Source organism: Streptomyces sp. NRRL S-340, assembly GCF_000720185.1.
In the GTDB taxonomy this organism is placed as follows: Bacteria; Actinomycetota; Actinomycetes; order Streptomycetales; family Streptomycetaceae; genus Streptomyces.
This window is the reverse complement of the sequence record NZ_JOIY01000020.1, coordinates 56910-112330: the sequence shown is the minus strand read 5'-3', so window position 1 is coordinate 112330 and position 55421 is coordinate 56910. Positions and strand designations below refer to the sequence as shown.

At 72.7% G+C, this 55421-nt stretch carries 54 protein-coding genes and 1 tRNA gene (1 of these 55 only partly in view); 31 read left to right on the top strand and 24 right to left on the bottom strand.

The window, feature by feature from the left end; genetic code table 11:
- Nucleotides 1–26: 26 nt before the first annotated feature.
- The gene (locus IG64_RS17525; RefSeq protein WP_037857113.1) at nt 27–1319 is read right to left on the bottom strand and encodes an MDR family MFS transporter; all 1293 of its coding nucleotides are present in this window, start codon (nt 1317–1319) and stop codon (nt 27–29) included.
- Between the two features lie 216 nt (nt 1320–1535).
- On the opposite strand from IG64_RS17525, the gene IG64_RS17520 reads away from it, so the two are divergent.
- Nucleotides 1536–2297 carry a phosphoglyceromutase gene (locus IG64_RS17520; protein WP_037857110.1) on the top strand — a complete coding sequence of 254 codons (762 nt, stop codon included), beginning with the start codon at nt 1536–1538 and terminating at the stop codon, nt 2295–2297.
- Nucleotides 2298–2566: 269 nt separating this feature from the next.
- Here the strand turns inward: IG64_RS17520 and IG64_RS17515 are convergent, their stop codons facing one another.
- Nucleotides 2567–2971 carry a hypothetical protein gene (locus IG64_RS17515; protein ID WP_037857107.1) on the bottom strand — a complete coding sequence of 135 codons (405 nt, stop codon included), beginning with the start codon at nt 2969–2971 and terminating at the stop codon, nt 2567–2569.
- Between the two features lie 573 nt (nt 2972–3544).
- On the opposite strand from IG64_RS17515, the gene IG64_RS17505 reads away from it, so the two are divergent.
- The 3 genes from IG64_RS17505 to IG64_RS17495 all read left to right on the top strand — a co-directional run bounded on the left by IG64_RS17505 (nt 3545) and on the right by IG64_RS17495 (nt 5893).
- The gene (locus IG64_RS17505) at nt 3545–3958 is read left to right on the top strand and encodes a hypothetical protein (protein WP_037857104.1); all 414 of its coding nucleotides are present in this window, start codon (nt 3545–3547) and stop codon (nt 3956–3958) included.
- Complete coding sequence (locus IG64_RS41170) at nt 3955–4806, top strand: hypothetical protein (protein WP_158771582.1); 852 nt, start codon at nt 3955–3957, stop codon at nt 4804–4806. Before IG64_RS17505 ends, IG64_RS41170 begins: the two co-directional genes overlap by 4 nt.
- 256 nt (nt 4807–5062) lie before the next feature.
- A complete protein-coding gene (locus IG64_RS17495) occupies nt 5063–5893 on the top strand; it encodes a S1 family peptidase (protein ID WP_037857102.1) in 831 nt (276 codons plus the stop codon).
- Nucleotides 5894–5920: 27 nt separating this feature from the next.
- Here the strand turns inward: IG64_RS17495 and IG64_RS17490 are convergent, their stop codons facing one another.
- From IG64_RS17490 to phoU, 5 genes are all read right to left on the bottom strand, one after another.
- Nucleotides 5921–8359 carry an ATP-binding cassette domain-containing protein gene (locus IG64_RS17490; RefSeq protein ID WP_234438532.1) on the bottom strand — a complete coding sequence of 813 codons (2439 nt, stop codon included), beginning with the start codon at nt 8357–8359 and terminating at the stop codon, nt 5921–5923.
- A gap of 154 nt (nt 8360–8513) precedes the next feature.
- A complete protein-coding gene (locus IG64_RS17485) occupies nt 8514–8753 on the bottom strand; it encodes a hypothetical protein (RefSeq protein ID WP_037857101.1) in 240 nt (79 codons plus the stop codon).
- 223 nt (nt 8754–8976) lie between these two features.
- On the bottom strand, nt 8977–9507 hold the full coding sequence (locus IG64_RS17480) for a lamin tail domain-containing protein (RefSeq protein ID WP_234438531.1): 531 nt from the start codon (nt 9505–9507) through the stop codon (nt 8977–8979).
- A gap of 388 nt (nt 9508–9895) precedes the next feature.
- Nucleotides 9896–10051: a hypothetical protein gene (locus IG64_RS41585; protein ID WP_199811608.1), complete on the bottom strand. Its 156-nt coding sequence runs from the start codon at nt 10049–10051 to the stop codon at nt 9896–9898.
- A 247-nt stretch (nt 10052–10298) separates the two neighbouring features.
- Entirely contained in the window at nt 10299–10988 is a 690-nt protein-coding gene (phoU, locus tag IG64_RS17475) for a phosphate signaling complex protein PhoU (protein ID WP_037857100.1), read from the bottom strand.
- Nucleotides 10989–11201: 213 nt separating this feature from the next.
- Between phoU and IG64_RS17470 the strand changes: the two genes are divergently transcribed.
- Complete coding sequence (locus IG64_RS17470) at nt 11202–12626, top strand: sensor histidine kinase (RefSeq protein ID WP_037857098.1); 1425 nt, start codon at nt 11202–11204, stop codon at nt 12624–12626.
- Nucleotides 12623–13303, top strand: a complete 681-nt coding sequence (locus IG64_RS17465) for a response regulator transcription factor (RefSeq protein WP_037857097.1) — start codon at nt 12623–12625, stop codon at nt 13301–13303. Before IG64_RS17470 ends, IG64_RS17465 begins: the two co-directional genes overlap by 4 nt.
- Nucleotides 13304–13492: 189 nt before the next feature.
- On the opposite strand, the gene IG64_RS17460 is transcribed toward IG64_RS17465, so the two are convergent.
- Complete coding sequence (locus tag IG64_RS17460; protein WP_037857095.1) at nt 13493–14218, bottom strand: hypothetical protein; 726 nt, start codon at nt 14216–14218, stop codon at nt 13493–13495.
- Nucleotides 14219–15189: 971 nt separating this feature from the next.
- Here IG64_RS17460 and IG64_RS17455 point away from each other — a divergent pair.
- From IG64_RS17455 to IG64_RS17425, 7 genes are all read left to right on the top strand, one after another.
- Nucleotides 15190–15672, top strand: coding sequence for a CarD family transcriptional regulator (locus IG64_RS17455; RefSeq protein WP_003953493.1), 483 nt, complete (start codon nt 15190–15192; stop codon nt 15670–15672).
- 463 nt (nt 15673–16135) lie between these two features.
- A complete protein-coding gene (gene ispD / locus IG64_RS17450) occupies nt 16136–16900 on the top strand; it encodes a 2-C-methyl-D-erythritol 4-phosphate cytidylyltransferase (RefSeq protein WP_037857094.1) in 765 nt (254 codons plus the stop codon).
- Entirely contained in the window at nt 16890–17402 is a 513-nt protein-coding gene (ispF, locus tag IG64_RS17445; RefSeq protein WP_037857091.1) for a 2-C-methyl-D-erythritol 2,4-cyclodiphosphate synthase, read from the top strand. The genes ispD and ispF overlap by 11 nt, the downstream gene beginning before the upstream one ends.
- A gap of 100 nt (nt 17403–17502) precedes the next feature.
- A complete protein-coding gene (locus IG64_RS17440; protein ID WP_037857089.1) occupies nt 17503–17907 on the top strand; it encodes a PPOX class F420-dependent oxidoreductase in 405 nt (134 codons plus the stop codon).
- 96 nt (nt 17908–18003) lie between these two features.
- The gene (gene cysS / locus IG64_RS17435) at nt 18004–19404 is read left to right on the top strand and encodes a cysteine--tRNA ligase (protein WP_037857271.1); all 1401 of its coding nucleotides are present in this window, start codon (nt 18004–18006) and stop codon (nt 19402–19404) included.
- A 133-nt stretch (nt 19405–19537) separates the two neighbouring features.
- Nucleotides 19538–20479, top strand: coding sequence for a 23S rRNA (guanosine(2251)-2'-O)-methyltransferase RlmB (gene rlmB / locus IG64_RS17430; RefSeq protein ID WP_037857087.1), 942 nt, complete (start codon nt 19538–19540; stop codon nt 20477–20479).
- A 186-nt stretch (nt 20480–20665) separates the two neighbouring features.
- On the top strand, nt 20666–22453 hold the full coding sequence (locus IG64_RS17425; protein ID WP_078884057.1) for a DoxX family protein: 1788 nt from the start codon (nt 20666–20668) through the stop codon (nt 22451–22453).
- 144 nt (nt 22454–22597) lie between these two features.
- Here the strand turns inward: IG64_RS17425 and IG64_RS17420 are convergent, their stop codons facing one another.
- The 3 genes from IG64_RS17420 to msiK form a co-directional block, all read right to left on the bottom strand.
- A complete protein-coding gene (locus IG64_RS17420) occupies nt 22598–23329 on the bottom strand; it encodes a nucleotidyltransferase family protein (protein ID WP_037857080.1) in 732 nt (243 codons plus the stop codon).
- A gap of 340 nt (nt 23330–23669) precedes the next feature.
- Nucleotides 23670–24119 (bottom strand): hypothetical protein, encoded by a 450-nt coding sequence (locus IG64_RS17415; protein WP_037857076.1) that lies wholly within the window; start codon nt 24117–24119, stop codon nt 23670–23672.
- Nucleotides 24120–24395: 276 nt separating this feature from the next.
- Complete coding sequence (msiK, locus tag IG64_RS17410; protein ID WP_037857073.1) at nt 24396–25532, bottom strand: diacetylchitobiose ABC transporter ATP-binding protein MsiK; 1137 nt, start codon at nt 25530–25532, stop codon at nt 24396–24398.
- A 258-nt stretch (nt 25533–25790) separates the two neighbouring features.
- On the opposite strand from msiK, the gene IG64_RS17405 reads away from it, so the two are divergent.
- Nucleotides 25791–25864: transfer RNA gene (locus IG64_RS17405), tRNA-Thr, on the top strand.
- Nucleotides 25865–25927: 63 nt separating this feature from the next.
- On the opposite strand, the gene IG64_RS17400 is transcribed toward IG64_RS17405, so the two are convergent.
- Nucleotides 25928–27571, bottom strand: coding sequence for an FAD-dependent oxidoreductase (locus IG64_RS17400; RefSeq protein ID WP_037857069.1), 1644 nt, complete (start codon nt 27569–27571; stop codon nt 25928–25930).
- A gap of 274 nt (nt 27572–27845) precedes the next feature.
- Between IG64_RS17400 and IG64_RS17395 the strand changes: the two genes are divergently transcribed.
- The 7 genes from IG64_RS17395 to IG64_RS17365 all read left to right on the top strand — a co-directional run bounded on the left by IG64_RS17395 (nt 27846) and on the right by IG64_RS17365 (nt 33164).
- Nucleotides 27846–28988, top strand: coding sequence for a SchA/CurD-like domain-containing protein (locus tag IG64_RS17395; protein ID WP_037857067.1), 1143 nt, complete (start codon nt 27846–27848; stop codon nt 28986–28988).
- 41 nt (nt 28989–29029) lie between these two features.
- The gene (locus tag IG64_RS17390; RefSeq protein ID WP_037857066.1) at nt 29030–29482 is read left to right on the top strand and encodes a cupin domain-containing protein; all 453 of its coding nucleotides are present in this window, start codon (nt 29030–29032) and stop codon (nt 29480–29482) included.
- Nucleotides 29479–30747 (top strand): beta-ketoacyl-[acyl-carrier-protein] synthase family protein, encoded by a 1269-nt coding sequence (locus IG64_RS17385; RefSeq protein ID WP_037857064.1) that lies wholly within the window; start codon nt 29479–29481, stop codon nt 30745–30747. Before IG64_RS17390 ends, IG64_RS17385 begins: the two co-directional genes overlap by 4 nt.
- Complete coding sequence (locus IG64_RS17380) at nt 30744–31994, top strand: beta-ketoacyl synthase N-terminal-like domain-containing protein (RefSeq protein ID WP_037857060.1); 1251 nt, start codon at nt 30744–30746, stop codon at nt 31992–31994. Before IG64_RS17385 ends, IG64_RS17380 begins: the two co-directional genes overlap by 4 nt.
- Nucleotides 31995–32060: 66 nt before the next feature.
- Complete coding sequence (locus IG64_RS17375) at nt 32061–32318, top strand: acyl carrier protein (protein WP_037857059.1); 258 nt, start codon at nt 32061–32063, stop codon at nt 32316–32318.
- 1 nt (nt 32319) lies between these two features.
- A complete protein-coding gene (locus IG64_RS17370) occupies nt 32320–32805 on the top strand; it encodes an SRPBCC family protein (protein ID WP_037857058.1) in 486 nt (161 codons plus the stop codon).
- A 26-nt stretch (nt 32806–32831) separates the two neighbouring features.
- A complete protein-coding gene (locus IG64_RS17365; protein ID WP_037857056.1) occupies nt 32832–33164 on the top strand; it encodes a TcmI family type II polyketide cyclase in 333 nt (110 codons plus the stop codon).
- A gap of 130 nt (nt 33165–33294) precedes the next feature.
- On the opposite strand, the gene IG64_RS17360 is transcribed toward IG64_RS17365, so the two are convergent.
- The 3 genes from IG64_RS17360 to IG64_RS17350 all read right to left on the bottom strand — a co-directional run bounded on the left by IG64_RS17360 (nt 33295) and on the right by IG64_RS17350 (nt 36614).
- Entirely contained in the window at nt 33295–34323 is a 1029-nt protein-coding gene (locus tag IG64_RS17360; RefSeq protein WP_037857054.1) for a methyltransferase, read from the bottom strand.
- 83 nt (nt 34324–34406) lie between these two features.
- Nucleotides 34407–35465, bottom strand: coding sequence for a right-handed parallel beta-helix repeat-containing protein (locus tag IG64_RS17355; protein WP_037857050.1), 1059 nt, complete (start codon nt 35463–35465; stop codon nt 34407–34409).
- 228 nt (nt 35466–35693) lie between these two features.
- The gene (locus IG64_RS17350; protein WP_107474281.1) at nt 35694–36614 is read right to left on the bottom strand and encodes an aminoglycoside phosphotransferase family protein; all 921 of its coding nucleotides are present in this window, start codon (nt 36612–36614) and stop codon (nt 35694–35696) included.
- Between the two features lie 10 nt (nt 36615–36624).
- Between IG64_RS17350 and IG64_RS17345 the strand changes: the two genes are divergently transcribed.
- Together IG64_RS17345 and IG64_RS17340 are read left to right on the top strand one after the other, a co-directional pair.
- Nucleotides 36625–37290 (top strand): rhomboid-like protein, encoded by a 666-nt coding sequence (locus IG64_RS17345; RefSeq protein ID WP_051813009.1) that lies wholly within the window; start codon nt 36625–36627, stop codon nt 37288–37290.
- A 9-nt stretch (nt 37291–37299) separates the two neighbouring features.
- Nucleotides 37300–38736, top strand: coding sequence for an NAD(P)/FAD-dependent oxidoreductase (locus IG64_RS17340; protein ID WP_199811607.1), 1437 nt, complete (start codon nt 37300–37302; stop codon nt 38734–38736).
- A 142-nt stretch (nt 38737–38878) separates the two neighbouring features.
- Here IG64_RS17340 and IG64_RS17335 read toward each other — a convergent pair whose 3' ends face one another.
- Nucleotides 38879–40387, bottom strand: coding sequence for an MFS transporter (locus tag IG64_RS17335; RefSeq protein ID WP_107474280.1), 1509 nt, complete (start codon nt 40385–40387; stop codon nt 38879–38881).
- 349 nt (nt 40388–40736) lie between these two features.
- Between IG64_RS17335 and IG64_RS17330 the strand changes: the two genes are divergently transcribed.
- Complete coding sequence (locus IG64_RS17330; protein ID WP_037857044.1) at nt 40737–41438, top strand: pentapeptide repeat-containing protein; 702 nt, start codon at nt 40737–40739, stop codon at nt 41436–41438.
- Between the two features lie 204 nt (nt 41439–41642).
- Here the strand turns inward: IG64_RS17330 and IG64_RS17325 are convergent, their stop codons facing one another.
- Entirely contained in the window at nt 41643–42143 is a 501-nt protein-coding gene (locus IG64_RS17325; RefSeq protein ID WP_037857041.1) for a hypothetical protein, read from the bottom strand.
- A 6-nt stretch (nt 42144–42149) separates the two neighbouring features.
- Between IG64_RS17325 and IG64_RS17320 the strand changes: the two genes are divergently transcribed.
- Entirely contained in the window at nt 42150–43589 is a 1440-nt protein-coding gene (locus tag IG64_RS17320; RefSeq protein ID WP_107474279.1) for a M1 family metallopeptidase, read from the top strand.
- A gap of 58 nt (nt 43590–43647) precedes the next feature.
- On the opposite strand, the gene IG64_RS17315 is transcribed toward IG64_RS17320, so the two are convergent.
- Together IG64_RS17315 and IG64_RS17310 are read right to left on the bottom strand one after the other, a co-directional pair.
- On the bottom strand, nt 43648–44163 hold the full coding sequence (locus IG64_RS17315; protein ID WP_037857037.1) for a GNAT family N-acetyltransferase: 516 nt from the start codon (nt 44161–44163) through the stop codon (nt 43648–43650).
- Nucleotides 44164–44278: 115 nt separating this feature from the next.
- Nucleotides 44279–44854: a TerD family protein gene (locus IG64_RS17310; RefSeq protein ID WP_037857035.1), complete on the bottom strand. Its 576-nt coding sequence runs from the start codon at nt 44852–44854 to the stop codon at nt 44279–44281.
- 199 nt (nt 44855–45053) lie between these two features.
- On the opposite strand from IG64_RS17310, the gene arfB reads away from it, so the two are divergent.
- The gene (gene arfB, locus IG64_RS17305) at nt 45054–45491 is read left to right on the top strand and encodes an alternative ribosome rescue aminoacyl-tRNA hydrolase ArfB (RefSeq protein ID WP_037857032.1); all 438 of its coding nucleotides are present in this window, start codon (nt 45054–45056) and stop codon (nt 45489–45491) included.
- Between the two features lie 40 nt (nt 45492–45531).
- Here the strand turns inward: arfB and IG64_RS17300 are convergent, their stop codons facing one another.
- On the bottom strand, nt 45532–46101 hold the full coding sequence (locus IG64_RS17300) for a GNAT family N-acetyltransferase (RefSeq protein ID WP_078884056.1): 570 nt from the start codon (nt 46099–46101) through the stop codon (nt 45532–45534).
- 472 nt (nt 46102–46573) lie between these two features.
- The gene (locus IG64_RS17295) at nt 46574–47158 is read right to left on the bottom strand and encodes a flavin reductase family protein (RefSeq protein ID WP_078884055.1); all 585 of its coding nucleotides are present in this window, start codon (nt 47156–47158) and stop codon (nt 46574–46576) included.
- A gap of 367 nt (nt 47159–47525) precedes the next feature.
- On the opposite strand from IG64_RS17295, the gene cdgB reads away from it, so the two are divergent.
- Both cdgB and IG64_RS17285 read left to right on the top strand, forming a co-directional pair.
- Nucleotides 47526–49196 (top strand): diguanylate cyclase CdgB, encoded by a 1671-nt coding sequence (cdgB, locus tag IG64_RS17290; RefSeq protein WP_037857025.1) that lies wholly within the window; start codon nt 47526–47528, stop codon nt 49194–49196.
- Nucleotides 49197–49315: 119 nt separating this feature from the next.
- Entirely contained in the window at nt 49316–50275 is a 960-nt protein-coding gene (locus IG64_RS17285) for a carbohydrate-binding protein (protein WP_037857021.1), read from the top strand.
- A gap of 16 nt (nt 50276–50291) precedes the next feature.
- Here IG64_RS17285 and IG64_RS17280 read toward each other — a convergent pair whose 3' ends face one another.
- The 3 genes from IG64_RS17280 to IG64_RS17270 form a co-directional block, all read right to left on the bottom strand.
- The gene (locus IG64_RS17280) at nt 50292–51221 is read right to left on the bottom strand and encodes a 1-phosphofructokinase family hexose kinase (RefSeq protein ID WP_037857017.1); all 930 of its coding nucleotides are present in this window, start codon (nt 51219–51221) and stop codon (nt 50292–50294) included.
- Between the two features lie 258 nt (nt 51222–51479).
- Nucleotides 51480–52622, bottom strand: a complete 1143-nt coding sequence (gene nagA / locus IG64_RS17275) for an N-acetylglucosamine-6-phosphate deacetylase (protein ID WP_037857016.1) — start codon at nt 52620–52622, stop codon at nt 51480–51482.
- Between the two features lie 7 nt (nt 52623–52629).
- Complete coding sequence (locus tag IG64_RS17270; protein ID WP_078884054.1) at nt 52630–53589, bottom strand: ROK family protein; 960 nt, start codon at nt 53587–53589, stop codon at nt 52630–52632.
- Between the two features lie 126 nt (nt 53590–53715).
- Between IG64_RS17270 and IG64_RS17265 the strand changes: the two genes are divergently transcribed.
- The 3 genes in view from IG64_RS17265 to otsB are tightly spaced (at most 58 nt apart) and all read left to right on the top strand, a layout consistent with a single transcriptional unit that may run on beyond the window.
- Entirely contained in the window at nt 53716–54966 is a 1251-nt protein-coding gene (locus IG64_RS17265) for an ABC transporter substrate-binding protein (RefSeq protein ID WP_037857014.1), read from the top strand.
- Nucleotides 54967–55024: 58 nt separating this feature from the next.
- Nucleotides 55025–55285 (top strand): DUF3263 domain-containing protein, encoded by a 261-nt coding sequence (locus tag IG64_RS17260; protein ID WP_037857011.1) that lies wholly within the window; start codon nt 55025–55027, stop codon nt 55283–55285.
- A 53-nt stretch (nt 55286–55338) separates the two neighbouring features.
- Nucleotides 55339–55421: the beginning of a trehalose-phosphatase gene (gene otsB, locus IG64_RS17255; protein WP_037857008.1), read on the top strand. Its footprint extends 787 nt past the window's final position; the window shows 83 of its 870 coding nt (coding positions 1–83); the start codon lies at nt 55339–55341; the stop codon falls past the right edge of the window.

The following is a 55421-nucleotide window of genomic DNA, read 5'->3' as shown; positions in this document are numbered from 1 at the left end:
GCGGCCGCCCCCTGGCCCCTGGCCCCTCACGCCGTACTGACCTCGGAGGACCGCTCCCCGGCAGCCGCGCCGGCACCCACGGCCCCCTCCGCGAACGCGACGGGTTCCTCCTTCGGCAGGCGCCGCATCAGCGCCCCGTAGCCGACGGCGGCGACCATGCCCACGGCCGCGCACATCCCCCACAGCCACCGCGCGCCGAGCCGGTCGATGACCGCACCGGACATCAGCGGGGCCACGAGGGCGGCGAGCGACCAGGACAGGGAGTAGACCCCCTGGTAGCGGCCGCGCCCGTGCACGGGGGAGAGGCGGACGACGAGTCCCGTCTGCGTGGGGGCGTTGATCATCTCGCCCAGCGTCCAGACGCACACCGTCAGGGCGAACACGCCGACCGACCCGGCGAAGGCGGTCAGCCCGAACCCGTACCCGGCCAGCAGGGACGAGACGACGAGCAGCCGCTTGGCGTCCCGGTGCTCGATGAACCGGGTGACCGGGATCTGGAGGGCGACGATGAGGATGCCGTTGACGGCGATGGCCACACCGTAGTCGGCGGGCGTGAACCCGGCCCGGCCCATGGCCACCGGCAGACCGACCGACCCCTGCTGGAAGACGAGCGCGACCAGGAAGGACAGCCCGACCACACCCATGAAGCGCCGGTCGCGCAGCACGGCGGTCAGCCCGACGGACGCCTCGGCGCCTCCCTTGCCGCCGCCCTGCGCGTCACCGGCGGGCCGGGACTCGGGCAGCTTCAGGAACACGACGACCGCGCAGGCCATGGTCATCCCGGCCTCGATGAGGAACCCGGCGAGATAGCTGAACTCGGCGATGAAGCCGGCGGCCATGGAGGAGACGGCGAAACCGAGGTTGATCGCCCAGTAGTTCAGCGAGAACGCCCGGACCCGGTCCTCGGGCCGCACGATGTCCGCCATCATCGCCTGCACGGCGGGCCGCGAGGCGTTGGAGGCCATGCCGACGAGGAAGGCGACAGCGGCGATGGCGACCGGATCGTGCACGAAGCCGAGCAGTGCGACGAAGACGGCCGTCGAGGCCTGGGCGACGAGCAGGGTGGGCCGCCGCCCCAGCCGGTCGGCCATCACGCCGCCGCCGAGGGAGGAGACGACCCCGCCGAGCCCGTGCAGCGAGGCGACGAGACCGGCGTAGGAGGCGGAGTACCCGCGATCGAGCGTGAGGTACAGCGCCATGAACGTGGCCACGAAGGCACCGAGCCGGTTGACCAGGGTGCTCGTCCACAGCCACCAGAACTCGCGGGGCAGCCCGGAGACGGTCTCGCGGGCGGCGCGTCTGAGACTGGTGACGGACATGGACGACCCCCGATGTAAGTGGCTGGTGCGGAAAGCGCGACTTACGCCCTGCCGTACGCACAACTTACGAGCACAGCCGGACGGCCAACCAGTCAATTAACAGAAGCAGTCAACTGTCGGCGCGGGGCCGCCCGCTCCGCGTCCCTCCGTCCGTTCATCTGTCCGCCTGCCGGGCGCCCGGGCGGCGCGCCGAATGCGTGGATTAGGCTCGGATGCATGGCCGACGCACCGTACAAGCTGATCCTCCTCCGCCACGGCGAGAGCGAGTGGAACGCGAAGAACCTGTTCACCGGCTGGGTGGACGTCAACCTCAACGAGAAGGGCGAGAAGGAGGCGGTCCGCGGCGGTGAGCTGCTCAAGGACGCCGGCCTGCTGCCCGACGTGGTCCACACGTCCGTCCAGAAGCGCGCGATCCGCACGGCCCAGCTCGCCCTGGAGGCCGCCGACCGCCACTGGATCCCGGTCCACCGCTCCTGGCGCCTGAACGAGCGCCACTACGGCGCCCTGCAGGGCAAGGACAAGGCCCAGACCCTGGAGGAGTTCGGCGAGGAGCAGTTCATGCTCTGGCGCCGCTCCTACGACACCCCGCCGCCCCCGCTGGACCGCGACGCGGAGTTCTCCCAGTTCTCCGACCCGCGCTACGCGACCCTCCCGCCGGAGCTGCGCCCCCGGACGGAGTGCCTGAAGGACGTCGTCGTCCGCATGCTGCCGTACTGGTTCGACAGCATCGTCCCCGACCTCCTCACCGGCCGCACGGTCCTCGTCGCCGCCCACGGCAACAGCCTGCGCGCCCTGGTCAAGCACCTCGACCAGATCTCCGACGCCGACATCGCGGGCCTCAACATCCCCACGGGCATCCCCCTCTCCTACGAACTCGACGCGGACTTCCGCCCCGTCACCCCGGGCGGCACCTACCTCGACCCGGACGCGGCAGCGGCAGCGATCGAGGCCGTGAAGAACCAGGGCAAGAAGAAGTAAGCGCCCACGCGTAAGCCGAGCCCCCTGCCTGCGGGTCTTCCGCCGGGAGGGGGCTTGTCTCTTGCCCTGGGCCGTCTCTGGGCCGTCAGCCGGGTTGATCGGGCCGTCAGCGCTGCGGGAAGTCCGGCTTCGGCTGGGCGCTCGCCTCTGCCCGGGCACCCGCAGCATGGAGGCCGAGACGGCTGCCGCCGCGTCTTCCTCGGGGACGCCTGCGAGGCGGGCATGGCGTCCCGGACGGCGAAGCCAGCCGCTGTGACCTTCGTCCGCGCTCAGGCTGCGTCTTCGTCGGGCTCCTCGTCCTCGTCCTCGTCCTGGCCCTCGTCTTCCGAGGAGCCGCCCCGCTCATAACCCGACACAGGAATTTCACGGCCGTCAGCGAGCCTCCTCGTGTAGCCGGACACCGAGTGCCTGACGGGAGGTTTCCGCCGCTCGTCCTCCTCCACGGACTCGGCGGCCGACCCGGTGTCCTCGGACTCCGCGGTGTCCTCGGTGGCGTTCTGCTTCATGGCCTGCCTGGCGACCACGACCGCAACGACCACGGCCACGCCGCCGACTGCGCCGCACGCGGCACGGATCTTCGTCCTGTGCTTCCCGTACCAGTTCTTCGTCTTCTCGACGAACGAGGTGGGCTCGCCTTCCTCGGAGGTGGGCGCGCTGGGCGTGGAGTCGTTCACGCGCACACATCTACCCGACCCGTCCCTCACCTGTCAGGCAATCGTCCGACATCGCCCGATCAAGTTCAGCAGCGACGACGATCGTGACAAGCCGGTCCCGTCGTCTCGGGACTGACCTGCCCGCGGTACGCCGGGGCGGCTCCCATCCCGCAGCCACGGTCTTCTTCTCGGTGCGGTGGAGGATCGGTGGGTCGCTGTTCGTCGGGGCCCGGCCCGGACAGTGGTGGACGAAGTGGCCGCCGAGTGCGTCGCACAGCTCGGCGTACAGGGCGGTGTGCAGGACCAGCGTGTGCCAGCCCGCGTGCACGGTCCGTGAGGGAGCGAGGCCCACGCCGGGGTTCTTCGCGCAGGTTTGCCACGAGCTTCAGTGCCTCCTCGACGATGCGGCCGGCCATCGCTTCGGCCACGTCCGGGTTGGCGGCCAGGACGGTGCGGCGGCGGCCGGTGAACTGGTCGTCGGCAGCGGGCTCGCACGGTGATCGCCCAGCGTGTGGGTTTGCTGCCAGAACCCGGCCGCCGATGCCCTAGGATGGCGCCCCCTGTCGGGTACGCGGTGAGCGATAAGGAGCGGTAGTGGAAGCGGAGTTGATGGCTCTCGCCTCGACTGCGGGGACCGCAGTGGTGTCGGCTCTGACCACCGATCTGTGGCAGCGGGCACAGGACTCGGTCGGCTCCCTCTGGCGGCGTGCGTACCCGGAGCGTGCAGGCACGGTGGAGGCGGACCTCACCGAGACGCGCACACTGCTCCTGGCCGCTCCGGAAGGAGATGTCGCCGAGGACTCGGCCGAAGAGTGGCGCCTGCGTTTCCGACGGTTGCTCGCCACCCGCCCCGACCTCGCCGAAGAACTGCGTCGTGTGCTGACGGAGGACCTCGCCGGCGTCCTGCCCGCTCCCCCGCAGGGAACCTCCACGGTGTTCAACGCCACGGCGTCCGGGCACGGGCGCATCTACCAGTCCGCGGGGAACCAGACGATCAACGAGCGATGACCAGACAGCCCGCCTCTCCCGCCGAACCTTCCGGTGGCCAGTCGTTCACGGCGAAGCCGAGCGACCAAGCACGCACCTATCAGGCCAGCCGGGACCAGACGATCAACGAGCACCACCACTACGCGCCACCGCGTTCGTTGAAGATGCGTGTCGCCTGGTCACTGGCAGGTGTGACGGTCCTGGTGCTCGGCGGGCTCGTGGGCATCGACCTTTGGGAACGGCACAGCGCGGTCGATACGGCGCCCGTGGGTGACGCCAAAGCGCCCGCCGTCACGGTCTCCGCCTCTCCCTCTGCGTCACCTACGCCGAGTGCCACCCCGGAGCCGTCCGGCAAAGCAACCGCTGACACGTCGAGCATGCCGGTCAGTGGAGCGCCGGCGCAGCGTGCAGAGCAGGAGCCGGCACCGAGTCCCAAAGCGTCCGAGTCCGCTGCCGCCCTGCTGCCCGACCCGGCGACGCGTTGCACCGGGTGGCGCGATTCCGGGGCCGACCGTGTGCAGGTCAAGGCGTGCGGCCGGGTCGACGGCGGCCACCTGTACATGAGTGCCGAGTGGCGCACGACGTCCGGACACGCTCTGGTCGATGTCTACATGTGGCTGGCGGACCACACCGGCAGGACGGTCGTCTATCCGGGTGCGTCCGCACCCAACGGCATGGCGGCTTACGGGTTGCCGGCCTGGCCGACGCCGAAGGACGGCCCGCAGTGGAAGGAGTACGAGGTGCGCAAGCCCCTGGTACCCGGTGAGAAGTACGAGGTCTCCGTGTCCGTGCGGGAAGCGGGCGGTCCTGCACCCAAGATCTTCAACCCCGCCGTGCAGGGCTACCAGTTCGGGATCGTCTACGGGTGATCCGCCCCCCCCGCGCCCACTGCCGGATCAGCAGGGGCCCGGTGATCCTGGAGGCCGCCGGCCGCCACCGGATCCCGGGGGCCGGTCATGGCGCACACCGAGGACCAGAGCCCTGCCGGCGACTTCCCGTCTGTAGCTGTCACCCCCCTGAGCAGGGGGTTCTCCCCACCGTGGATCGGGCAGGTCGCCGGGTGGTTCGGGGGAGGGCGGTGGCGGAGGCTGGAGGTGTTCACAGCCTCCAGGGAAGGGATCCTTCGTGTTCAGCTTGAAGTGGGCGGCGCGCCGTCGTACCGCGCGGGCCGCCGCTGTCGTCGCTCTCGCCGCCGCGGCGTGCGCCACCACCATGAACGGCAGTGCCCAGGCGATCGTCAACGGGACGGATTCCACCGAGCGTTACCCGTTCATGGCGACGATTCCGGAGACCGCCCCGTCGGCGGCCATGGACGACGGCACCTGCGGGGCGTCACTGATCGACCGGCAGTGGGTGCTGACGGCGGCCCACTGCGTGGCCGAGCCGGAGATCAAGCTGAAGGGGACCGTCCGGATCGGCAGCGCGCACCGCCTGTCCGGGGGCACCGTGCGGAAGATCGTGAAGATCGTGGTGCACCCCGGGTACGTGAACGGCCAGGGAGCGGCAGCGAACAAGGACGACGTCGCGTTGATCCGGCTCGACCGGCCGGTCGGTGAGAAGCCCGTCCGGATCGCGGGGCGGGCCGGGGAGCCCGGCACCCCGACCCGGCTCCTGGGCTTCGGCACCGTCAAGGACATCACCCGGCTGCCGGACGCGGTCTTCCCGGACCGGTTGCAGGAGCTGGAGACCCGGCTGGGAACCGCGTCCGAGTGCGCCCCCGGGTACGCGAACGGCACGCGGCTGTGCACCATCAGCCGGGTCCCGCACGCCATGGCCTGTTTCGGGGACTCCGGTGGGCCGCAGCTCCAGCGTGGCCACAGCGGGCGATGGGAACTCGTGGGCGTGACATCGGGTCCCGGCGCCCCGGGCGTCGCCTGCTCCGACGGACCCGGGCTCTACACCAGCGCTCCTGCCTACGCGGACTGGGTGCGGAAGGTCGTCAAGGGCAGGGCCTGACCGGGGAAGCGACCCCGCCGGACCGGTTCAGGCACCCACGTACTGCGCCAGATGCTCCCCCGTCACGGTGGAGCGCGCGGTGACCAGGTCCGCCGGTGTGCCCTCGAAGACGATCCGGCCGCCGTCGTGGCCCGCGCCCGGACCGAGGTCGATGAGCCAGTCGGCGTGGGCCATGACCGCCTGGTGGTGTTCGACGACGATCACCGACTTGCCGGCGTCGACGAGTCGGTCGAGCAGGCCGAGGAGCTGTTCGACGTCGGCCAGGTGGAGACCGGCGGTCGGCTCGTCGAGGACGTAGACGCCGCCCTTGTCGCCCATGTGGGTGGCGAGTTTGAGGCGCTGGCGCTCGCCGCCGGACAGGGTGGTGAGGGGCTGGCCGAGGGTGAGGTAACCGAGGCCCACGTCGGACATCCGCTGGAGGATCCGGTGAGCGGCCGGGGTGCGGGCCTCGCCCGCGGCGAAGAACTCCTCGGCCTCCTCGACCGGCATCGCGAGCACCTCGCTGATGTCACGGCCGCCGAGGCGGTGGTCGAGGACGGACGCCTCGAAGCGCCTGCCCTCGCACTCCTCACAGGTGGTGGCGACCCCGGCCATCACGGCGAGGTCGGTGTAGATGACGCCGGCGCCGTTGCAAGTGGGGCAGGCGCCCTCGGAGTTCGCGCTGAACAGGGCGGGCTTGACGCCGTTGGCCTTGGCGAACGCCTTGCGGATCGGGTCGAGCAGTCCCGTGTACGTCGCCGGGTTGCTGCGGCGCGAGCCGCGGATCGGGGTCTGGTCGACCGAGATCACGCCCGCCCCGGCCGGGATCGACCCGTGCACGAGCGAGCTTTTCCCGGACCCGGCCACGCCGGTGACCACGCAGAGCACGCCGAGCGGGATGTCCACGTCGACGTCGCGCAGGTTGTGCGCGTGCGCGCCGCGGATCTCCAGCGTGCCGGTGGCCTTGCGCACCGTCTTCTTCAGCGCGGCCCGGTCGTCGAGGTGGCGTCCGGTGACGGTGCCGGCCGCCCGCAGCCCCTCGACCGAGCCCTCGAAGCAGACCGCACCGCCCGCCGCGCCCGCGCCGGGACCGAGGTCGACGACGTGGTCGGCGATCGCGATCACCTCCGGCTTGTGCTCCACGACCAGCACCGTGTTGCCCTTGTCCCGCAGCCGGAGCAGCAGGTTGTTCATGCGCTGGATGTCGTGCGGGTGCAGGCCGGTGGTGGGCTCGTCGAAGACGTACGTGACGTCGGTGAGCGAGGAGCCGAGGTGGCGGATCATCTTGACGCGCTGGGCCTCACCACCGGAGAGGGTGCCGGCCGGGCGGTCCAGCGAGAGGTAGCCGAGGCCGATCTCCACGAACGAGTCCAGGGTCTGCTGGAGCGCGGCCAGCAGCGGCGCCACCGTCGGCTCGCTCAGGCCGCGGACCCAGGAGGCCAGGTCGCTGATCTGCATCGCGCAGGCGTCCGCGATGCTCACCCCCGCGATCCGCGAGGAGCGGGCCGCCTCGCTGAGCCGGGTGCCCTCGCACTCGGGGCAGGCGGTGAAGGTGACCGCGCGGTCCACGAACTCCCGGATGTGCGGCTGCATGCCCTCCTTGTCCTTGGCGAGCATCGACTTCTGGATCCGCGGGACCAGACCTTCGTAGGTCATGTTGATGCCCGCGATCTTCATCCTGGTCGGCTCGCGGTGCAGGAAGTCGTGCAGCTCGGTCTCGGTGAAGTCGCGGATCGGCTTGTCGGGGTCGTAGAAGCCCGACTCGCTGTAGAGGCGGTGGTTCCAGCCGCCCGACTTGTAGCCGGGGACGGTGAGCGCGCCGCCGGAGAGCGACTTGGAGTCGTCGTAGAGCTGGGTGAGGTCGAGGTCGGAGACGGTGCCCCGGCCCTCGCAGCGCGGGCACATGCCGCCGGTGATGCTGAAGCTGCGGCGCTCCTTCACGGTCTGCCCGCCGCGCTGGACGGTGACCGCGCCCGCGCCGCTGATCGAGGCGACGTTGAAGGAGAACGCCTTGGGCGAGCCGAGGTGCGGCTCGCCGAGCCGGCTGAAGAGGATGCGCAGCATCGCGTTGGCGTCCGTCGCGGTGCCGACCGTGGAGCGGGGGTCGGCGCCCATCCGCTGCTGGTCGACGATGATCGCGGTCGTCAGCCCGTCGAGCACGTCGACCTCGGGCCGGGCGAGCGTCGGCATGAAGCCCTGGACGAACGTGCTGTACGTCTCGTTGATCAGCCGCTGCGACTCCGCGGCGATGGTGCCGAACACCAGGGAACTCTTGCCCGACCCGGAGACGCCGGTGAAGACCGTCAGCCGGCGCTTGGGGATCTCGACGCTCACGTCCTTGAGGTTGTTCTCCCGCGCGCCGTGCACGCGGATCAGGTCGTGGCTGTCGGCGGTGTGCGGCGCGGACGGCGGGGCGGGCGGGGTGGGCCGGGAGGAGGGGGAGCGCCGGCCGCCGGTGTCGCCGTCCGTCCTCGTGACCGTGCTCATCGTGTCTCCGTCCCTCGCCGTCCGCCGGCGCGTCCCGCCGTGGTGTCCGTCGCCGCCACGGTAACCGTGGCCCGCGCGGGCGCGCTTCTCGATTCCTGACCGGTTCGGAACCGGTTGCCGCTGACTCAAACCGGGCGGAACCGGTTTGAGCTGGTCAGGATCGGTCGGGGACGGGGACGGGGACGGGGACGGGGGCGGGGACGGGTTCGGGCCGGACGGCGGCCAGGGTGCCCAGGACGGCGAAGACCGGCGGGACGACCGGCGAGCCGTTGCGCGGCACCCGGCGGGCGCGTAACCGCCGCCGGATCACCACCGCCACGACCAGGACAGCCACGACCAGGACAGCCACGACCAGGACAGCCATGAGCAGGACGGCCACAAGCAGGACGGGCACGAGCAGGGCGGAACCGCTGCCGTGCGTGCTCTCCGTGCCGGCTCCCCGGTGGGGACGCGGTCCGCCTCGTTCGCCGCGTCCCCTCGTCCGCCGGCCGTCGTGGCGCGTCCGTCTTCTCCGGACCCGCCCCCGGGTCCCCTGGACGCGGAGGAGCCCCCTCTCCGTGCTTCCCGGGTTCCCGGTGGCGGAGAGGGGGCCGAGGACCGGCCGCGTACCGTCCGGATCAGCGGCGGTGGTCCCCGCGGTGCCGGCCGTCGCGGTGCTGGTCGCCGTGGCGGTCGCCGCCCCAGCTGACGGAGTCGACGAAGCGGTGGTGGTCGTTGCGCAGGGTGGCCGTGTCGTGCCGGTCCCAGACGGAGACGCGGCGGTCCTGGTAGAGGTCACGGCGGGTGTCGTGGCCGTAGCCGGTGTGGACGCGGACCGTGGCGCCGCCGTCGAGACGGTAGTGGCGGAAGGTGTAGGTGTGGCCGTGCTCGTCGGCCAGCGTCCATCCGGCGAGGTTGACGTCGCGGCGGCTGTTGTTGGTGATCTCCACCCACTCCGTGTTCAGCGCACGGGCGAAGTGGTGGGCGCGGTCCCTGTTCTCGAGGTGGACGCCGCTGATCATCACGCCCTGGCGGTGCGTGTGGCGCGGGTGGGCGTGCGGGGCGTGGTCGGCCGCGGACGCGGGCAGCGCCGCCGTCCCGATCAACGCACCGGCTGCGGCGGCGGCCGCGGTCAGACGGCGGGCGGTCCAGGAGACGGAAACGGACACGGACACAGGCTCTCCCTGCTGGTACGAGCACCCGCCGGGCGCGGATCCGGGCCGCGCGGGGCGGTGTGCGGTGTGCGGTGGCGGCCGGGTCGGCCGCGCCCCACACTTTGTCCGGTCTGCAACGAAATGCTGGCAGTGCGCGCACCCTGTTACTGATTGGCCATATTTCCGTGACTCTCGGATGTAATGCCCATCCAGGTGTCCTCTGTGGTTTCTGACGCCCCGACGGGTGCGAAGTCCCGGCACGCGCCGGCTCCGTCACCCCAAAGTGGGTAACGGAGAGGGAGTCGGCGCCCACCCGCCGGGAACGGACTCCCACGTGACGCGGGGCCCCCACGTGACGCGGGGCCCCGGCGGCATCGCCGGGGCCCCGCGTCGAGTCGTCCTGTCAGCCGCACTGGCAGGGGCCGCCCGACTGGCAGCCGCAGCCGCAGCCCGAGCCGCAGCCGCAGGCTGCGAGGAGCGGGAGGCGCCTGGGCTCGGCGGGCTGCTCGGTCTCACGGTTCCCGGCGGGGTCGGGAGCGTTGCTGGGGGATTCGGCCATGGGTCCTCCTAGAGGCTGGTGCCTTCGCCCATTCCATGCCCGTTCCGCCGGGCGCATCAACGGCGCACAGTGGCTCGTCCCCCACGCCCCGGGACCCCGGCGCCCGGGACCGCGGCTCACCACCCGCGGCCGGCCGCCGGGGCCCGCCGCCCGCCCGGGGCCACCGCCCGCCGCCGGGACCGACGGTCGCCCAGGCCCGCCGCCCGGGACCGACGGTCGCCCGGACCGCCGCCCGCCGTCCCTCCGCTCAGGCCCCGTCGACCTTCGTCACCGGCTGGATGTCCTGCTGGAGATCGTCGGCGTGCTCGCCCGTGACGAGGTAGACCACCCGCTTGGCCACCGCCACCGCGTGGTCGGCGTACCGCTCGTAGTAGCGGCCGAGCAGGGTGACGTCCACGGCGGTCTCGATGCCGTGCTTCCAGCGGTCGTCGATCAGGTGCTGGAAGAGGGTGCGGTGCAGCAGGTCCATCTCGTCGTCGTCCTGCTCCAGCTGGAGGGCCAGGTCGACGTCCTTGGTGATGATCACCTCGGCGGCCTTCGCCATCAGGCGCTGGGCGAGCTGCCCCATCTCCAGGATGGTGGCGTGCAGGTCCTGCGGGACCGCCCGCTCCGGGAAGCGCAGCCGCGCCAGCTTCGCCACGTGCTGGGCCAGGTCGCCGGAGCGCTCCAGATCCGCGGACATCCGCAGCGAGGTGACGACGATCCGCAGGTCCGTCGCCACCGGCTGCTGCCGGGCCAGCAGGGCTATGGCCCGGGCCTCCAGGTCGTGGTGGAGTTCGTCGACCTTCTGGTCGGCCTCGATCACACTCTCGGCCAGCTTCAGATCGGCGTCGAGGATGGCGGTCGTGGCGCGCCCGATGGCCGACCCGACCAGCCGGGCCATCTCCACCAGTCCGTCGCCGATCGAGTCCAGTTCCTCGTGGTACGCGTCCCGCATCGTCGGTTCCCTCTCGTACGTCTTCGTTCGTGCCGGCCAGGGGTGCCAGTCGGGGGTGCGATCCCCACGCTCCCACGTTCCGGCCCGTACGCGTCCGTTTCCGTCACCTCAAGTGAACCGTCGCTGGCTCCAAGGTGAACTCTGGGCGACGAGTGTTCGAGGTCGCACCCGGACGGGTGCGGGCAGGTCGTACCCCATGCCTAACCTGGTCGCATGGACGTGAACGCGGCGGTCGCCGCAGCGGCAGCGATCGCCGGAGTGCTCACCGGTGTGATCGCCATGCTGGCGTTCCGCTTCAGTGAACGGGAGCAGAAGCGTCCGACGCGTACCTCCCTGCACACCGACGCGGTGCTGCCGCCCGGCGTGGACACGGTGCTGTCCGTGCTGCGCTCCTCCGCCGTCGTCCTCGACGAGGCCGACGCCGTCGTCAAGGCCAGCTCCGCCGCGTACGCCCTCGGGCTGGTCCGCGGCGGCAAGCTGGCCGTGGAGCCCATGCTCCAGATGGCCCGCGACACCCGGCGGGACGGGGAGATACGGCAGGTCGAGCTGGACCTGCCGCGGCGCGGCACCGGGCGTGGCGAGGCCCTCGCGGTCTCCGCCCGCGTGGCGCCGCTGGGGTCGCGTCTGGTGCTGCTGCTCGTCGAGGACCTGACCGAGGCCCGCCGGATCGAGGCCGTACGACGCGACTTCGTCGCCAATGTGAGCCACGAGCTGAAGACGCCCGTCGGCGCGCTCTCCCTCCTCTCCGAGGCCGTCATGGACGCCTCGGACGAGCCGGAGGCCGTGCAGCGCTTCGCCGGACGCATGCAGATCGAGGCGACCCGGCTGACCAACCTGGTCCAGGAGCTGATCGACCTCTCCCGGGTGCAGAACGACGACCCCCTGGAGGACGCCGAGCCGGTGCGCGTCGACGAACTCGTCGCCGAGGCCATCGACCGCTGCCGCCACCAGGCCGGCACCAAGCAGATCACCATGGCCACCGGTGGCACCGCCGACCTGCGGGTCTGGGGCAACCGAGGCCAGCTCGCCGCGGCCCTCGGCAACCTCGTCGAGAACGCCGTCAACTACTCCCCGGCCCGCACCCGCGTCGGCATCGCCGCCCGCAGGATCACCGTGCCGGGCGGGGACCTCGTCGAGATCGCCGTCACCGACCAGGGCATCGGCATCTCCGACAAGGACAAGGAGCGCATCTTCGAGCGCTTCTACCGCGTGGACCCGGCCCGCTCACGGGCCACCGGCGGCACCGGCCTGGGCCTCGCGATCGTCAAGCACGTGGTCGCCTCGCACGGCGGGGAGGTCACGGTGTGGAGCGCCGAGGGACAGGGGTCCACCTTCACGCTGCGGCTGCCGGAGGCGGCGGCCGGCCGCCAGGCACGCGACCGGGACCGCGCGCAGGAACACCCGGCTCTCGACGAGGAGGCCGGAACCGGACGGTCCCGCACGGTGTCCTCCCCGTCCTCCCCCTCGCCCTCATCACGGTCCTCCCGGACCTCACAGTCCTCACGGACCGCGCAGTCCGCGCGGTCCGCACCGCCGGCACAGCACGCACAGCCCCCGAAGGCGCCGTCAGCGCAGACATCGCCGTCATCACAGTCGTCACCGTACGAACCGTTTACCGCCCCGGAGGTCCTTCCGTGACCCGAGTGCTCGTCGTCGAGGACGAGGAGTCCTTCTCCGACGCCCTGTCGTACATGCTCCGCAAGGAGGGCTTCGAGGTCGCCGTCGCGGCCACCGGGCCCGACGGACTCGACGAGTTCGAGCGCAACGGCGCCGACCTCGTCCTCCTCGACCTGATGCTGCCGGGGCTGCCCGGTACGGAGGTGTGCCGCCAGCTGCGGGGCCGCTCCAACGTCCCGGTGATCATGGTGACCGCCAAGGACAGCGAGATCGACAAGGTGGTCGGCCTGGAGATAGGGGCCGACGACTACGTCACCAAGCCCTTCTCCTCCCGCGAGCTGGTCGCCCGGATCCGCGCGGTGCTGCGCCGGCGCGGTGAGCCGGAGGAGGTCACCCCGGCGGCGCTGGAGGCCGGCCCGGTCCGCATGGACGTGGACCGGCACGTCGTCACCGTCTCCGGCACCAAGGTCGACCTGCCGCTCAAGGAGTTCGACCTGCTGGAGATGCTGCTGCGCAACGCCGGCCGGGTGCTGACCCGGATGCAGCTCATCGACCGGGTCTGGGGCGCCGACTACGTGGGCGACACCAAGACGCTCGACGTGCACGTCAAGCGGCTGCGCGCCAAGATCGAACCCGACCCGGGCGCCCCGCGCTACCTGGTGACGGTCCGCGGCCTCGGATACAAGTTCGAGCCGTAAGCCGTGCGCCGTCGACCGTGATCCGCAGGCCGCGCGCCGGCCGCCGCGGTCCGCGGAGGTACGGCGAAGGGCGGCACCCTCGCTGGGGTGCCGCCCTTCGCCGTCTGCCGTGCGGTACCGCGCCGGAGTCACCGGCCGGCGACCAGCGGCTGGTGACCGGTGCCCGGCGATCAGGCGGCCGGCGATCGGTTACGACGCCGAGCCGCCCTGGTTCACCGAGTCGCCCGCGCCGGTGCCCGTGCCCGCCTCGCCGGTCGAGGCCGAACCCGTCTGCGTACCGCCGGCCGGGGCCTGCGGGCTCTGCGACGTCTTGGGCGACTTCGGGGACTTGGACGTCCCCGGCTTGCCCGTGGCGGACGCGCTCGGGGCGCCGGGAGCGCCCGGGGCGCCCGTGGCGGCCGGGATGCTGCTCGGGCCCCACTTGTCGAAGTAGCTCGAGGCCGGCACGACGAAGGCCCGCAGGCTCACGTCACCGGCCTTGCTGAAGGAGAAGGTGATCTTCTGGGCGTTGCCGTCCTTGACCACCGGGCCGGGGTCGGCCAGCGCCGCGGAGGCGTTGCCCTTGCCGCCGATGATGACGGAGCCCTGGGGCGGGACGGTCAGCTTGCCCTTGCCCTGGGCGGGGGTGATCTGCGCGGTGCCGCCGCCGTCGACGCGGACCGCGTCCAGCGTCTGGGGCGTGCTGCCGTTGTTGAAGACGGTCACCGAGACGACGGCCGGACCCTTGGTCTGGAAGCCGGGCTGCGTGATGATCAGCGCGTTCTGTACCTCGATGTCCCCGACGGTGGTGGCCGCGTTGTCCGGCTTCACCTCGAGCGTCTGGGCGTTGTTGCCGGCGCCGCAGGCGGCGAGCGAGGCGATCGAGAACGCGATGGCGGCGGCGGCGAGGGCGCCGCGTCGAAGGCTGCTGCTCACGGCGGCGGCAACTCCTTGAACGTGGGCGGTACAGGACGACTTCCTTATAAAGCCGCCCTAAGTGTCTGTCAGCGGGCTTAGGTTACCGAGCCGTTCCCGGGGCCTCGCACCCGACCCGCCCCTGGACGCCCGCGGGCACCCGGACACCGCTCCCCGTGCGGCCGCCGACGGGCGTTCCCGGCGCCTTCGGCCGGGCCTCTCCGGGCGCCGTCCGCCCGGCCCTGCCGGGCACCCCCGGCGCACGGTCCGTGACGCCGCCTCCCCTTCGCACAGGCGCCGCCCGCCGGACACCTCCCCTTACGACACGCCAAACGCACACCGCGTCATACGCGTCACACGTCACGACCCACGGGGCATAGGGGCGGGCATAGGGGTCGGCATACGCCCGCATACCCGCCGGCATACGCCGTGGCTTACGCGCCGTCTTACGCCCCTCTAACGCGCCGCCATAGCCACTGTCCGCCGCGCCGGATCAACCGGATCTCCGCCTCAGATCTCCGTACCGGATCTACGTGCCGGATCTCCGTACCGGATCTTCATGGCGGATCTTCATGCAGGGATCCAGGTGTCGTCTTCGTGGATTTCCGGCCCCGGAATGCGCGCCGGGGGCTGAAATTGATCACAGGCCGCGGCAGGCGTCGATCGGGGGCCGTGATCAATTCCGGATTCACCCCGGCCGGGTCCCGGCGCACCGAACGGAGTAGCGGAAGTCGCGCATCTGGAACTGGACAAAACGGTCTGTTCGGCCGCTTGGACGGACGGCCGGATGTGTGTAACGTACGCGTTTCACCCTGTGCGAAGAGCCCCTCCGACCTGCGGATACCTGTCCGCCGCCGGCTCGTGCGCCCCTTCCGAAGCACGTCCCGGTTGCTGTTGTCAAGCCCCGAGATATGCCCTGACCTGCGAAAACGCCATTCAGAAGACGCCGTATCCGTGTTACCCTGGATAGCCACGGAAGGGGTACCTGTCACATGACGTTCAAGGTTGGCGACACCGTGGTCTATCCCCATCACGGGGCCGCGCTGATCGAGGCTATCGAAACTCGCCAGATCAAAGGCGTGGACAAGACCTACTTGGTGCTGAAGGTCGCCCAGGGTGACCTGACGGTACGTGTGCCAGCGGACAATGCGGAGTTCGTCGGCGTGCGTGATGTGGTCGGTCAGGACGGGCTGGACCGGGTCTTCGAGGTGCTGCGCGCTCCGTACGCCGAGGAGCCCACGAACTGGTCGCGTCGCTACAAGGCAAACCTGGAGAAGCTCGCCTCCGGCGATGTCATCAAGGTCGCGGAAGTCGTGCGTGACCTGTGGCGTCGCGAGCGCGAGCGCGGACTCTCCGCCGGTGAGAAGCGCATGCTCGCCAAGGCCCGCCAGATCCTGGTGAGCGAGCTGGCGCTCGCGGAGAACACGAACGAGGACAAGGCCGAGGCTCTGCTCGACGAGGTCCTCGCGTCCTGACGCGGGGCTTTCCGGTACGGAGCTTCCTGACCGATACGGACCGGTACGGGACACACCGACATCCTGACGCGAGGCGCCAGCCGCGACGTCCATGTCGCCTCTGTTCGGTTTCAGCACGGTGAGTGACATGCCGCGGCATCCGAGGGCGCGAATCCGCCGCCGGGTGCTGCGGCATGGTCGTACCCGAAGACACATCCGGACACTCGCGCACCCGCCGCCGCGGCGACGAACCGCGTCCTGACGGGTGCACCCGACGGGGACACCCGTACCCACGGCGGCGCGGCACAGTCCTGCCCGCGCAAACGAACGCCGTGGTCCCCCCGGGGGAAGATCCCCCGATACTGTGTGCCAGGCCCGGGCGGTCGGCTCGACCGAGGTCACGGAAGGGTCCGGTCGAGGCGTCGCGCCCGGCACGGTGTGGCCATACCCACGCCGAGCCGGAACACAAACCTGACAGGAACCGATGTCTGACGAATCGCGACCCTCGCCCGCACAGGCCCGGTCTCAGACCCCCGTCGCCGTCGTGATCCCGGCCGCCGGCCGGGGCGTGCGCCTCGGTCCCGGCGCCCCCAAGGCGCTGCGCACGCTGAACGGCACGCCCATGCTCATCCACGCGGTCCGCGCCATGGCCGCCTCCCGCGCGGTCGCCCTGGTGATCGTGGTCGCCCCGCCCGACGGCGCCGCCGAGGTCACCTCGCTCCTGGACTCCCACGCGCTGCCCGAGCGGACCCGTTTCCTCGTCGTGCCCGGCGGCGAGTCCCGCCAGGAGTCCGTCAGGCTCGGGCTCGCCGCGCTGCCGCCCGGCCACGACATCGTCCTCGTGCACGACGCGGCGCGCCCGCTGGTCCCCGTGGACACCGTGGACGCGGTGATCGACGCCGTGCGCGAGGGCGCCGCCGCCGTCGTACCGGCGCTGCCGCTCGCGGACACCGTCAAGGAGGTCGAACCGGCCGCGGCCGCGGGCGACCCCGAGCCGGTGCTGGCGACCCCGGACCGGTCGCGGCTGCGGGCCGTGCAGACCCCGCAGGGCTTCGACCGGGCGACGCTGGTCCGCGCCCACGAGACCGTCACCGACGACGTCACCGACGACGCGAGCATGGTCGAACAGCTCGGCGAGCGGGTCGTGGCCGTGCCCGGCCACGAGGAGGCCTTCAAGGTCACCCGCCCGCTCGACCTCGTGCTCGCCGAAGCGGTCCTGGCCCGCCGGAGGCTCAACGATGGCTTCTGAGACCGCCCCCGCGACCCCCGGGCAGCCGCTGCCCCAGGTCGGCATCGGCACCGACATCCACGCCTTCGAGGACGGCCGCGAGCTGTGGTGCGCCGGTCTGAAGTGGGAGGGGCAGGGCCCCGGGCTGGCCGGGCACTCCGACGCGGACGTCGTCGCGCACGCCGCGTGCAACGCGCTGTTCTCGGCCGCGGGCCTCGGCGACCTCGGGCAGCACTTCGGCACCGGGCGGCCCGAGTGGTCGGGCGCCTCCGGCGTCACGCTGCTGACGGAGGCGGCGCGGATCGTACGGGCGGCCGGCTTCCGGATCGGGAACGTGGCCGTGCAGGTCGTCGGCCCCCGGCCGAAGATCGGCAAGCGTCGCGAGGAGGCGCAGAAGATCCTCTCCGAGGCGGCCGGCGCGCCGGTGTCCGTCTCCGGAGCCACCACCGACGGACTCGGTTTCCCGGGCCGGGACGAGGGTTTGATGGCGGTGGCCACGGCGCTCGTGGTGCGGGTGGGCTGAGCGCGTGCGAGGGTACCCGCAGAGTCACCGCCGGCTCGGCGACGAGCTTTCGCTGAGCCGTCCGTGAAGCGCCAGTGACCGAGGTCCCGGAGGGTGCCCCATGTCCGCCGTACTGTCCGACCGTCTCAAGAACCTCCTCGACGGCCCCGTCTTCGTCGTCGTCGGCACCGTGCAGCCCGACGGCAGCCCCCAGCTGTCGCCGGTCTGGGTCAAGCGGGACGGCGACGACCTCCTCGTCTCCACCACCGCCGGCCGCCGCAAGACGAAGAACCTGGAGCGCGACGCCCGCGTCAGCGTCGTCGTCCAGGACCCGGCCTCGCCGTACGAGTACGCCGAGATCCGCGGCACCGCCGAGATGACCACCGAGGGCGGCCAGGACCTCATCGACGAGCTGTCCGTGAAGTACACCGGGAAGAAGTACGCCGAGTTCAACCCGGCCTCCGCCCAGGACTCCGAACGCGTGGTCGTCCGGATCAGGGCGCGCAAGGTCGTCGGCGTCCTGTGACCGCCGCGCGCCGGTGCGGCCGTCGCCGGTCACGAAAGGGGCGCCGCTTGCGGGAAGGGGCGTGAGGCACTGCCCCCGGCCCACTACCCTGGAGTGGTGACCATTCGCCTGTACGACACCAGCGCCCGGCAGATCCGTGACTTCACCCCGCTCGAGCAGGGCTGTGTCTCGATCTACCTGTGTGGTGCCACCGTGCAGGCGGCCCCGCACATCGGGCACATCCGCTCGGGGCTGAACTTCGACATCATGCGCCGCTGGTTCACCTACCGCGGCTACGAGGTCACGTTCATCCGCAACGTCACCGACATCGACGACAAGATCATCGCCAAGTCGCACGAGCAGCACCGCCCCTGGTGGTCGATCGGCTACGGCAACGAGCGGGCGTTCAACGACGGTTACACCGCGCTCGGCTGCCTGCCGCCCACCTACGAGCCGCGCGCCACCGGCCATGTGCCGGAGATGATCGAGATGATGCGGACGCTCATCGAGCGCGGGCACGCCTACGCCGCCGACGGCAACGTCTACTTCGACGTGCGCTCCTTCCCCGGCTACCTCCAGCTGTCCCGGCAGGAGCTGGACAACCTGCGTCAGCCCGCCGCCGACAGCGAGACCGGCAAGCGGGACCCGCGGGACTTCGCGATGTGGAAGGCGGCCAAGCCCGGCGAGCCGACCTGGCCCACGCCGTGGGGCGAGGGGCGGCCGGGCTGGCACCTGGAGTGCTCGGCCATGGCGCACAAGTACCTGGGCAACGCCTTCGACATCCACGGCGGCGGTCTCGACCTGATCTTCCCGCACCACGAGAACGAGATCGCCCAGTCCAAGGCCTACGGCGACGAGTTCGCCCGGTACTGGGTGCACAACGCGTGGGTGACCATGAGCGGCGAGAAGATGTCGAAGTCGCTCGGCAACTCCGTGCTGGTCTCGGAGATGGTCAGGCAGTGGCGGCCGATCGTCCTGCGCTATTACCTGGGCACCCCGCACTACCGCTCGACCATCGAGTACAGCGAGGAGGCCCTGCGCGAGGCCGAGTCCGCGTTCGCGCGGATCGAGGGCTTCATCCAGCGCGTGGTGGAGAAGGCGGGGCCGGTGGAGCCCTCCGCCGAGGTGCCGCCCGCCTTCGCCGAGGCGATGGACGACGACCTCGGCGTCCCGCAGGCGCTGGCCGTCGTCCACACCACCGTCCGGCAGGGCAACAGCGCGCTGGCGGCGGACGACAAGGAGGCGGCCGTGGCCCGGCTCGCCGAGGTGCGGGCCATGCTCGGCGTCCTCGGTCTGGACCCGCTGGACGAGCACTGGGCGGGTGAGGCCGCCGACCGCGGTGAGGACCTGCACGGGGTGGTGGACACCCTGGTCCGGATGGTCCTCGACCAGCGCGAGGCCGCCCGCGCCCGCAAGGACTGGGCCACCGCGGACGCCCTGCGCGACCAGCTCGGCCAGTCCGGTCTGGTCGTCGAGGACAGCCCCCAGGGCCCGCGCTGGAGCCTCGGCCCCCGCTGACCCGAGACCCCCGGGCGGCACACTGCATAGACGTACTGCACACACGTACTTCTCGTGGAAGTACCTTCATAGACGCAGGAGGCGTACGCGGCAGGCGTACGCCGACGCTCCCGACAGAACAGACAGGTAGGTCATGGCCGCTAACAACCGCCGCATGTCCGGCAAGAAGGGCGCGCAGGTCGGCAGCGGCGGCAAGCGGCGCCGCGGCCTGGAGGGCAAGGGCCCCACGCCCCCCGCCGAGATGCGCAAGGGACACGCCAAGCAGCGCGCCGCCCAGTCGAAGGTGCGCCGCACCCAGGGCCGTCCGCCGCAGCGCCGCGGCGCCGGCCGCTCGGCCTCCGAGATGGTCGTCGGCCGCAACCCGGTCGTCGAGGCGCTGCGCGGGGGTGTGCCCGCCACCACGCTCTACGTCCAGCAGTTCATCGACAACGACGAGCGGGTGCGCGAGGCGCTCCAGCTCGCCGCCGAGCGCGGTGGCATCAACCTCATGGAGGCACCGCGCCCCGAGCTGGACCGCATGACCAACGGCCTCAACCACCAGGGCCTCGTCCTCCAGGTCCCGCCGTACGAGTACGCGCACCCCGAGGACCTGGCCGACGCCGCCGCCGAGGCGGGCGAGGACCCGCTGATCGTCGCGCTCGACGGGGTCACCGACCCGCGCAACCTCGGTGCCGTCGTCCGTTCCGTCTCCGCCTTCGGCGGGCACGGCGTGGTCGTCCCCGAGCGGCGCGCGGCGGGCATGACCGCCGGTGCCTGGAAGACGTCCGCGGGGACGGCCGCCCGTACGCCGGTCGCCCGCGCCACCAACCTGACGCGCGCCCTGGAGTCGTACCAGAAGGCGGGTATCACGGTCGTCGGCCTGGCCGCCGACGGCGAGGTCGAAGTGGGTGAACTGGAGGCCCTGGAAGGGCCGGTCGTCATCGTCGTCGGCAGCGAGGGCAAGGGCCTGTCCCGGCTCGTCGGGGAGACCTGCGACTTCCGGGTGCGGATCCCGATGCCCGGCGGGGCGGAGTCGCTGAACGCCGGTGTCGCGGCCGGGATCGTCCTCTACGAGGCGGCGCGCAGGCGCGGCTGACCGCAGTGCCCGGCCGGGCGGCAGCGTCCGGCCGGGGCCCGCACCGTGACGGACCCCGGAAGCATCAGAACAGGCGTTCGCGCGTACACCCGGCCGGGTAAATCCCCCCATCCGGTGCATGTTTGACGCGGCCCGGACAGATCCGGCGGGTCAAGGCAGTGTCCTAACTCCCCACCACTCGGTTAGATGAGTGTGGACACCAGAACACCCCGCACACCCACGGGGGACCGCTCGTCGGGATACGACGACGCTCCCGCGCTGAGCATGGTGAAGGTGCCGAGCGATCCGGCGCAGGTCATCGTCACTCACGCGAGCTTCCGCGTGCAGTTGGGCGCCGCCTCGCGGCGCACCCTGTCCCCGCGGGTCGCCCGGCACCCGAGCGTCACCGACCCCACCGTCCGTGTCCCCGCCGCCGGCACGGCGGGCCGGGCCGGGGCCGCCCACCGCCGGCCGCTCGTCTGGAGCGGCCGGTCCGCTCCGGACGACACCGGAGCCCACCGCCTCCTCCAGGCCGTCCGCAGCGGCAGCGTGGGCCACACCGAGGAGCCGTCCGGGGACGCCGGGGCGACCCAGGTCATCCCGCGCGTCGATGCCGCCCCGGGGTACCGCCCGGTCGGCTACGACGACCTCGACCGCACCGTCGAGACCCCCGTCGTCGGCGCCCAGCGCGGCCCGGAGCCCGGCGAGACCCGGCTGCTGCCGCAGATGCGCACCGCGGGCAGCGCCTACGAGGAGTCCGCGTACGGCGACCGGGGGCACGGCGGCCACCCGCCCTACGGCCACCCCCGGCCGGCCCACGGCGACGGCGGCTACGCCTACGACGACCCCGACGGCCACGCCTACGACGACGACCCGGACGCCCGCGAGGCCACCGCCCCCGGCGCCCGGCGCCGCCGGGGCAGGCGGCACGGCGACGACCCGGCCCGCCACGCCTACTACCCGGGCCGCCGGATGAACCTCGGCGTCGTCCTCCTCCCGCTGCGCATCTTCCTCGGCTTCATCTCCCTCTACGCCGGCATGGGCAAGCTGTGCGACCCGCTCTACTTCGACGGCGGCAAGCGCGGCTCCATGGTCAAGTGGCTCACCGCACTGCACCCCTGGGAAGTGGCCGAACCGCTGCGCCAGTTCGCCCTCCAGCACCCGGTCGGCTCCGGTCTCCTCATCGCCTTCCTCCAGGTCATCGTCGGTGTCCTGACGGTCCTGGGCTGCTGGCAGCGGGTCGCGGCGGTGGTCGGCGGACTGCTGTCGGCCGCGCTCATCGTCACCGTCAGCTGGCGCACCGTCCCGGTCTACGACGCCCCGGACATCATCTACCTCGCCGCCTGGTCCCCGCTGGTCATCGCCGGCGCCCCCGTCTACTCCGTCGACGGCCGGCTCGCGGCCTCCGCCTGGCGGCGGCTCGGACCCCGCTCCGACATCTGGGACCTGCGCCGGTACGTGCTGCGGCGCGGCGCGCTGCTCACCGTCGTCGTCACCGGACTCACCCTGCTCGTCGGCTCGCTGCTCGGCGGGGCGGTGCGCGGCGCCGGCAACGTGGTCGTGCCGGGGCCCGGCGAGCCCCCGCGCAACCAGCTGCCCGGCTCGCCGCTCCCGCAGCGGTCCGGCACGGGCACGGGATCCGCGCACCGCGGGTCCCCGTCGGCCTCCACCTCGCCCAGCCGTCACGGCGCGGCCGGCGGCCCGACCGGCGGCCCCGCCACCGCGCCGGGCGCCACCCGCGACAGCGGCTCGGCCACGGGCGGGTCGCCCAGCCAGACCCAGGGCACCGGCGGCCGGATCCCGCCGCGCCACTCCGCCCCGGCCCAGCACGCGCCCAGCACCAGCTCGGGACCGGCCTCCGGCGGCTCCGCCACCGGCGGTACGGGCTCCGGCGGTGGATCGGGCGGCTCCGGCGGCGACACCCAGCCCTCCGGCTCCGCCGGCGGCAGCTCCTCCACCGGCCAGCCCGGCCTGGTCGGCGGCCTGCTGGGCTGAAACCCGGGGCAGCGGCTCCCTCGCCCTGGCTCAGAGGGGTCCGCACCACAACAGGACCCGCCCGCGCGGAAGGCCCCGCACCCGGCACGATCCGTGCCCGGTGCGGGGCCTTCGCCGTCCTTCGGGACGCCGCCTGCGCCGACGTCACCTGCGCGGCGCGGAAAGCTCCTTGGCGGCCTCCGTGAGGTCCTTGGCGGTGTCGATGGCACGCCAGTAGGCGCCCTGCGGGATCGGGAAGCCGGCCAGCCGCCGCTCGCGGGCCAGCCGAGGGAACGTGGTGCGCTCGTGGTCGCCGCGCTCCGGGAGCAGGGAGGCGAACTCGGGCGAGAAGACGTAGACGCCCGCGTTGATCTCGAAGGTCGACGGGGGAGCCTCGATGAAGTCCGTGATGTGACCGAAGCCGTCCGTCTGCACGGCGCCCCACGGGATGCGCGGCCGGGCCAGCGCGAGGGTCGCGACCGCGTCCCGCTCGGTGTGGAAGTCCGCCATGTCGCGCAGCGAGAAGCGGGTCCAGATGTCGCCGTTGGTGGCGTACCAGGAGCGCTCGGGGTGGGGGAGGTGCGCGGCGGCGAACTTGAGGCCGCCGCCCCGGCCGAGGGGTTCCGACTCCACGACCGTGGTCACCTTGACGGGCAACCGCGCCGACTTCAGCCACTCCTGCAGCACTTCGGCGAGGTGGCCGCAGGAGACCACCACGTCGGTGACGCCCTCCTCGGCGAGCCAGGCGAGCTGGTGACCGATGATCGGGGTGCCCGTACCGGGGATCTCGACCATCGGCTTGGGCCGGTCGTCGGTGTAGGGGCGCAGCCGGGAGCCCTGGCCACCGGCCAGCACGACGGCTTGTGTGGGGCGGGACGCCGCATTCGGATGGGTCATGCCCGAACTGTACGTGGCACCCCGGCTGCGACCGCGCGGCTGCCCCGGCGGGGGCGGGAGACCTCCCGGGCGGCCCACGGGAGGCGCTGCGCCGGGCCGGCGGGGGGTGCGCGCGGAACGTGCGCGGGAGCCTGCGGGAGGGCCGCGCGAGGTCTGAGCCGCGTCCGCGCGCGGCCTGAGCCGCGCCCGAGTGGGGCACGGCCGGCGTCCGCGAGGGGGCCGGGCGCAGCTCAGCCCCCATGCCCGGGAACCCGGACCTCGGCCTCGGATCTCGGACCTCGGTCCAGGAACCCAGGCCCGGTCCCGGTCCCGGGTCCTCCGCCCTCCCGGGCCGGTGCGCTCAGCTGTGGGCGGCCAGGACCCCGGAGGCGTAGGAGGTGTCGCAGACGGGCCGGGCGTAGGACTGGGCGCGGGCGGGGCCGTAGATACGGACCGCGGCGCGGCCGAGGGTGCGGGCGATCGAGGCGCAGTGCCCGGCCAGCGAGGGGCGTTCGTCGACCGCCTCCTGGAGGTGGGTGAGCGCGACGCCCGGGTCCTTCTCCTGCAACTCCGTCAGCAGGTGGTCCCGGAGCACGTCCTGCGGGGCCCGGGGGTGGGCCGCGGTGCCGGGCGCGGACAGGTCGGACGCGGTGAGCACCGAGTTCGAGGGGTTCCCCGACCAGTTGACTCGGGTGACCGCGAGGGTCCCGGAGAGCACCAGGACGACGGGCAGGACGAGGGCGAGGGAGCGGCCGATCCGGCGGGCGGGGCCCCGGCCGCGTCGCGTGGGTTGCGTGGTGGAGTGCTTCACGCGAGTGAGGGTAGCGCCCGGTGATGATTTGGCGACATTTAGTCACCTGTTCGGGGGACGGTGTACTGCCCTTCTCCGGGTGGTGTGTTGACGCACACTGCTCGAAACGTCCCCTGTGTCCGGGTGACGCGCGGGTGGGGCGGAGACGGTGAGAAGGGCCCCGCGGCAGTTCGCGGGGCCCTTCTCGTCAACTCGGGTGAATCTCCAGGGTCATTCCCGGGGTTTCAGCCGTAAGGCGTCAGTGCGCCGGTGCGTCCTGGCGCCGGGGGCGGTGCCTCAGTCCGTCAGGCGGTCGCCGGTCGAGGTGGAGAACACGTGCGTCTCGCCCGGCCGCGGCACGACGTGCACGGTGGCGCCCTTCTCCGGGACCGAACGGCTGCTGACGCGGACGACGAGGTCCTTCTGCTCGCCGCCGACCTCGACGGTGCCGTAGATGTACCCGTCCGCGCCGGTCTCCTCGACCACGTTGACGGAGACGGCGAGACCGGCCGGGGCGTCGGCGCTGTCCTTGGTCAGGGCGGCCGCGGCGCCGCCGTTGTGCTCGACCACGTCGAAGTGCTCGGGGCGCACGCCCACGGTGACCGTACGGTCGCCCTTGTCGGCGGCGGCCTTGAGCGCGTCCCGGTTGACGGGCACGACGCTGTTGCCGAACTTCACACCGCCGTCGGTGATCGGCACCTCGACCAGGTTCATGGCGGGCGAGCCGATGAAGCCGGCGACGAAGAGGTTGGCGGGCTTGTCGTACATGTTGCGCGGCGAGTCGACCTGCTGGAGCAGACCGTCCTTGAGGACCGCGACCCGGTCGCCCATCGTCATGGCCTCGACCTGGTCGTGGGTGACGTAGACGGTGGTGATGCCGAGGCGGCGCTGCAGGGAGGCGATCTGCGTACGGGTGGACACACGCAGCTTGGCGTCCAGGTTGGACAGCGGCTCGTCCATGAGGAACACCTGCGGCTCACGCACGATCGCGCGGCCCATGGCGACACGCTGGCGCTGACCGCCGGAGAGCGCCTTCGGCTTGCGGTCCAGGTACTCGCTCAGGTCGAGGATCTTCGCGGCCTCCTCGACCTTCTGCCGGATCTCCGCCTTGTTGACACCGGCGATCTTGAGCGCGAAGCCCATGTTGTCGGCGACCGTCATGTGCGGGTAGAGGGCGTAGTTCTGGAACACCATGGCGATGTCCCGGTCCTTCGGCGGCAGGTGGGTGACGTCACGGTCACCGATGCGGATGGCACCGCCGTTGACGTCCTCGAGCCCCGCGAGCATGCGCAGCGAGGTGGACTTGCCGCAGCCGGAGGGGCCGACCAGGACGAGGAACTCGCCGTCCGCGATGTCGATCTCCAGGGCGTCGACGGCGGGCTTCTCGGAACCCGGGTAGATCCGGGTCGCCTTGTCGAACTGCACAGTGGCCATGGTGAATGGGCCCCCTTCTACCGGCAGGAACGTGCCGGACGATCCGAGTAGGAAGGCGGTTGCCACGACGGATGCCCCGGGGAATGCCCCGCCGGATGGTCCGTCCTGGTGCTCGCGTGGTCCACAAGAGTGAACTGGCACAGGACGGTACCTGGCGTTCACCTGCTCTGTCAGTAGGTGGAGGGGTGTGAACTTCGCGGAAATTTTCGACGGGGCGCGGCGGCGACCTGGGTACACTGCACGGGCACGACCCAGCACGCCTCCTTAGCTCAGCTGGCCAGAGCAACGCACTTGTAATGCGTAGGTCGTCGGTTCGAATCCGACAGGGGGCTCGCGAAAGGCCAGGTCAGACTCTGTCTGACCTGGCCTTTTCCGTGCGGGGTGAGTGGTTGGGGTCAGGTGGTCCGCAGCAGGGCCGCGAGGACCTCCCGGAGCACTCCCTCCGGGTCCGGTACGGCGCCGGGGGCGCGCCAGGCGACGAAACCGTCGGGGCGGACGAGGACGGCGCCCTCGGCGGTGGTGCCGTGCGTGCGGGCCCAGTCGCAGGGCGGGGAGTCCGGGCCGCTCTGCTCGGCGTAGGTGAGGTCGGCGCCGAAGCGGTAGGAGTTCAGGGGGATCCCGGACTGCGCGATGCGCTGGGCCGCCGTGTGCCAGTCCGTCCCGGACCCGGCGTCGCTGAGCAGCACGAGGGTGCGTTCGTACAGGTCGAGGGTGGAGATGCGGGTGCCGGAGCGGTGCACCCACAGGTGGGGTGCGCGGGTGCCGGGTTCGCCGGTCAGACGCATCGTGTCGGGGACGGCGTCCTGGCCGGGTCCGGCGCCGACGACGGCGCCGTCGGGGTAGCGGTAGCCGAGGACGACGTTGAGGATGCCGCCCCGCTTTCCGCCGCCGATGCCGGGTGCGGGCGCGAAGCCGGGGTGGCTGTGTTCGACGGAGCGGGCGGAGGCGCGGGCGCTGGTGGCGGTGGCGACGGGCCGGCGTTCGCTGTCGTAGGTGTCCAGCAGGCCGGGTCCGGCCCAGCCCTGCAGGACGGCGGCGAGTTTCCAGGCCAGGTTGTGCGCGTCCTGGATGCCGGTGTTGGAGCCGAAGGCGCCGGTGGGGGACATCTCGTGGGCGGAGTCGCCGGCGAGGAAGACGCGTCCGGCGCCGTAGCGCTCGGCGACGCGTTCGGCGGCGCGCCAGGAGGCCTTGCCGGTGATCTCGACGTCGAGGTCGGGGACGCCGACGGCGCGGCGGATGTGCCGCTGGAGGCGTTCCTCGGTGAACTCGTCGAGGGTCTCGCCGTGCTCGGGGTGCCAGGGGGCGTGGAAGACCCAGTGCTCCTTGTTGTCGACGGGCAGCAGGGCGCCGTCCGCTTCGGGGTCGGTGAGGTAGCAGCAGATGAAGCGGCGCTCGCCCACGACGTCGGCGAGGAGTTTGGAGCGGAAGGTGACGCTGACGTTGGCGAAGAGGTCACCGGGCCCGGACTGCCCGATGCCCAGCCGGCGGCGGACGGGGCTGCGGGGGCCGTCGGCGGCGACGAGGTAGTCGGCGCGGACGGTGTACCGCTCCTCGGTGGCGCGGTCGCGGACGGTGGCGGTGACACCGCCGGCGTCCTGCTCGAAGGTCTCCATCTCGTGGGAGTAGCGCAGGTCGCCGCCGAGGGCGCGGGCGCCTTCCAGGAGGACGGGTTCGAGGTCGTTCTGGCTGCACAGGCACCAGCCGGTGGGGCTGAACCTCGCCATGCCGCCGCCCGGGTCGATGTGCTTGAAGAGCCACTCGCCTGCGTCGCCGACGAGGGTGGGGGTCTGGAGGATGCCGTGGTTGCCGGCGAGGAGCGCCGCCGCGTCCTTGACGGCGTCCTCGATGCCGGCCACGCGGAACAGCTCCATGGTGCGCACGTTGTTGCCGCGTCCGCGGGGGTGGATGGAGGTGCCGGAGTGCCGCTCGACGAGCAGGTGCGGCACGCCGAGGCGGCCCAGGAACAGCGAGGTGGACAGGCCCACCAGGGAGCCGCCGACGATGAGGACGGGTACCCGGTGGTCGGCTTCTTGGTGCATCGATGCCTCCTGGGGCGGTGTGCGGTGTGGGGGCGCGCGGGGCGCGGGCGGGTCGGTGTCCGTCGGTGTCTCCATGCCCGGCGCGGGGCCGGTCCGCGTGCGTTCGCGGGGGCAATCACCCGTGTGATCACCCGCGTGGTTCATACGAGTCGCGCACTGATCGCGGGCGGCTCAGGATCGAGATCAGGCTGACGTCGTGTCATGCGTGGCAGGCCGTCAGTTCAGCGCACCCCCGAAAGCCCGTCACCGAGTCCCGTCAAGGAGACGTACGCAGATGACCGCCATCTCTGAGCGTGTTTCAGACCCCACCGAGCAGCCGGCCTCGAAACGTGTCTCCCAGTCCGTGTTCGACGGCTCCCGGCTCCGGGTCGTCCTGCTGGTGGACGTCTACGACGGCGCCCAGCAGCAGTTCCTGGAGGCGTACGAGGAGATGGGCAAGCAGGTCTCGTCCGTTCCCGGACACGTCAGCGACCAGCTGTGCCAGTCGATCGAGAACCCTTCCCAGTGGCTGATCACGAGCGAGTGGGAGAGCGCGCCGCCGTTCCTCGCGTGGGTGAACAGCGAGGAGCACGTGCGGATGGTGCAGCCGATGCACAGCTGCATCCGGGACACCCGGTCGCTGCGCTTCCACATCGTCCGGGAGACCGGCGGGGAGGCGGCCCGCGCCGTGTCGGGTGAGCGGCGGCTGCAGACGTCGCCGCGCATCGGTGACGGTGTGATCCGGCACGCGCTGACGTTCACGGTGAAGCCGGGCAGTGAGAAGAAGGTCGCCGAGCTGCTGGCGAACTACGAGTCGCCGCAGGCGCGGGTGGACGACACGACCCGGCTGTGCCGTACCTCGCTGTTCATGCACGGCAACCGTGTGGTGCGCGCCATCGAGGTGCGCGGTGACCTGCTGGCGGCGCTCCGGCACGTGGCGCGGCAGCCGGAGATCCGGGCGGTGGAGGAGGCCATCAACCCGTACCTGGAGCAGGAGCGGGACTTCGCCGACCAGGAGTCGGTGCGGGTGTTCTTCACCCGGGCGGCGCTGCCGGCCGTGCACCACGTGACGAGCGGCCAGGACGACGAGCGGGCGCAGCGGCACGCGCTGTACTACCCGGCGCGGCCCGGCATGGGCATGCGGCTGGCGGAGCTGCTGGCCCAGCACGACGAGCGGGCGGCCGACGACCCGGCCAGTGCGGTGCTGCGCAGCACGGTCTTCGAGCGGGACGACGTGGTCGTACGCCTGATCGATGTGCGGGACGGTCTGGACGCGGACCCGGCCTCGGCGCTGGGGCTGGCGGACTCCGCGCAGGTGTCGGAGCTGACGACGCTGCTCGACGAGGGCGCGGCGAAGAAGGACGGCGACCTGGCACGGCTGCTCGACCTCGCCCGGATGGACCTCGTCACCGACCGCCGGTCCGCGCCGGACGCCTGACGTTTCCCTTCAGCCGACGTACACACCACCGGAGGAACGACGTGATCAAAGCCAGGCCCAAGATCGTGGATCTCAGCGACACCGAGCCCAACACCAAGCGCGGAGGCGATCTGCGCGCCATGCTCACCCCGGCCACGGTGGGCTCCACCAGCGGCTTCATGGGGGTGGCCATCGTGCAGCCCGGTGACCGCATCGGGGAGCACTACCACCCGTACTCCGAGGAGTTCGTGTACGTCGTCTGCGGCGACCTGGAGGTGGACCTGGACGGTGAGCCGCACCCGCTCAGGCCCGAGCAGGGGCTGATGATCCCGGCCTACATGCGCCACCGTTTCCGCAACGTGGGCAAGGTCGAGGCGCGGATCGTCTTCCACCTCGGACCGCTGGCGCCGCGCCCGCAGCTCGGGCACGTGGACACCGAGGGCACGGAGGCGGTGCCGTCCGGGGCCGGGGAGCCGGTGGCGGTGCCGGCCGACGCGGCCGAGGTCCGCTCATGACCAGGCGGGTGGCGGTCACCGGCATAGGCATCGTGGCGCCGGGCGGGATCGGCGCGCCGGCGTTCTGGGACCTGCTGGCCAACGGGCGGACGGCGACGCGGGGCATCACGTTCTTCGACCCGTCCGGCCTGCGGTCGCAGATCGCCGCGGAGTGCGACTTCGACCCGGTGGCCGCGGGGCTGTCCGAGGACCAGGTGGCGCGCTGCGACCGCTACATCCAGTTCGCGCTCGCCGCCGGGCAGGAGGCCGTACGGGACTCCGGACTCGACTTCGCAGCGGAGAACCCGTGGCGGGTCGGGGTCTCGCTGGGCACCGCGGTGGGCGGCACCACCCGGCTGGAGAGCGACTACGTCCTGGTCAGCCATGGCGGTGAGCGCTGGGACGTGGACCACGAGCGGGCGCAGCCGTATCTGGAGCGGGCGTTCACGCCGAGCACGCTGGCCTCGACGGTGGCGGAGCGGTTCGGGGCGCGCGGGCCGGTGCAGACCGTCTCGACGGGCTGCACCTCCGGTCTCGACGCGGTCGGGTACGCGCTGCACACCGTGGAGGAGGGCCGGGCCGACATCTGCATAGCCGGTGCGTCGGACTCGCCGATATCGCCGATCACGATGGCGTGCTTCGACGCGATCAAGGCCACGTCGCCGAACAACGACGACCCGGCGCACGCCTCGCGGCCCTTCGACAACGACCGTGACGGGTTCGTCATGGGCGAGGGCGGCGCGGTGCTGGTCCTGGAGGAGCTGGAGCACGCCCGGGCGCGCGGTGCGCACGTGTACTGCGAGCTGAGCGGCTACGCGACGTTCGGCAACGCCTACCACATGACGGGTCTGACCAGTGAGGGTCTGGAGATGGCGCGGGCCATCGAGACGGCGCTGGACCACGCCCGGCTGGACGCCACCGCGATCGGCTACGTGAACGCGCACGGTTCCGGCACCCGGCAGAACGACCGGCACGAGACGGCCGCGGTGAAGCGGGCGCTGGGCCACCACGCCTACGACACGCCGATGAGTTCCATCAAGTCGATGGTGGGTCACTCGCTGGGCGCGATCGGGGCGATCGAGGTGGTGGCCTGCGTGCTGGCGCTGGCCCACCAGGTGGTCCCGCCGACGGCGAACTACACGACCCCGGACCCCGAGTGCGACCTGGACTACGTCCCGCGGGTCGCCCGGGAACGGAAGCTGGACAGCGTGCTCTCCGTGGGCAGCGGCTTCGGCGGTTTCCAGTCCGCGGTGATCCTGACCCGGCAGAGGGAGAGGACGCTATGAGCGCACCCGCGAAGCGGCGGGCGGCCGTCACCGGCATCGGTGTCGTGGCGCCCAACGGAAACAGCACCGAGACCTTCTGGAAGTCCACCCAGGAGGGTGTGAGCGTCCTCGACCGGGTCACGCGCGAGGGCTGTGAGCGGCTGCCGCTGAAGGTGGCGGGCGAGGTGCGGTCCTTCGATCCGTCGGAGACGGTCGAGGAGCGCTACCTCGTGCAGACCGACCGGTTCACGCACTTCGCGATGGCGGCGGCCGACGCGGCGCTGGAGGACGCCCGGCTGGGCCGGGCCGACACGGACGAGGCGCCGTTCTCGGCGGGCGTGGTGACGGCGGCCGGGTCGGGCGGCGGCGAGTTCGGCCAGCGGGAGCTGCAGAAGCTGTGGGGCAAGGGCAGGCGGTACGTCGGCCCGTGGCAGTCGATCGCCTGGTTCTACGCGGCCAGCACGGGCCAGATCTCCATCCGGCGCGGGTTCAAGGGGCCGTGCTCGGTGGTGGCCGCCGACGAGGCCGGCGGTCTGGACGCCCTCGCGCACGCGGCGCGTGCCGTGCGGCGCGGTACGGACGTGATCGTGGCCGGCTCGACGGAGGCGCCGCTGGCCCCGTACTCGGTGGTGTGCCAGCTCGGCTACCGCGAACTGAGCCCGGTGGCCGATCCGGAGCGGGCGTACCGGCCGTTCACCGAGGCGGCGTGCGGGTTCGTGCCCGCCGAGGGCGGCGCGATGCTCGTCGTGGAGGCGGCACAGTCGGCCCGGGAGCGGGGCGTGCCGGTACGGGCGACCGTGGCCGGGCACGCGGCCACCTTCACGGGCGCCTCCCGCTGGGAGCTGTCCCGGCAGGGACTGGCGGAGGCGATCCGCGCGGCCCTGGCGGACGCGGACTGCGCCCCGGAGGAGGTCGACGTGGTCTTCGCGGACGCGCTCGGTGTGCCCGAGGCGGACCGGGCGGAGGCGCTGGCGATCGCCGACGCGCTCGGCGCGCACGGACGGCGGGTGCCGGTGACGGCGCCCAAGACCGGCATCGGCCGGGCGTACTGCGCGGCCCCGGTGCTGGACGCGGCGGCGGCGGTGCTCTCGATGGAGCACGGTCTGATCCCGCCCACCCCCAATGTCTTCGACATCTGCCATGACCTCGATCTGGTGACCGGCCGCGCGCGTGCCGCGCAGGTGCGCACGGCACTGGTCCTGGGCCGGGGGCTCATGGGCTCGAACTCGGCGCTGGTGCTGCGGCACGGCACCGCCGACGCCCCCTAGGTCCTGACGTCAGGGTCTGGTGGCGCCGGGAGCTTCACGCCGGGAGCTACAAGGAGAGGAACCCGCATGAGTGACCGAATCACCGTGGAAGAACTGTCCGAACTCATGAAGAAGGCCGCCGGCATCACCGTCAGCCCCGAGGAACTGACGGACCGGGCCGACACCGGCTTCGACGAGCTCGGCATCGACTCGCTCGGCCTGCTCGGCATCGTGGGCGAACTGGAGAACCGGCACGGCATGCCGATGCCGGCCGACGCGGAGCGCTGCAAGACGCCCCGGAAGTTCCTCGACCTCGTCAACAGCACCCTTCTGGCAGGAGCCTGAGATGGCGGGACACACGCAGAACGAGATCACCATCGCCGCACCGGTGGACCTGGTGTGGGAGATGACCAACGACGTGGAGAAGTGGCCGCAGCTGTTCAGCGAGTACGCCTCCGCGGAGATCCTGAAGCAGGAGGGCGCCAAGTGCACCTTCCGGCTGACCATGCACCCCGACGAGAACGGCACCGTGTGGAGCTGGGTCTCCGAGCGTGAGCCGGACCGGGCCACGCTCACCGTGAAGGCGCGGCGCGTGGAGACCGGGCCGTTCGCCCACATGGACATCCACTGGGCCTACGAGGAGGTCCCCGGCGGCACCCGGATGGTGTGGACCCAGGACTTCGCGATGAAGCCGGAGGCGCCGGTCGACGACGACTGGATGACCGACAACATCAACAAGAACTCCAAGGTCCAGATGGCGCTCATCCGGGACAAGGTCGAGCAGGCCGCGGCGGCCGGGCGGCGGCCCGAGCCGGCCCTGAGCACCGACTGAGCCGGAGCGGACGACAGGAGCGGAACATGCACCAGGCCCTGATCGTGGCCCGGATGGCCCCGGGTTCGGCCCCGGACATCGCCAAGATCTTCGAGGAGTCCGACCGGGGGGAGCTGCCGCACCTCGTGGGCGTCACCCGGCGCAGCCTCTTCCAGTTCGGCGATGTGTACATGCACCTCGTCGAGGCCGACCGGGACCCGGGCCCGGCCATCGCCAAGGTGGCGGGACACCCCGAGTTCCGGGACATCAGCGAGCGGCTGTCGTCGTACGTGAGCGCGTACGACCCCGAGACGTGGCGTTCGCCGAAGGACGCGATGGCGCGGCGCTTCTACCTCTGGGAGCGCGACGGCCGCGGCTGACGCGGCCGGGACGACACCAGGAGTGTCGTACGGGAGGCCGTACGGGGACGCCGTGCGACGGACGGACAACGGCCGCCGAGCCCGCGAGGTCGCGGGCCCGGCGGCCGTCGTCGCAGGGGTGCCGGGCGGGTCAGGCGGGGACGGTGCAGTCGAAGGCGTGCAGGTAGGGGTTGACCGGGCTGATGTCGTCGATGACCAGACCGGCCGCCTCCAGGCGGCTCACCATCGACTTGGTCGTGTGCTTGGCGCCGCCGACGTTGAGCAGCAGCAGCAGGTCCATGGCGGTGCTGAACCGCATCGAGGGCGTGTCGTCGACGAGGTTCTCGATGACGACGACCCGTGCCTTGGCGCCGCCGGCCCGCATGACGTTGCGCAGGCAGCGGGCGGTGGAGTCGTCGTCCCACTCCAGGATGTTCTTGATGATGTACACGTCGGCGTGGACCGGGACGGCCTCGCGGCAGTCGCCGGGCACGATGCTCACGCGGTCCGCGAGCGCCCCGCCCTCGCGCAGCCGCGGGTCGGCGTTGTCGACGACGCGCGGCAGGTCCATCAGGGTGCCGTGCATGCGCGGGTACTTCTCCAGCAGGCTGGCCACCACATGGCCCTGGCCGCCGCCGATGTCGGCGACCGAGGCGGCGCCGGACAGGTCGAGGAGTTCGGCGACGTCGCGGGCGGACTGCTTGCTGGAGGTGGTCATGGCCCGGTTGAAGACGTCCGCCGACTCGGGGGCGTCCTCGTTGAGGTAGACGAAGAACTCCTTGCCGTAGAGGTCCTCGACGACGTTGCGGCCGGTGCGCACGGCCTCGTCGAGCTTCGGCCAGGCGTCCCAGGTCCACGGTTCGGTGCACCACAGGGAGATGTTGCGCAGGCTGCCCGGGTCGTCCTCGCGCAGCAGCCGGGACATGTCGGTGTGCGCGAAGGTGCCGTCGGGGCGCTCTTCGAAGACGCCGTAGCAGGTCAGGGCCCGCAGCAGGCGGCCCAGCGGCTTGGGTTCGGTCTTCACCGCTGCGGCGAGGTCCTCGGCGGTCAGGGGGGTCTCGCCGAGTGCGTCGGCCACGCCGAGGCGGGCCGCGGCGCGCAGGGCGGCGGCACATGCCGCCCCGAACACGAGCTCCCTGAGCCGCATGGACGGCGGTGGGGCGGTCTGAGCGGTCGTCATGTGCCGCCTTCCTTCCATCGGGGGTGTGCTGGTGGCGCTGGTGGCGTTGGTGGTGCGGTGGTGCGGGATCGCGGTGCGGCGGTTCAGCACAGCCCCGCGGGCCTGGAGGCCCGGCAGGAGTTGCGCTCGAAGGTGTTGCCGCGCTTGGTGCTCTCCTGGTTGACCAGGTCGGCGGGTGCGTTGCCGGTCACCGAGTTGCCGGTGATCCGGTTGTCGTCGTTGGTGGCGCCGACGAAGCTCTTGAACAGGACGATGCCGCCGGACAGCGGGGACGTGCCCGAGTTCCCGGTGACCAGGTTCCCGGTGACCTCGCTCTTCTCGGCGCCGGTCAGGACGATGCCGGAGCCCTGCAGGAAGGGCAGCCGGTCGGTCTTGGCGCAGTACTTGTTGTTCCGCAGGACGCGGTTGTCGCGCACGGTCAGCGCGCCGGCCTTCGGCTTGTTCTCGTCGCCGACGACGAAGACGCCCGCGCAGTTGCCGGTGACCTCGTTGGCGGCGACGGTGAGGTTGCGCAGCCGGCGGACGGTGACCCCGATCCGGTTGCCCGCCAGCAGGTTGTGCGCGACCAGCGTCTCCTTGGAGTCGGCGGCGCCCTGTTCGGCGGTGATGGTGTTGGCGAGGAAGATGCCCGCGTCACCGTTGTCCCGGGCGATGTCGCGCTCGTAGGTGCTGTGTTCGGAGCGTTCCTCGGCGAAGCCCCAGACGCCGTTCCTGTCGGAGGTCACGTGCCGGACGGTCAGTCCGTCGGCGCCCACCGAGACGAGGCCGGCGCGGGAGTAGCCGGTCAGGATCAGGTGGGAGACGGTGACACCCACGAGGCGCTTGGACTTGGTGCCCGCCACGCAGATGCCGTTGCCGCGCTTGCCGCAGTCGTCCGTGGCCTTCGTGGCCGGCTTCAGGACGGTGGAGCGGCCGGTGCCGCGCAGGGTCAGGCCGGGCGTCGTGATCTTGACGCTCTGGTGGTAGGTGCCGGGCATCACCAGCACGGTGTCACCGGGCTGCGCGGCGTCCACCGCCTTCTGGATCGATTCCCCGGGGTGGACCAGGTGCGTCGCCGGCACCGAGACCGGCGCGGCGGCGGCCACGCCGGAGCCGACGAGTGCCGTGGCGCATACCAGCAGGGAGATGTGGCGTTTCGTCATATTCTGTACGCTATGACCTGATGACCCGCTGGACTGCCCGATGGGCCATCCGGCGGCGTGTCACACCCGCGCGGCGGCGCCCCGCGCCCGCGGACCCACCCCGCACGGCGCCCGCTCCAGGTGCGCGGGGCTCGCTCGGACCGGCGCCCGCTCCAGGCGCGCGGGGCGCCCGTTCGTCCCGGCGCCCGGTCCCCGGGGCGCGGCGCGACCGGTTCCCCGGCGCCCTTCTCAGACGCGCAGCGCCCGGCCGATCTCCAGTTGCACGGTGTCCAGGGGCCGGCCGTCCTCGATCTCCCACAGGCAGTTCTGGAGCACCCGCCCGAGCGTCCAGGCGCGCGCCCGCTCCCTGTCCAGGCCGAGCCGCGCGGTCAGCGCGTCGAAGCGCCACAGGGTCTCGGCGGGGTCGTAGCGGTTGCCGAGCGCGGGCATCAGGTCGAAACCGGGGTCGCCGGCGAGCGGCTTGGGATCGATGGCGAGCCAGGGCTCGCGGCCGGCGGCGAGCACGTTGTCGTAGTGCAGGTCCCAGTGCAGCAGCCGGTCACCGGGGGCGCCGGCGACCTCGCGCACGGCCGCCGCGCAGTCGGCGAGCAGCCGCCGGTCGCCGGCGTCCGGCACGCGCGGCAGCGCCCACGGCGCCCGCTCCAGCATCGCCTGCGCGATGTCACCCAGCCGCCGCACCCCGGCCGGGGCGGCCACGGAGGTGAGCCGCGCGAGGAGCGCGCCGATCACCTCGACGGCCGCGCGGCTGTCCGGCAGCGCCGACAGCATCCGGGATTCGTCCAGCCGTTCGAGGAGCAGGGTGCAGGTGGGTGCGTCGTGCTCCAGCAGCCGTACGGCCCCCTCGCCGTCCCAGGCGCGCAGCGCGACCGGCTCGCCCGCGCTCTCCTCGTCCAGCGGCTGGAGCTTGAGCGCGGCCGGCGTCCCTGCCCCGGACTCCGGCGAGCAGGGGGCGCCCCCGGCCCGTACCACCGGAAGGACCAGCGCGCACACCCCGTGCATCGGCGGGCCGTCCAGGCGCAGGTCCCAGTGCGCGAGGAAGCGGTCCGCCCGCTCGGGCAGCCCGGCGACGAAGGCCCGGCCCGCCGCGCCGTTGAACTTCTCCTGCGCAGCGGCCAGCTCGGCGGGCACCTCGATCACCGGGCCGACCATACTGGCCGGTGTGAGCGGGGTCATCCGGTTTCGGCGCGGACTCGGAGCGGTGGCGGCGTACGTGCGCGCCGCCCCTGGGACGTACGTCTGGCTGCTGGTCCTGTTCGTCACCACCGTCGCCCTGCACCGCATGTCGCCGGATTTCGAGGAGGACTTCCTGCGGCAGCGGTCGACGAACATCCACGAGCTGTCGGACAACCCGGTGCGGGTGCTGTTCGCCAGCGCGATGTGGATCCCGAGCGGGCGCTGGCTGCCCTACGCCGCCCTCTACTCGCTCTTCCACGCGCAGGCCGAGCGCTGGCTGGGCACCCTGCGCTGGCTGCTGGTGTGCGTGGCCGCGCACGTGCTGGCCACGCTGATCAGCGAGGGCGCGCTGCTGTGGGCGATCAGCCGCCAGGTGGCACCCGCGTCGGCGGTCGACACCCTGGACGTGGGCGTCAGTTACGCGCTCGCCGGGGTGGTGGGCGTGCTGACCTACCGGATCCGCAGGCCCTGGCGGTATCCGTACGCCGCCGCCGTGCTCGTCTTCTTCGGGGTGCCGCTGCTGGCCGGGCGCACCTTCACCGATCTCGGGCATTTCACCGCCGTGCTGATCGGCCTGGGGTGCCGGCCGCTGGCCAGGGGCGCCCGAAAAGCACGGAATCCGAAGGAGACACCGGCACCCACCAGGCGTTAACGTCCGGCCATGAGCAGCTCGGCGAGGAATGCCGCGGGCGGCGGCACAGGCAACGGCGGCGTCGTGAACGGCGGCATCTCCTTCTGGTTCGCGGACGACGGCATCCCCGCCGTGCGCGAGCCGCTGACCGGGGACGCGAGCGCCGACGTGGTGATCGTCGGCGGCGGCTACACGGGACTGTGGACGGCGTACTACCTGAAGAAGGCCGAGCCGTCCCTGCGGATCACCGTGCTGGAGCAGAAGTTCTGCGGCTACGGGGCCTCCGGGCGCAACGGCGGCTGGCTCTACAACGGCGTCGCCGGCCGCGACCGGTACGCGGCACTGCACGGCCACGAGGCCGCCGTACGGCTCCAGCGGGCGATGAACGACACCGTGGACGAGGTGATCCGCGTCGCCGCCGAGGAGGGCATCGCGGCCGACATCCACAAGGGCGGCGTCCTGGAGGTCGCCCGCACCCCCGCCCAGCTGGCCCGCCTGAAGGCCTTCCACGAGCACGAACTGTCCTACGGCGAGAAGGACCGGGAGCTGTACGGGGCCCGGCGGACGGCCGAGCGGATCCGGGTCGCCGACGCGGTCGGCTCCACCTGGACCCCGCACGGCGCCCGCCTGAACCCGGCCAGGCTGGTCAAGGGCCTGGCCGCGGTGGTGGAGGCGCTCGGCGTGACGATCCACGAGGCGACGCCGGTCACCGAGATCCGCCCCCGCCGCGCCCTCACTCCATACGGCACCGTCCGCGCCCCCTACGTGCTGCGCTGCACCGAGGGCTTCACCGCCTCCCTCAAGGGCCAGCGGCGCACCTGGCTGCCGATGAACTCCTCGATGATCGCCACCGAGCCGCTGAGCGAGGCGCAGTGGGCGGCGCTCGGCTGGGACGGCCGCGAGACCCTCGGTGACATGGCGCACGCCTACATGTACGCCCAGCGCACCGCCGACGGCCGCATCGCGCTCGGCGGCCGCGGAGTGCCGTACCGCTTCGGCTCGCGCACCGACAACGACGGCCGCACCCAGCGGGAGACCGTCCGCGACCTGCGCGACATCCTCGTCGGCTTCTTCCCCTCGCTGGCCGGGCTGCGGATCACGCACGCCTGGTCCGGTGTCCTCGGCGTACCGCGCGACTGGTGCGCGACCGTCACCCTGGACCGCGCCGGCGGCCTCGGCTGGGCGGGCGGCTACGTCGGCTCGGGCGTCGCCACCACCAACCTGGCCGCCCGCACCCTGACCGACCTGGTCCGGCTCGACTCCGGCGCGGCGGGCGCGACCGCGCTCACCGCACTGCCCTGGGTCGGGCACAAGGTCCGCAGGTGGGAACCGGAACCGCTGCGCTGGCTGGGCGTGCAGGGCATGTACGCCACCTACCGCACGGCGGACCGCCGCGAGACCCTCACCCACAGCGCCCGCTCCTCCCGGCTGGCCCGCCTCGCGGACCGGGTGGCGGGACGCCACTGAGGGGCACCCGCCCCGGGCCCCGCGCCGCACCTCCTCGCGGGCACGCCGGGCACGCACCTCGCGGGCACGCCCCCGTCCCGCGAGCGTGCGCAGGAGGAGGGTTCCGGGTGCGAACTCGGAACCCTCCCTGCCCCTCGCGGGTTCATGGGACCACCGACTCCGGTACCGCCTTCCCGGCCGCGGTGTGCTTGGGCGCGCGGGCCGTCACCATCAGGCCGGCGGCCAGCCCGGCCAGGAGCATGACGGCCGCGGCCCACCAGATCGCGACCGTGTAGCCGTGCACGACGCCCTCCGGGACCACCCGGGCCCGGTCCGCCGGAGCACGCAGGTGCGCGGTGATGTACGCGGTGCTGCTGGAAATGGCGACCGTGTTGAGCAGCGCGGTGCCGATCGAACCGCCCACCTGCTGCGCGGTGTTCACGGTCGCCGAGGTCACGCCCGCGTCCCGCGCGGCGACGCCCGCGGTGGCGGTGGCGAACACCGGCATGAAGGTCAGGCCCATGCCGAGGCCCATCAGCAGCAGCGCGGGCAGCACCTCGGTGGTGTACCGCGAGGCGACCGTGAGCCGGGTCAGCAGCAGCAGACCGCCCGCCGCCAGCAGCATCCCCGGGACCATGAGCGCGCGGGGCGCCACGTGGTGCAGCAGCCGGGCCGAGATCTGGGTGGAGCCGACGACGATCGCGGCGGTCAGCGGCAGGAAGGCGAGCCCGGTCCGCAGCGGTGAGTAGCCGAGGATCTCCTGCAGGTAGTAGGTCATGAAGAGGAACAGCCCGAACATGCCGATCACCGCCAGCAGCATGGTCAGGAAGCAGCCGGCCCGGTTGCGCTCACGCAGGACGTGCAGGGGCAGCAGCGGCACCGGGGCCCTCGTCTGCCACCACACGAACGCCGCCAGCATCGCCGCGCCCGCCGCGAACAGGGCCAGCACCAGCGCGTCCGTCCAGCCGCGCGGCTGCGCCTCGCTGAAGCCGTAGACGACGGCCACCAGACCGCCGCAGCCCAGCACCGCGCCCGGCACGTCCAGCCGGGCACCGGCGTGCCCCGGCCGCTCGTGCAGCAGCGCGAAGGCGCCGAGCACGGCGACGACGGCGATGGGCACGTTGACGTACAGGCACCAGCGCCAGTCCAGGTACTCGGTCAGCAGGCCGCCGAGGATGAAACCGATCGCCGAGCCGCTGCCCGCGAGCGCGCCGTAGATCCCGAACGCCTTTCCGCGCTCGCGCGGATCGGTGAAGGCCGTGGTCAGCAGGGAGAGCGCGGAGGGCGCCAGGACGGCGGCGAAGGCGCCCTGCAGGGCCCGCGCGCCGAAGAGCAGGCCCGAGGACGTGGCCGCGCCGCCGAACGCGGAGGCGGCGGCGAAGCCGACGAGCCCGATGACGAACGTGCGTTTGCGCCCGGCCAGGTCGGCGATGCGCCCGCCCAGCAGGAGCAGGCCGCCGAACGCGAGGGTGTAGGCGGTGATCACCCACTGGCGGTTGGCGTCCGACATGTGCAGGTCGCGCTGGGCGGAGGGCAGGGCGATGTTCACGATGGTCGCGTCCAGCACCACCATCAGCTGCGCGATGGCGATCACCACCAGCGCCCACCAGCGGTGCGCGTCCGAGGGGCGCGCGTGGCGGGGCTGGTGCCGGGGACGGGGGTGCCGGTGCATGACGGAGGATTCACCTTTTCGGGTGATACTCATCCCGCCAGAACAGCATGAATCGGCACATGCCGCATCCCGGAGTCCCGTGGAACTGGCCGTGGGGCGGGCTCCCCGGTCCGGGGCACGGGAGGCGGGGGTGCCCGGCCGGGCCGGGCGGGGCCGGGCGCCGCGCGGGCGGTGCGTCCCGGGCGGCAGCTCGGCGGCCCGCCGCAGCCGCTCCCGCACGAACGCGGCGGACAGCGGGCCCGGCTTCGGGTACGGCCGTCCGAGGGCCGCGGTGTGTGACATCGCCGGTGTCCGCGCGGCCGGGCGGGGTGCGCCGGGCGCTGTCGGTGGCGGGGTGCACGATGGGGGCATGGCGAGGAGAGCGGCGGACGGCACCGGCGGCGCGGGCGGCGGCCGGGGGCGGGTGAAGGCGGCGCGGCGGCCCGAGGTGCGGCTGCCCGCGCTGGAGGCGTACGAAGGCGCCGGTCTGGTCCCGGACGGCGACTACGACGGGCTGGAGTTCCGGGAGACCGACTTCGCCGGGCAGGACGGCGCGGGCGCCCGGTTCATGGACTGCGCGCTGCGCGGCTGCGTCCTGGACGACGCGTCGCTGCGCCGCGCGCGCCTGTTCGACACGGTCCTCACCGGCGTACGGGGCGTCGGTACGGACCTCGCCGAGGCGACGCTGCGCGACGTCGAGCTGACCGACGCCCGGCTGGGCGGGGTGCAGTCGCACGGCGCGGTGCTGGAGCGGGTGCGCATCCGCGGCGGCAAGATCGACTACCTGAACCTGCGCAAGGCCAGGCTGCGGGACGTGGTCTTCGAGGGCTGCGTCCTGGTCGAGCCGGACTTCGGGGGAGCCCGGCTGGAGCGGGTCGAGTTCGTGGACTGCGTGCTCACGGGCGTCGACTTCGGCGGGGCGGCGCTCACCGACGTCGACCTGCGCGGGGCCGCCCGTCTGGAGATCGCGCGGGGCGTGGACCGGCTGGCGGGGGCGGTGATCAGCACGGGGCAGCTGCTCGACCTGGCGCCGGTGCTGGCGGCGGAACTGGGGGTGAGGGTGGAGGACTGAGGGGCGGGGCGCGGGGCGCGGTGCCGGACGGCGGCGCGCCGGGCAGGGGTCCGGCGGCGGGCGGGGGCGCGCGGTCGGGGGGCGCGGCGCCCGGGCGGTCACACCGGCCATGGGCCTGCCGGCCGGGCGCTCACAACGGCGGGGGTGCGCCGGCCGGGCGGTCGCACCGGCGGGGACGGCGACACCGTGGCCCGGCGGACGGGGTCAGGGCAGGCGGGGGAAGCGGGCCTGGAGGGTCCACAGCGCGGGGTTCTCCGCCAGGTCCTCGTGCAGGTCGCACAGGTCGGCGATCAGGTCGTGCAGGAAGTCGCGTGCCTCCCGGCGCAGTTCGGTGTGGGAGAAGGACAGCGGGGGCTCCTCGGCCGGCATCCAGTCGGCCTCGATGTCCACCCAGCCGAAGCGGCGCTCGAAGAGCATGCGGTCGGTGGACTCGGTGAAGTCCAGTTCGGCCCGCTGGGGGCGCGCCGCCCGGGAACCGGCCGGGTCCCGGTCCACCTCTTCCACGATGTCGCACAGGGCCCACGCGAAGTCGAGCACCGGCACCCAGCCCCAGGCCGTGGCCAGCTCCCGGTCCGACCGGGTGTCCGCCAGATAGACGTCGCCGCAGAACAGGTCGTGGCGCAGGGTGCGCACGTCCGCCCGGCGGTAGTCCGTCTGCGGGGGGTCGGGGAAGCGGTTGGAGAGGGCGTAGCCGATGTCGAGCACGTAGGGATGGTGTCACGGCCGCCGCATAAGATCGCACTCGTGTCCCGAACCGCACTGTTTGTCCGAGCCGCCGGCGCGTTACTGCTGTGCGCCCTCCCGCTGACCGCCTGCGACGGCGGCGTCCACGGCCGGCCGGGCGGGTACGGCCTGCGCGACCCGTACTTCCCGAGGGCGGGCAACGGCGGGTACGACGTGAGCCACTACGGCCTCACGCTCGCCTACGACCCGGACCACCGCCGCCTCACCGGCACGGCCGTGATCACCGCCCGCGCCACCGAGGACCTGTCCGCCTTCGACCTCGATCTCCAGGGGATGGAGGTGGAGAGCGTGACCGTCGAGGGGCGGGGCGCCCGTTTCCACCGGGCGGGGCAGGAGCTGACCGTCCGGCCGCACGACGACCTGGCCCAGGGGGAGACCTTCAGCACCACGGTCCGCTACTCCGGCACCCCGCGCACCCTCACCGACCCCGGCGGGTCCAAGGAGGGCTGGCTGCCCACGGCCGACGGCGCCCTCGCCCTCGGACAGCCGGTCGGCTCGATGGCGTGGTTCCCGGGCAACGACCACCCCTCGGACAAGGCCACGTACGACATCTCCGTCAGCGTGCCCGCGGGCCGGAAACTGACGGCCGTCTCCAACGGCGAGCTGAAGAGCACGACGACCAGCGGGGGCCGAACGACGTACCGCTGGCACACCGGCGAGCCCATGGCGACCTACCTCGCCACGGTCGCGATCGGCGACTTCAAGGTGAGCCGGTCCACTCTCGGCAACGGCCTGCCGGTGTACACGGCGGTCGATCCCGCGCTGGCCGGGGCGAGCGAACCGGTGCTCGCGCAGATCCCCGAGATCATGGACTGGGCGGAGTACAACTTCGGTCCCTACCCCTTCTCCTCCACCGGGGCGATCGTCGACCGCGTCCCCGGTGTCGGCTACGCGCTGGAGACCCAGAACCGCCCCGCCTTCCCCAGCGCCCCCGACACCACCACCCTCGTCCACGAACTCGTCCACCAGTGGTACGGCGACTCCGTCACCCCGAAGAGCTGGCGGGACATGTGGCTCAACGAGTCGTTCGCCACGTACGGGGAGTGGCTGTGGGCGGAGGACCACGACGGCCCCAGCGCGCAGGAGACCTTCGACACCGTCTACCGCGGCGAGGGCGACAACGGCACGGACGTCTGGGCCTATCCGCCCGGCCGGCCGGGCAGCGCCGCGGTCATCTCCGACGCGCCCGTGTACGACCGCGGCGCGATGGTCCTGCACATGATCCGCCGGACGGTCGGCGACGACGCCTTCTACGCCATCGCCCAGGGCTGGGCCGCCGCCCACCGCCACGGCAACGCCTCCACCGCCGACTTCACGGCGTACGTCGAGAAGAAGGCGCCCGGCAAGGACTTCAGCGCCATCTGGCGGGACTGGCTGTACGGCGAGGGCAAGCCCGCCCGCCCGTGAGGAACCCGGCGGGGCGGGCGGATCCGGTCCGCCGGCGTCGACCGCGGGGCGTCGCTGTTCAGACCAGTTCCTTGCGCAGCACCGTGCAGGGACGGCCCCGGCCACGGTCCGCGCGGTGGTCGACGACGCCGTAGCCGAGGGCGGTCCAGAAGGCGAGGCCGGCCCGGTTGCCGTCGAGGACGGCCAGGCGCACGGCGGTGCGGCCCGCCGCGCGGAAGCGGTCCTCGACCAGGGACGCCAGCCGTCTGCCGTGGCCCCGGCGGCCGGCCGCCGCGTCCACCATCAGCAGGCCGATCCACGGGTCGGGGTCGGCCGGATCGGGATGGTGGTCCAGGGTGATGGCGATGCCCACCAGCGCGCCCTCGCTGCGGGCCAGCAGCACCTGCGCGTCCGGGTGGGCCAGCTCGTCCGCGAGTGCGGTGGCGACCTGCTCGGGGCTGATGGCGTCCGGGTCGGGGAAGTCGCCGCTGAGGGCGTGGAAGTCACGCTGGGAGGCGTAGAGCGCGGTGAGTTCGGCCAGCAGCCCGGGCGGCAGGCCGTGGTCGGGAGAGAACGACAGGGGCTGGAGGATCATGCGCGCAACGTATCGCGGCACGCCCTGGGCGTCCGGGGTCTCCTGCGCGCGGACAGGCGCCGGAGCCCGGACCCGCGACGGCGGGTCCGGGCTCCGGGCCGGGTGCGGCGGTCCGTCAGACGTTCACACCGAAGTCCTGGGCGATGCCCACCAGGCCCGAGGCGTAGCCCTGGCCGACCGCGCGGAACTTCCACTCCGCGCCGTTGCGGTACAGCTCGCCGAAGACCATGGCGGTCTCGGTGGCGGCGTCCTCCGACAGGTCGTAGCGGGCGATCTCCGCGCCGCCGGCCTGGTTGACGATGCGGATGTAGGCGTTGCGGACCTGGCCGAAGTTCTGGCTGCGGTTCTCGGCGTCGTAGATGGAGACCGGGAAGACGATCTTGTCGATGTCGGCCGGGAGCCCGGCGAGGTTGACGTTGATCGCCTCGTCGTCGCCCGCGCCCTCGCCGGTGCGGTTGTCACCGGTGTGGACGATGGTGCTGTCCGGGGTCTGCTTGTTGTTGAAGAAGACGAAGTGGGCGTCGGAGTACACCTTGCCCTGCGCGTTGACCGCGATGGCGGAGGCGTCCAGGTCGAAGTCCGTGCCGGTGGTGGTGCGGACGTCCCAGCCGAGGCCCACGGTGACGGCGGTCAGGCCCGGCGCTTCCTTGGTGAGCGAGACGTTGCCGCCCTTGGAGAGGCTTACAGCCATTGTTGGGAGTCCCTTCCCTCGTTGCGTGTGCGGACGAAGCTACCGCCACCTCTAGGAACGCCGAGAGGGGTCCCCATGGTTCCGGATGTCTTTACCTTTTTTACCAAGCCGGGCCCGAACGGCCCGGACCGGCGGCGGGACGGCGCGCCGCCGGGTGTCCGGGAAAACCCGGTGACGTGACCCGGACAGGCGCGGGACCATGGAGGGCATGTCCGGTCCCTATGTCATCCGCGGCTCCGTCGCGCTCCCCGAGGCCGAGCTGGCCTGGCGCTTCTCGCGGTCCTCGGGGCCCGGCGGCCAGCACGTCAACACCACCGACAGCCAGGTGGAACTGCGCTTCGACCTGGCGCGCACCGAGGCGCTGCCCGAGGTGTGGAAGGAGCGCGCCCTGCGGCGGCTGGCGGGCCGGCTCGTCGACGGCGTCGTCACCGTCCGCGCCTCCGAGCACCGCTCCCAGTGGCGCAACCGCGAGGCCGCCGCGGTCCGCCTCGCCTCCCTCCTCGCCGAGGCCACCGCACCCCCGCCCCAGCCCCGCAGGCCCACCCGCATCCCCCGCGGCATCAACGAGCGCCGCCTGCGCGAGAAGAAGCAGCGCTCGCAGACGAAACGGGGGCGATCGGGGCGGGACTGGGGCTAGGTCCTGACGACGGGACCCGGGTCTGGCCGGGCCCCTCTCGTCAGGCGCTCGGCGCGGTGCCGGGTGCCTCCGGACCGGCCGGTTCCCGGGCCAGGTCCAGGACGCCCACCGTCTGGCCGCCGCTCGTCTCGCCGTTCGGGCGGAAGCCGAGCCGCAGGTAGAAGCGCTCCGGGCCGTCCGGGCCCGGGTGCCAGGAGACGTACATCCGGGTGGCGCCCCGGCGGCGGAGTTCGGCGGCGACGGCGTGCACCGCGAACCGGCCGTAGCCGCGGCCCTGTTCACCGGCCGCGATGTTCAGCCGCCACAGGCCCGAGCGGATCACGCTGCCGTCCAGGTGCCAGTCGATGTCGAGGAAGGCCATCAGGAAGCCCACGGGCCGGCCGCCGTCGGTGATCAGCCGCGGCCACGCGGTGCCCGGGTGGACGTAGGCCTCGGCGAGGGACTTCACCACCGGCGCGACCGCGTGCTCCTGGGCCGGGTGGACCCGGATGCCGAGCGCGGCGTCGAGGTTGCCGGGGGTGATCTCCTCCAGGCGCGGCGAGGGCGCGGGGACGGAGGCCGGGGAAGCGGAGGGAGCCGGAGCGGTGGCGGGCGCGGGGGGCGTCGTCATGCGCGCACGGTAGGCGGCCCGCGCGCCGCACGGCCACCGGATTACGGGGCCTCCGGCGGCCCGTGTCCGGCACGGTCACCGGATCACGGGCACCCGGCGGCCCTCGCCCAGCACGGTCACCGGATCACGGGCACCCGGCGGCCCTCGCCCAGCACGGTCACCGGGTGGCGGGCTTTGGCGGCCGTCGCCCCGCACGGTCACCGGATCACGCCCTCCGGCGGCCGTCGCCCCCGCACGGTCACCGGATCACGGGCCCCCGGCGGCCCTCGCCCAGCACGGTCACCGGGTGGCGGGCTTTGGCGGCCGTCGCCCCGCACGGTCACCGGATCACGGGCCCCCGGCGGCCCGTGTCCGGCATGGTCACCGGGTGGCGGGCTTTGGCGGCCCTCGCCCCGCGCGGACACCGGATGTCGGGGACCTGGCGGCCGGTGCCCCGCACGTCCACCGCGTCCCGGGCGTCCCGGCCGAGGCGTCAGCCCAGGTGCCGGTAGCGGCCGCGGAAGTACATCAGCGGGCCGCCCTGCGCGCTCGGCAGCCGGGCGGACAGGACCCGGCCGACGACCAGCGTGTGGTCGCCCGCCGGGACCCGCTGCTCGGTGCGCAGTTCCAGGGTGGCCAGGGCGCCGCCCACCAGCGGGGCGCCGGACACCTCGCCGCGGACGCAGGGGATGTCCGCGAAGAGCAGGCGGTCGCTGATGCGGCCCTTCATGGCGAAGCGGCCGGCGATGTGCCGCTGGCTCTCGGCCAGGACGGACACGGCCCACAGCGGCTGCTCGGCGAGCAGGTCGTCCATGCGGGAGCCCTCGCGCAGGCTGACCAGGGCCAGCGGCGGGTCGAGGGAGACCGACAGGAACGCCGTCGCGGTCATCCCCACGTCCTCCCCGCCCGGCGCGAGCGGGTCCTCCGGGTCGAGCGGCGGCTCCTGCGCGGTCACCAGGACCACGCCCGCGGCCAGGCGGGACATCGCGGCACGGAACTCGTCGTCGGTCACCCCCTCAGCATGCCCGGGGGAGGCGGGGGCGAGGGCGCAGGACGGGGCGGGGGAAGTGTTCAGCACACATCAACGCTAATGACCGGCCCGCGCCCCGCGCATCGGGCCCTGGCCCGACCCCGGTCCTAGGTCCGAGGACCCACCGCCCCGCTCGTCGCGGCTCGTCGGAACCAGCGATTCCAGCCCGTTCCCGCGATCTCTCGTGCATCATGGCCGCACAGCACAAGTTTGCGTTCAGTGAACACTTCGGAAAAAAGCAGAAACTCCAGTCAATTGTTCACGTTCAGTTGTGACTTGAGTCACAAGGGGCGTGAATTGTTGACCCTGTGTACCGAGTGGGCTTCACGCTGTGATTCAGTGGCGTAGACCGCACGGCACGATACGCCGAAGAGAACCCTTTGATTCACTGCGAGGTCTCGGGGGGAGGGCGAGCATGGAGACCGAGTCGGAGCCCTATGTCCGTCTTGCGACCCTGCGGCAACTGCACCAGGTCATGGCGGACATGAACACCGCGCGCAGCCTGGCCGACACACTCCAGACCGTGGCCGACGGCGTCGTGACCGGCCTCGGCTACGAACTGGCCTGCGTCAACCTCGTACGCCCCGACGGCGACCTCGTCGTGGCCGCCTTCTCCGGCAACCCCGCCGCCGAGGCCCTCATCACCGGCCGGGTCGGCTCCCGCGAGTCCTGGGACCGCCGCCTGGCCATGGGCGAGGCCTGGGGCGACCTGGTCTTCATCCCGCACACCGAGGGCTGGGTCCTCGACGACGACGACGTCCCGCAGTGGTACACCGACGGACCCGCTCCCCGCTTCGAGGACGAGTGGCACCCCTCCGACCGCCTCTTCGCCCCGATGTACGCGCCCGGCGCGCCCGCGGGCTCGCCGGGCGAGCTGCTCGGCGTGCTCTCCGTGGACCGGCCGCGGGGCGGCCGCCGCCCCGGCGCCTGGGGCCGCGAGGCTTTGCAGGTGTACGCGTTCCAGGCGGCCATCGCGATCAGCAACGCCCGGCTGCGCGCCAACATGCAGCGCGCCCTGGTCCGGCTGGAGCGCGACCAGCAGGCCCTGCGCGCCAGCGAGGAGAGCTTCCGGCAGGCCTTCGAGTACGCCCCCTCCGGCATGGCCATCGCCGAGATGGGCGGCGACCAGCACGGACGGATCCTGCGCACCAACGACGCCCTGTGCCGCCTGCTGGGCCGCCCCGCCTCCGCGATGCGCCGCTACTCCTTCTCCGACCTCGTCCACCCCGAGGACATAGGCACCCTGCTGCGCACCTCCGCCGAGGGCGGCCGGGCGGAACTGCGCCTGGGCCGCCGCGACGGCACCTACGTCTGGGTCTCCCTGCGCAACTCCGTCGTCGCGGACGCCGCCGACGGCCCCCGCTTCCTGCTCACCCACGTCGAGGACATAGAGGAGCGCAAGCGCCGCGAGCTGCACCTCGCCCACCGCGCCTCCCACGACTCCCTCACCGGCCTGCCGAACTCCGCCGAACTGCGCTCCCGGCTCTCCGCGCGCCTGTGCCGCCGCTCGCACTCCGCGCTCCCCGGCGACCTGGAGTCCCTGGACGCCGCGTACGGCCACCCGGCGCACGCCGCCGCCGGCGCCGGACACGACCACGGCTTCGACTTCGACGCCGGCCCGCAGGTCTACGACGCCTACGACCACCACGTGCACACCGTCGCCCCCGAGGGCGACCGGGACGACGGCGCCAAGGGGCTCGCCGTCCTCTTCTGCGACCTCGACGGTTTCAAGTCGATCAACGACCGGTTCGGGCACAACGCGGGCGACGCCGTCCTCATCGAGGTGGCCCGGCGCCTGTCCAACGGCGTGCGGGACGGCGACACCGTGGCCCGGCTCGGCGGCGACGAGTTCGTGATCCTCGCCGACGGCCTCGGCCGCGCCGACGCCGAGGACCTCGCCGTGCGCCTGCGCAACGAGATCATCCAGCCCATCCGCGCCGAGGGCAGGGCCGTCCGGGTCGGCGCCAGCTTCGGCATCGGATGGGCACATTGCGGGATGACGGCGGACGAAGTGCTGAAGTCCGCGGACGAACGGATGTACGTCGAGAAACGATCTCGTCCCAAACAGCATCGGCGGGCCGGATAAACCGCTGGTCAGCGGCAGGGTGCGGGGTGAGTCACCCGTTCGGGCCCGGGGGAGCGGGTAGGCTCGGTCCAATCTCACGACGTACTGCACCCGACCCGCACTGTTGAGGAGACCAAGGGATGACGCCCGGCGACAACGGCCCGAGCACGCCCGAGGACGACGACCCGTTCGGCTACCTGTACGCCGACGGTCAGGCCAACGGAGCCCAGCCGCCCTCCGGCGGTTACGGCTACCCCGGCTCGGTCAACCGGGTCCGCGCCGTCGGTCAGCGCCAGTACGGCCAGCAGACCCAGCAGACCCCCCAGGCCCCCACGGCGGCCTACGGCCAGGTCCCGCAGCAGGGCGCGTACGGCCAGCCGAACGCCCACTACGCCGCGCCGGAGACCCTGCCCGGCGGCGCACAGCCGCCCCGGCAGCAGCCGGGCCGGGGCAGCGGCGGTGGCGGCCGGCGGGGCCCCAACACCAAGGGCCTGCTGATCGGCGCCGTCGCGGTGGTCGCCGCCGTCGTCATCGGCATCAGCGTCGCCATGATCGGCGACAAGTCCGACGACAAGGGCGACTCCGCGGCGGGCGGTTCGACCCCCACGGCTCCACCGAGCAGCGGTCCGGCCCCGTCGCCGAGCAGCAGCGTGGCCGCCGACGGCGAACTCCCGAAGATCGACGCGAAGGCCCTGCTGCTGGGCGGCGGCGCGACCACCGCCTCCGACGTCAAGGGCGCCCAGTCGGCCGGCGGCGTCTACGTCAACAACTTCAACAAGCCCGGCGCCTCCGTCACCTGGACCGTCAACGGCATACCGGAGGACGGCAAGTACAGCGTCTACCTCGGTTACAGCGTCCCCGGCAAGGACGGCAAGGCCACCCTCACGGTCAACGGCACCCCGTCCACCACGGCGGTGAAGCTGAAGAACTGGGCGGGCGCGGGCGACGGGGACTACGAGAAGGGCTGGACGAAGACCTACAACTGGCTTCAGCTCAACAAGGGCACGAACACCCTCAAGATCTCGTGCGAGCAGGGCGACCAGTGCGACGCCTACCTCGACCAGCTGTGGCTGGTCAAGGGCTGGGTCGGGTCCTCCTGAGTCCGGCGGCTGACTCTCACGCCGCGCTGACCTGCCCCGTCACCTCCACCCGCCCCAGCAGCTTCTCGTAGGCCGCGCGGTCGAACTCGCCGGCCGTCGGGGACAGCACCGTCGCCGCGGACAGGGCGACCGCGCGGGCCAGGCGGTCCGGCCAGGGCAGCTTCTCCACCAGGCCGGAGAGCAGGCCCGCGACCGCGGAGTCGCCCGCGCCGGTCGGGTTGCCGTGGACGCGGGCGGGCGGGGCGGCCCGCCACATGCCCTCGGGGGTGTGCGCGAGCAGGCCCTCGGCGCCGAGGGAGGCGATGACCGTGCGGGCGCCGCGCCTGCGGGCGTCCTGCGTGGCGCGCAGCGGCTCGTGGGAGCCGGTCAGCTCGGCCAGTTCGTCGGCGTTCGGCTTGATGATGTCGGGGCGGGCGGCCAGGCCGCGGCGCAACGCCTCCCCGCTGGTGTCCAGCAGGACGGGCACGCCCGCCGAGCGCGCGGCGCGCACCAGTCCCGCGTACGCGCCCACCGGCAGTCCCGGCGGCAGGCTGCCGCACAGCGCCACCGCCGCCGCGGAGGGCAGCAGGCTCGCGTAGGCGTCCTGGAAGGCGGACCACTCGGCGGCGGTGACGAGCGGGCCCGGCTCGTTGAGCTGGGTGGTGTCGCCGGTGTGCTCGTCGACCACCGCCACCGTGCGCCGGGTCGCGCCGGCCACCGGGACCAGCGCGTCCGTCACGCCGGGCTCGGCCGCGAGCCCGGCGTGCACCTCGCGTCCGGTGGCACCGCCCGCGAAGCCGGTGACCGTCACCTGGTGGCCGAGGGCCGCCAGGACCCGGGCCACGTTGATGCCCTTGCCGCCGGGCCGCTCGGTCACCTCCGACACGCGGTGCGAGGTGTGGGGCCGCAGGGACGGCACCCGGTAGGTGATGTCGAGAGCGGTGTTCAGCGTGACCGTGAGGATCACGTGGGCCGGCCTCCCCCGAGTAAGTGCGCTCGTCACGCACGTGCGCCTGTCACGATGGTCCGGCGGTCCGCCGGAGCTTCGATCATGCCAAACGGACGGCGAACCGCCCACCCCCCGTACCGGCCGCAGCGTCCGGGCGGGCGGCCGCGTACCGCACGGAGCGCGACCGCGGTGCGGGACGGAGACCGTACGAGCACCGCGCGAGTGGCGTACGAGCACAGCGCGCGCCGTACGGAGGCCGCCCCGGTGCCGGGCGGATCAGCCCAGCCGGGGGTCGACCACCCATGCGCCGCGCCGCATGACGCCCTTGAGGACGAAGTCCTCGTCGAGCAGCACCAGGTCGGCGTCCTTGCCGGGCTCCAGGGAGCCGACGCGGTCGTCCATGCCGAGCAGCCGGGCCGGGTTGGCGGACAGCGCGGCCACCACGTCCTCGACCGGCAGCCGGTCGACGGTGACCGCACGCTGGAACGCCCGGTCCAGGGTCAGCGTGGAGCCCGCGATCGAGCCGCCCTCGACCAGCCGGGCCACGCCGTCGGTGACCTGGACCTCCAGGGGGCCGAGCAGGTAGCGGCCGTCACCGGAGCCGGCGGCGTCCATGGCGTCGGTGATGAAGGCGACCCGGGCGGCGCCCGCGTGGTGGAAGGCCAGTTCCAGGGCGGCGGGGTGCAGGTGGACGCCGTCGTTGATCAGCTCGACGGTGACCCGCTCGTCCTCCAGCAGGGCGGTGATCGGGCCCGGCGCGCGGTGGCCGAGCGGCGGCATCGCGTTGAACAGGTGGGTGGCGACGGTGGCTCCGGCGTCGATCGCCTCGACCGTCTGCTCGTAGGTGGCGTCGGTGTGCCCGATCGCCGCGATCACGCCGTGCTCGGCGAGCAGCCGGACGGAGTCGAGGCCGCCGGGCAGCTCGGTGGCGAGCGTGACCATCCTGGCGTGGCCGCGGGCCGCGTCGACCAGCTTGCGCACGTCGGCCGGGTCCGGGTGGCGCAGCAGCGCCTCGGAGTGGGCGCCCTTGCGGCACGGGGAGATGAACGGCCCCTCGAAGTGGATGCCCGCGATCTCACCCTGCTCGGCCAGCTCCGACAGGAGCCCGGCCTGGTGGGTGAGCAGGTCCATCTCGTCGGTGACGGTGGAGGCGACGAGGGTGGTGGTGCCGTGCGCGCGGTGGGCGCGGACGGCGGTCATGACGTCCTCGGCCGAGCCGGAGAAGGCCGCGCCGCCGCCGCCGTGGTTGTGGAGGTCGACGAAGCCGGGGACCAGCCAGTGGCCGGTGACGTCGACGGTCTCGGCGTTCCGCGGGGCGTCTGCGGCGATCCGCGTGCCGTCGACGACCACACGGCCGCCGTCCGCGATCCCGGTGGGCAGCACCACCCGGGCTCCGTCGAGAACCTTGCTGGGGGCCATCTGGTGGCTACCTCCGGTCAGTCGTGGAAGGGGAAGAGGGGGCCGGCGCGGCGGTGCCGAGGAGGTCCCAGGCGAGCAGGCCCGCGCCCAGGCATCCGGCGGTGTCGCCGAGGGCCGCGGGGACGATGGCGGGGAGTTTCTGGAAGGTGACCCGCTGCCGGACGGCGTCCCGCAGCGGCGCGAAGAGCGTCTCGCCGGCCTCGGCGAGACCGCCGCCGATGATGAGCGTGCGCGGGTCGAGCAGGGTGAGCGCGGTCACCAGGCCGTCGGCGAGCGCGTCCACGGCCTCCTGCCACACCGCGCCGGCCCGCGCGTCGCCCGACTCCACGGCCTTGGCGCAGTCCGCCGCGTCCGCGTCCGGGTCGCCGCACGCCTTCGCCCAGGCCAGGCTGACCGCGGAGGCGGAGGCGAACCGCTCCAGGCAGCCGCGCTGGCCGCAGGGGCAGGGGGTGCCGCCGGGCCGGACGACGATGTGCCCGATCTCGCCGGCGAAGCCGTGCGCGCCCGCCTCCACCCGGCCCTCGATGCCGATGGCGCCCGCGATGCCGGTGCCCAGCGGGACGAACAGGAACCGGTCGGCGCCCTTGCCCGCGCCGAGCCGGCCCTCGCCGAGGCCGCCGGTGCGCACGTCGTGGCCGAGGGCGACGGGGGTGCCGAGCCGCTCGGCGAGCAGGTCGCGCAGGGGTACGTCGCGCCAGCCGAGGTTGGCCGAGTAGGCGGCGACGCCCCGCGCCTCGTCGACGATGCCGGGAACGGCGACGCCGGCCGCGGCGGCCGGTTCACCGAAGCGCTCGGCGCCGAGGGCGCGCAGTTCGGCGGCGAAGCCGAGGATGCCCTCGACGACGGCTTCGGGGCCGCGCTCGCGGCCGGTGGGCCGGCGCGCCTGGTGGAGCAGCAGGCCGTTCTCGTCGACCAGTGCGGCCTTCATGCCGGTGCCGCCCACATCGAGCGCGATGACGTGTCTCACGCGGAACAGTGTGGCCCTTGGACCCGGGAGAGGTCTAGTCCACTGGCCTGGTGTAGACCTATCGTGTCCACATGGTGAACGCGAGACGGTTGGGGCGGGAACGCAGTGCAGCGGCGTAGGGCAGGAATGATCGCGGCGGTGTCCGCGCTGGGCATGACCTCGGTCCTCGGCGGCTGCGGGAGCACCGGATCCTCCGACGTCACCCTCAAGCTGGTCGCCGCCGACTACGGTGACTCCTCGGCCAACGGTTCCCAGAAGTACTGGGACAAGCTGGCCCGTGACTACGAGTCCCAGCACTCCGGGGTGAAGGTCGACGTCAAGGTCTACTCCTGGACCGACGTCGACCGCAAGGTCAAGGAGATGGTCGACGCCGGGGACCCGCCGGACATGGCCCAGATCGGCGCGTACGCCGACTACGCCTCCCAGGGCCTGCTCTACAAGGCCGACGACCTGCTCTCCATAGCCGTGCAGGCCGACTTCCTCGACCAGCTCTCCGAGGCCGGGCAGGTGCGCCACCTGCAGTACGGCATCCCGTTCGCCGCCTCCACCCGCGTGCTCTTCTACAACAAGACGCTCTTCTCCCAGGCGGACCTCACCCCGCCCAGGACCTGGGACCAGCTCGCCGCCGACGCCGAGGCGCTGAAGGCCAAGGGCGTGAAGTACCCCTACGCGCTGCCGCTCGGCCCCGAGGAGGCGCAGGCCGAGACGATGCAGTGGCTGCTGAGCGGCGGCGCCGGCTACACCGACGACATCGGCACGTACACCATCAACTCCCCGCAGAACGCCGAGACGTTCACCTGGCTCAAGGACGAACTGGTCGGCAAGGGCCTGACCGGTCCCGTGGCGCCCGGCAAGCTCAACCGCGCCGACGCCTTCGACGCCTTCGCCAAGGGCCAGGTCGGCATGCTCAACGGCCACCCCACGCTGATGAAGAAGGCCACGCGGGCGGGCGTGAAGTTCGGCATGGTGCCGGTGCCGGGCAGGGACGGCACGCCCAAGGCCACCATGGGCGTCACCGACTGGATGATGGCCTTCAAGAAGGGCGGCCACAAGAAGGAGATCGGGGACTTCCTCGACTTCGTCTACAGCGAGAAGAACGTCCTGGACTTCTCCCGCGAGTACGACCTGCTGCCCGTCACCACCTCCGCCTCCGAGGCGATGGCCGCGGCCCCGCAGGACAAGAACCTGTGGCCGTTCCTCCAGGAACTGTCCCTCGCCCAGCTCTACCCGGCGGGCAAGACGTCCTGGGCGCAGGTCAGCGCCGAGGTCAAGAAGCGCATCGGCGGCACGGTCACCCCGGGCGGCGACCCCACGGGCGTCCTCAACCAGCTCCAGACCCTCGCCTCCGAGGCCGAGGCCAGGGAGAACGCGGGCTGAGCCGGGCGGAGCCGGCTCCGCCCGGCGCGTTGTCGGTGGCCGGGGTTACCGTGCCCGTATGGACGTGGACGACGACGCGGGCGGCGAGCGGGAGCCGGGTCTCGGGCTGCGGGAGCGGGAGATCCTCGCCCTGGAGCGCCGCGGCTTCACCGGCCCCGGCCTGAAGGAGCGCGCGATACGCGAGGAACTCGGGCTCTCCCCCGTCCGCTACTACCAGCTCCTCAACGCCCTGCTCGACGACACGCGCGCCCTGGCGCACGACCCGGTGACCGTCAACCGGCTGCGCCGCGTGCGTCAGGCGCGGCGGTCCGAGCGCTGAGCCGCGGCCGCCGCCGAGGAGTGGGCCCGGCCGTGTGTGGATAGGTTCGGCGTATGGGCCACGACACCGACTCGACCAACCCCGCCCCCGACGCCCCCGCCCTGCCGACGCCCGCCACGCGGGCCGGACGGGACGG

Excerpts from the sequence above, each read along its gene's own strand:
- IG64_RS17365 (WP_037857056.1), top strand. The coding sequence starts at position 32,832 with ATGCACCAGGCCCTGATCGTGGCCCGGATGGCCCCGGGTTCGGCCCCG.
- IG64_RS17285 (WP_037857021.1), top strand. The coding sequence starts at position 49,316 with ATGACGCCCGGCGACAACGGCCCGAGCACGCCCGAGGACGACGACCCG.
- IG64_RS17400 (WP_037857069.1), bottom strand. The coding sequence starts at position 27,571 with ATGCACCAAGAAGCCGACCACCGGGTACCCGTCCTCATCGTCGGCGGC.
- IG64_RS17420 (WP_037857080.1), bottom strand. The coding sequence starts at position 23,329 with ATGACCCATCCGAATGCGGCGTCCCGCCCCACACAAGCCGTCGTGCTG.
- IG64_RS17260 (WP_037857011.1), top strand. The coding sequence starts at position 55,025 with ATGGACGTGGACGACGACGCGGGCGGCGAGCGGGAGCCGGGTCTCGGG.
- ispD (WP_037857094.1), top strand. The coding sequence starts at position 16,136 with ATGTCTGACGAATCGCGACCCTCGCCCGCACAGGCCCGGTCTCAGACC.
- IG64_RS17350 (WP_107474281.1), bottom strand. The coding sequence starts at position 36,614 with ATGGTCGGCCCGGTGATCGAGGTGCCCGCCGAGCTGGCCGCTGCGCAG.
- IG64_RS17525 (WP_037857113.1), bottom strand. The coding sequence starts at position 1,319 with ATGTCCGTCACCAGTCTCAGACGCGCCGCCCGCGAGACCGTCTCCGGG.
- IG64_RS17455 (WP_003953493.1), top strand. The coding sequence starts at position 15,190 with ATGACGTTCAAGGTTGGCGACACCGTGGTCTATCCCCATCACGGGGCC.
- arfB (WP_037857032.1), top strand. The coding sequence starts at position 45,054 with ATGGAGGGCATGTCCGGTCCCTATGTCATCCGCGGCTCCGTCGCGCTC.
- IG64_RS17340 (WP_199811607.1), top strand. The coding sequence starts at position 37,300 with ATGAGCAGCTCGGCGAGGAATGCCGCGGGCGGCGGCACAGGCAACGGC.
- IG64_RS17425 (WP_078884057.1), top strand. The coding sequence starts at position 20,666 with ATGAGTGTGGACACCAGAACACCCCGCACACCCACGGGGGACCGCTCG.
- IG64_RS17335 (WP_107474280.1), bottom strand. The coding sequence starts at position 40,387 with ATGCACCGGCACCCCCGTCCCCGGCACCAGCCCCGCCACGCGCGCCCC.
- IG64_RS17520 (WP_037857110.1), top strand. The coding sequence starts at position 1,536 with ATGGCCGACGCACCGTACAAGCTGATCCTCCTCCGCCACGGCGAGAGC.
- IG64_RS17395 (WP_037857067.1), top strand. The coding sequence starts at position 27,846 with ATGACCGCCATCTCTGAGCGTGTTTCAGACCCCACCGAGCAGCCGGCC.
- IG64_RS41170 (WP_158771582.1), top strand. The coding sequence starts at position 3,955 with ATGACCAGACAGCCCGCCTCTCCCGCCGAACCTTCCGGTGGCCAGTCG.
- msiK (WP_037857073.1), bottom strand. The coding sequence starts at position 25,532 with ATGGCCACTGTGCAGTTCGACAAGGCGACCCGGATCTACCCGGGTTCC.
- IG64_RS41585 (WP_199811608.1), bottom strand. The coding sequence starts at position 10,051 with ATGGCCGAATCCCCCAGCAACGCTCCCGACCCCGCCGGGAACCGTGAG.
- nagA (WP_037857016.1), bottom strand. The coding sequence starts at position 52,622 with ATGGCCCCCAGCAAGGTTCTCGACGGAGCCCGGGTGGTGCTGCCCACC.
- IG64_RS17470 (WP_037857098.1), top strand. The coding sequence starts at position 11,202 with ATGGACGTGAACGCGGCGGTCGCCGCAGCGGCAGCGATCGCCGGAGTG.
- phoU (WP_037857100.1), bottom strand. The coding sequence starts at position 10,988 with ATGCGGGACGCGTACCACGAGGAACTGGACTCGATCGGCGACGGACTG.
- IG64_RS17300 (WP_078884056.1), bottom strand. The coding sequence starts at position 46,101 with ATGACGACGCCCCCCGCGCCCGCCACCGCTCCGGCTCCCTCCGCTTCC.
- IG64_RS17330 (WP_037857044.1), top strand. The coding sequence starts at position 40,737 with ATGGCGAGGAGAGCGGCGGACGGCACCGGCGGCGCGGGCGGCGGCCGG.
- IG64_RS17360 (WP_037857054.1), bottom strand. The coding sequence starts at position 34,323 with ATGACGACCGCTCAGACCGCCCCACCGCCGTCCATGCGGCTCAGGGAG.
- rlmB (WP_037857087.1), top strand. The coding sequence starts at position 19,538 with ATGGCCGCTAACAACCGCCGCATGTCCGGCAAGAAGGGCGCGCAGGTC.
- IG64_RS17375 (WP_037857059.1), top strand. The coding sequence starts at position 32,061 with ATGAGTGACCGAATCACCGTGGAAGAACTGTCCGAACTCATGAAGAAG.
- ispF (WP_037857091.1), top strand. The coding sequence starts at position 16,890 with ATGGCTTCTGAGACCGCCCCCGCGACCCCCGGGCAGCCGCTGCCCCAG.
- IG64_RS17490 (WP_234438532.1), bottom strand. The coding sequence starts at position 8,359 with ATGAGCACGGTCACGAGGACGGACGGCGACACCGGCGGCCGGCGCTCC.
- IG64_RS17320 (WP_107474279.1), top strand. The coding sequence starts at position 42,150 with ATGGTGTCACGGCCGCCGCATAAGATCGCACTCGTGTCCCGAACCGCA.
- IG64_RS17440 (WP_037857089.1), top strand. The coding sequence starts at position 17,503 with ATGTCCGCCGTACTGTCCGACCGTCTCAAGAACCTCCTCGACGGCCCC.
- IG64_RS17380 (WP_037857060.1), top strand. The coding sequence starts at position 30,744 with ATGAGCGCACCCGCGAAGCGGCGGGCGGCCGTCACCGGCATCGGTGTC.
- cdgB (WP_037857025.1), top strand. The coding sequence starts at position 47,526 with ATGGAGACCGAGTCGGAGCCCTATGTCCGTCTTGCGACCCTGCGGCAA.
- IG64_RS17385 (WP_037857064.1), top strand. The coding sequence starts at position 29,479 with ATGACCAGGCGGGTGGCGGTCACCGGCATAGGCATCGTGGCGCCGGGC.
- IG64_RS17310 (WP_037857035.1), bottom strand. The coding sequence starts at position 44,854 with ATGGCTGTAAGCCTCTCCAAGGGCGGCAACGTCTCGCTCACCAAGGAA.
- IG64_RS17315 (WP_037857037.1), bottom strand. The coding sequence starts at position 44,163 with ATGATCCTCCAGCCCCTGTCGTTCTCTCCCGACCACGGCCTGCCGCCC.
- IG64_RS17355 (WP_037857050.1), bottom strand. The coding sequence starts at position 35,465 with ATGACGAAACGCCACATCTCCCTGCTGGTATGCGCCACGGCACTCGTC.
- IG64_RS17265 (WP_037857014.1), top strand. The coding sequence starts at position 53,716 with ATGATCGCGGCGGTGTCCGCGCTGGGCATGACCTCGGTCCTCGGCGGC.
- IG64_RS17370 (WP_037857058.1), top strand. The coding sequence starts at position 32,320 with ATGGCGGGACACACGCAGAACGAGATCACCATCGCCGCACCGGTGGAC.